At 63.1% G+C, this 57,671-nt stretch carries 49 protein-coding genes, 1 tRNA gene and 2 pseudogenes (2 of these 52 cut by a window edge); 35 read left to right on the forward strand and 17 right to left on the reverse strand.

Translation table 11 applies throughout. From position 1 onward, the window contains the following. Together S4A8_RS13150 and S4A8_RS13155 are read left to right on the forward strand one after the other, a co-directional pair. Positions 1–35, forward strand: the 3' portion of a protein-coding gene (locus S4A8_RS13150; protein ID WP_353177758.1) for a TSUP family transporter. 790 nt of this gene lie to the left of the window's left edge; only the last 35 of its 825 coding nucleotides appear in the window; its start codon lies off the left edge, out of view; the stop codon is at positions 33–35. Further along, positions 32–1,141: an NAD(P)/FAD-dependent oxidoreductase gene (locus tag S4A8_RS13155; protein WP_353220492.1), complete on the forward strand. Its 1,110-nt coding sequence runs from the start codon at positions 32–34 to the stop codon at positions 1,139–1,141. Before S4A8_RS13150 ends, S4A8_RS13155 begins: the two co-directional genes overlap by 4 nt. 133 nt (positions 1,142–1,274) lie before the next feature. Here S4A8_RS13155 and S4A8_RS13160 read toward each other — a convergent pair whose 3' ends face one another. After that, a complete protein-coding gene (locus S4A8_RS13160; RefSeq protein ID WP_353220493.1) occupies positions 1,275–2,741 on the reverse strand; it encodes a catalase in 1,467 nt (488 codons plus the stop codon). Between the two features lie 49 nt (positions 2,742–2,790). Beyond that, positions 2,791–3,252: a Fur family transcriptional regulator gene (locus S4A8_RS13165; RefSeq protein ID WP_353177763.1), complete on the reverse strand. Its 462-nt coding sequence runs from the start codon at positions 3,250–3,252 to the stop codon at positions 2,791–2,793. Between the two features lie 188 nt (positions 3,253–3,440). On the opposite strand from S4A8_RS13165, the gene mutL reads away from it, so the two are divergent. From mutL to S4A8_RS13210, 9 genes are all read left to right on the forward strand, one after another. Beyond that, positions 3,441–5,261 (forward strand): DNA mismatch repair endonuclease MutL, encoded by a 1,821-nt coding sequence (gene mutL, locus S4A8_RS13170; protein WP_353220494.1) that lies wholly within the window; start codon positions 3,441–3,443, stop codon positions 5,259–5,261. Positions 5,262–5,263: 2 nt separating this feature from the next. After that, positions 5,264–6,232 (forward strand): tRNA (adenosine(37)-N6)-dimethylallyltransferase MiaA, encoded by a 969-nt coding sequence (miaA, locus tag S4A8_RS13175; protein ID WP_353220495.1) that lies wholly within the window; start codon positions 5,264–5,266, stop codon positions 6,230–6,232. A 47-nt stretch (positions 6,233–6,279) separates the two neighbouring features. After that, positions 6,280–6,540: an RNA chaperone Hfq gene (hfq, locus tag S4A8_RS13180; protein WP_353177769.1), complete on the forward strand. Its 261-nt coding sequence runs from the start codon at positions 6,280–6,282 to the stop codon at positions 6,538–6,540. A gap of 23 nt (positions 6,541–6,563) precedes the next feature. Continuing rightward, a complete protein-coding gene (gene hflX, locus S4A8_RS13185) occupies positions 6,564–7,907 on the forward strand; it encodes a ribosome rescue GTPase HflX (RefSeq protein ID WP_353220496.1) in 1,344 nt (447 codons plus the stop codon). A gap of 333 nt (positions 7,908–8,240) precedes the next feature. Then, a complete protein-coding gene (gene hflK, locus S4A8_RS13190; RefSeq protein ID WP_353177773.1) occupies positions 8,241–9,602 on the forward strand; it encodes a protease modulator HflK in 1,362 nt (453 codons plus the stop codon). Next, positions 9,599–10,480 (forward strand): protease modulator HflC, encoded by an 882-nt coding sequence (gene hflC, locus S4A8_RS13195; protein WP_353220497.1) that lies wholly within the window; start codon positions 9,599–9,601, stop codon positions 10,478–10,480. Before hflK ends, hflC begins: the two co-directional genes overlap by 4 nt. A 6-nt stretch (positions 10,481–10,486) precedes the next feature. Beyond that, positions 10,487–10,672: a DUF2065 domain-containing protein gene (locus S4A8_RS13200; protein ID WP_353177777.1), complete on the forward strand. Its 186-nt coding sequence runs from the start codon at positions 10,487–10,489 to the stop codon at positions 10,670–10,672. A gap of 20 nt (positions 10,673–10,692) precedes the next feature. Next, the gene (locus tag S4A8_RS13205; protein WP_353177779.1) at positions 10,693–11,898 is read left to right on the forward strand and encodes an ATP phosphoribosyltransferase regulatory subunit; all 1,206 of its coding nucleotides are present in this window, start codon (positions 10,693–10,695) and stop codon (positions 11,896–11,898) included. 2 nt (positions 11,899–11,900) lie between these two features. Then, positions 11,901–13,196 carry an adenylosuccinate synthase gene (locus S4A8_RS13210; RefSeq protein WP_353177781.1) on the forward strand — a complete coding sequence of 432 codons (1,296 nt, stop codon included), beginning with the start codon at positions 11,901–11,903 and terminating at the stop codon, positions 13,194–13,196. Between the two features lie 158 nt (positions 13,197–13,354). Here the strand turns inward: S4A8_RS13210 and S4A8_RS13215 are convergent. Continuing rightward, positions 13,355–13,441: transfer RNA gene (locus S4A8_RS13215), tRNA-Leu, on the reverse strand. 111 nt (positions 13,442–13,552) lie between these two features. Here S4A8_RS13215 and rnr point away from each other — a divergent pair. The 8 genes and pseudogenes from rnr (at position 13,553) to alr (ending at position 21,395) form a co-directional block, all read left to right on the forward strand. Continuing rightward, positions 13,553–15,853, forward strand: coding sequence for a ribonuclease R (gene rnr, locus S4A8_RS13220; RefSeq protein WP_353177783.1), 2,301 nt, complete (start codon positions 13,553–13,555; stop codon positions 15,851–15,853). After that, positions 15,853–16,572 carry a YiaD family glycine zipper/OmpA-like lipoprotein gene (locus tag S4A8_RS13225; protein WP_353220498.1) on the forward strand — a complete coding sequence of 240 codons (720 nt, stop codon included), beginning with the start codon at positions 15,853–15,855 and terminating at the stop codon, positions 16,570–16,572. Before rnr ends, S4A8_RS13225 begins: the two co-directional genes overlap by 1 nt. 101 nt (positions 16,573–16,673) lie before the next feature. Continuing rightward, positions 16,674–17,432, forward strand: coding sequence for a 23S rRNA (guanosine(2251)-2'-O)-methyltransferase RlmB (gene rlmB / locus S4A8_RS13230; RefSeq protein ID WP_353220499.1), 759 nt, complete (start codon positions 16,674–16,676; stop codon positions 17,430–17,432). Between the two features lie 138 nt (positions 17,433–17,570). After that, the gene (gene rpsF, locus S4A8_RS13235; RefSeq protein WP_293627128.1) at positions 17,571–17,930 is read left to right on the forward strand and encodes a 30S ribosomal protein S6; all 360 of its coding nucleotides are present in this window, start codon (positions 17,571–17,573) and stop codon (positions 17,928–17,930) included. Between the two features lie 12 nt (positions 17,931–17,942). Next, a complete protein-coding gene (gene rpsR, locus S4A8_RS13240) occupies positions 17,943–18,173 on the forward strand; it encodes a 30S ribosomal protein S18 (protein ID WP_006914321.1) in 231 nt (76 codons plus the stop codon). Positions 18,174–18,182: 9 nt separating this feature from the next. Beyond that, positions 18,183–18,617: pseudogene (gene rplI, locus S4A8_RS13245) on the forward strand (50S ribosomal protein L9); the annotation flags it as partial. A 323-nt stretch (positions 18,618–18,940) separates the two neighbouring features. Beyond that, positions 18,941–20,296: a replicative DNA helicase gene (gene dnaB, locus S4A8_RS13250; protein ID WP_353177790.1), complete on the forward strand. Its 1,356-nt coding sequence runs from the start codon at positions 18,941–18,943 to the stop codon at positions 20,294–20,296. 31 nt (positions 20,297–20,327) lie between these two features. Beyond that, a complete protein-coding gene (gene alr, locus S4A8_RS13255; RefSeq protein ID WP_353220500.1) occupies positions 20,328–21,395 on the forward strand; it encodes an alanine racemase in 1,068 nt (355 codons plus the stop codon). Between the two features lie 1,506 nt (positions 21,396–22,901). Here alr and S4A8_RS13260 read toward each other — a convergent pair. Next, positions 22,902–23,891, reverse strand: coding sequence for an alpha/beta hydrolase (locus tag S4A8_RS13260; RefSeq protein WP_353220501.1), 990 nt, complete (start codon positions 23,889–23,891; stop codon positions 22,902–22,904). A 200-nt stretch (positions 23,892–24,091) separates the two neighbouring features. On the opposite strand from S4A8_RS13260, the gene radA reads away from it, so the two are divergent. Continuing rightward, the gene (radA, locus tag S4A8_RS13265; RefSeq protein WP_353220555.1) at positions 24,092–25,459 is read left to right on the forward strand and encodes a DNA repair protein RadA; all 1,368 of its coding nucleotides are present in this window, start codon (positions 24,092–24,094) and stop codon (positions 25,457–25,459) included. A 5-nt stretch (positions 25,460–25,464) separates the two neighbouring features. Here radA and S4A8_RS13270 read toward each other — a convergent pair whose 3' ends face one another. Continuing rightward, the gene (locus S4A8_RS13270) at positions 25,465–26,799 is read right to left on the reverse strand and encodes an HlyC/CorC family transporter (protein ID WP_353220502.1); all 1,335 of its coding nucleotides are present in this window, start codon (positions 26,797–26,799) and stop codon (positions 25,465–25,467) included. A 67-nt stretch (positions 26,800–26,866) separates the two neighbouring features. Then, positions 26,867–27,670: a cytochrome C assembly family protein gene (locus S4A8_RS13275; protein ID WP_353177799.1), complete on the reverse strand. Its 804-nt coding sequence runs from the start codon at positions 27,668–27,670 to the stop codon at positions 26,867–26,869. A 147-nt stretch (positions 27,671–27,817) separates the two neighbouring features. Between S4A8_RS13275 and ffh the strand changes: the two genes are divergently transcribed. The 5 genes and pseudogenes from ffh to rplS all read left to right on the forward strand — a co-directional run bounded on the left by ffh (position 27,818) and on the right by rplS (position 31,542). Next, on the forward strand, positions 27,818–29,224 hold the full coding sequence (gene ffh, locus S4A8_RS13280; RefSeq protein ID WP_353220503.1) for a signal recognition particle protein: 1,407 nt from the start codon (positions 27,818–27,820) through the stop codon (positions 29,222–29,224). A 157-nt stretch (positions 29,225–29,381) separates the two neighbouring features. Beyond that, a pseudogene (gene rpsP / locus S4A8_RS13285) lies at positions 29,382–29,618 on the forward strand (30S ribosomal protein S16); the annotation flags it as partial. A gap of 174 nt (positions 29,619–29,792) precedes the next feature. Continuing rightward, positions 29,793–30,311 (forward strand): ribosome maturation factor RimM, encoded by a 519-nt coding sequence (rimM, locus tag S4A8_RS13290; protein ID WP_353220504.1) that lies wholly within the window; start codon positions 29,793–29,795, stop codon positions 30,309–30,311. Positions 30,312–30,313: 2 nt separating this feature from the next. Continuing rightward, on the forward strand, positions 30,314–31,084 hold the full coding sequence (trmD, locus tag S4A8_RS13295; protein WP_353220505.1) for a tRNA (guanosine(37)-N1)-methyltransferase TrmD: 771 nt from the start codon (positions 30,314–30,316) through the stop codon (positions 31,082–31,084). 110 nt (positions 31,085–31,194) lie between these two features. Continuing rightward, entirely contained in the window at positions 31,195–31,542 is a 348-nt protein-coding gene (gene rplS, locus S4A8_RS13300) for a 50S ribosomal protein L19 (RefSeq protein WP_006914333.1), read from the forward strand. Positions 31,543–32,461: 919 nt separating this feature from the next. Here the strand turns inward: rplS and S4A8_RS13305 are convergent. Continuing rightward, complete coding sequence (locus tag S4A8_RS13305; protein ID WP_353220506.1) at positions 32,462–32,983, reverse strand: C40 family peptidase; 522 nt, start codon at positions 32,981–32,983, stop codon at positions 32,462–32,464. A gap of 67 nt (positions 32,984–33,050) precedes the next feature. After that, the gene (gene trxB / locus S4A8_RS13310; protein ID WP_353220507.1) at positions 33,051–34,076 is read right to left on the reverse strand and encodes a thioredoxin-disulfide reductase; all 1,026 of its coding nucleotides are present in this window, start codon (positions 34,074–34,076) and stop codon (positions 33,051–33,053) included. Between the two features lie 183 nt (positions 34,077–34,259). Here trxB and sppA point away from each other — a divergent pair, with 183 nt between their 5' ends. Both sppA and S4A8_RS13320 read left to right on the forward strand, forming a co-directional pair. After that, complete coding sequence (gene sppA / locus S4A8_RS13315; protein WP_353220508.1) at positions 34,260–36,137, forward strand: signal peptide peptidase SppA; 1,878 nt, start codon at positions 34,260–34,262, stop codon at positions 36,135–36,137. A 3-nt stretch (positions 36,138–36,140) separates the two neighbouring features. Continuing rightward, complete coding sequence (locus tag S4A8_RS13320; RefSeq protein WP_353220509.1) at positions 36,141–37,115, forward strand: glutathione S-transferase family protein; 975 nt, start codon at positions 36,141–36,143, stop codon at positions 37,113–37,115. Here the strand turns inward: S4A8_RS13320 and S4A8_RS13325 are convergent. The 3 genes from S4A8_RS13325 to S4A8_RS13335 all read right to left on the reverse strand — a co-directional run bounded on the left by S4A8_RS13325 (position 37,110) and on the right by S4A8_RS13335 (position 42,632). After that, positions 37,110–38,150, reverse strand: coding sequence for a response regulator (locus S4A8_RS13325; protein WP_353220510.1), 1,041 nt, complete (start codon positions 38,148–38,150; stop codon positions 37,110–37,112). The two genes, S4A8_RS13320 and S4A8_RS13325, sit on opposite strands and share 6 nt — an antisense overlap. Positions 38,151–38,155: 5 nt before the next feature. Further along, a complete protein-coding gene (locus tag S4A8_RS13330; protein ID WP_353220511.1) occupies positions 38,156–41,416 on the reverse strand; it encodes a response regulator in 3,261 nt (1,086 codons plus the stop codon). A gap of 424 nt (positions 41,417–41,840) precedes the next feature. Beyond that, complete coding sequence (locus S4A8_RS13335) at positions 41,841–42,632, reverse strand: glycerophosphodiester phosphodiesterase (RefSeq protein ID WP_353177819.1); 792 nt, start codon at positions 42,630–42,632, stop codon at positions 41,841–41,843. 93 nt (positions 42,633–42,725) lie between these two features. On the opposite strand from S4A8_RS13335, the gene metC reads away from it, so the two are divergent. Both metC and S4A8_RS13345 read left to right on the forward strand, forming a co-directional pair. Further along, positions 42,726–43,889 (forward strand): cystathionine beta-lyase, encoded by a 1,164-nt coding sequence (gene metC / locus S4A8_RS13340; RefSeq protein ID WP_353220512.1) that lies wholly within the window; start codon positions 42,726–42,728, stop codon positions 43,887–43,889. A gap of 56 nt (positions 43,890–43,945) precedes the next feature. Further along, positions 43,946–44,614, forward strand: coding sequence for a hypothetical protein (locus tag S4A8_RS13345; protein WP_353220513.1), 669 nt, complete (start codon positions 43,946–43,948; stop codon positions 44,612–44,614). A 107-nt stretch (positions 44,615–44,721) separates the two neighbouring features. On the opposite strand, the gene nadC is transcribed toward S4A8_RS13345, so the two are convergent. The 3 genes from nadC to S4A8_RS13360 form a co-directional block, all read right to left on the reverse strand. Then, on the reverse strand, positions 44,722–45,591 hold the full coding sequence (gene nadC / locus S4A8_RS13350) for a carboxylating nicotinate-nucleotide diphosphorylase (RefSeq protein ID WP_353177825.1): 870 nt from the start codon (positions 45,589–45,591) through the stop codon (positions 44,722–44,724). Positions 45,592–45,662: 71 nt separating this feature from the next. Continuing rightward, the gene (locus S4A8_RS13355; RefSeq protein WP_353220514.1) at positions 45,663–46,793 is read right to left on the reverse strand and encodes an SUMF1/EgtB/PvdO family nonheme iron enzyme; all 1,131 of its coding nucleotides are present in this window, start codon (positions 46,791–46,793) and stop codon (positions 45,663–45,665) included. After that, on the reverse strand, positions 46,790–47,557 hold the full coding sequence (locus tag S4A8_RS13360) for a class II glutamine amidotransferase (protein WP_353220515.1): 768 nt from the start codon (positions 47,555–47,557) through the stop codon (positions 46,790–46,792). Before S4A8_RS13360 ends, S4A8_RS13355 begins: the two co-directional genes overlap by 4 nt. 96 nt (positions 47,558–47,653) lie before the next feature. Here S4A8_RS13360 and egtD point away from each other — a divergent pair, with 96 nt between their 5' ends. Continuing rightward, positions 47,654–48,646: an L-histidine N(alpha)-methyltransferase gene (egtD, locus tag S4A8_RS13365; RefSeq protein ID WP_353220516.1), complete on the forward strand. Its 993-nt coding sequence runs from the start codon at positions 47,654–47,656 to the stop codon at positions 48,644–48,646. 312 nt (positions 48,647–48,958) lie between these two features. On the opposite strand, the gene argF is transcribed toward egtD, so the two are convergent. The 3 genes from argF to S4A8_RS13380 all read right to left on the reverse strand — a co-directional run bounded on the left by argF (position 48,959) and on the right by S4A8_RS13380 (position 51,797). Beyond that, the gene (argF, locus tag S4A8_RS13370) at positions 48,959–49,855 is read right to left on the reverse strand and encodes an ornithine carbamoyltransferase (protein WP_353220517.1); all 897 of its coding nucleotides are present in this window, start codon (positions 49,853–49,855) and stop codon (positions 48,959–48,961) included. A 2-nt stretch (positions 49,856–49,857) separates the two neighbouring features. Continuing rightward, on the reverse strand, positions 49,858–51,063 hold the full coding sequence (locus tag S4A8_RS13375; protein WP_353220518.1) for an acetylornithine transaminase: 1,206 nt from the start codon (positions 51,061–51,063) through the stop codon (positions 49,858–49,860). 125 nt (positions 51,064–51,188) lie between these two features. Beyond that, positions 51,189–51,797 (reverse strand): superoxide dismutase, encoded by a 609-nt coding sequence (locus tag S4A8_RS13380; protein ID WP_293627166.1) that lies wholly within the window; start codon positions 51,795–51,797, stop codon positions 51,189–51,191. A 159-nt stretch (positions 51,798–51,956) separates the two neighbouring features. Here S4A8_RS13380 and S4A8_RS13385 point away from each other — a divergent pair, with 159 nt between their 5' ends. The 5 genes from S4A8_RS13385 to S4A8_RS13405 all read left to right on the forward strand — a co-directional run. Next, the gene (locus S4A8_RS13385) at positions 51,957–53,531 is read left to right on the forward strand and encodes a hydantoinase B/oxoprolinase family protein (RefSeq protein ID WP_353220519.1); all 1,575 of its coding nucleotides are present in this window, start codon (positions 51,957–51,959) and stop codon (positions 53,529–53,531) included. Positions 53,532–53,597: 66 nt separating this feature from the next. Then, positions 53,598–53,927, forward strand: a complete 330-nt coding sequence (gene grxD, locus S4A8_RS13390) for a Grx4 family monothiol glutaredoxin (protein ID WP_353220520.1) — start codon at positions 53,598–53,600, stop codon at positions 53,925–53,927. Between the two features lie 76 nt (positions 53,928–54,003). Then, positions 54,004–55,773, forward strand: coding sequence for an isocitrate dehydrogenase (NADP(+)) (icd, locus tag S4A8_RS13395; RefSeq protein ID WP_353220521.1), 1,770 nt, complete (start codon positions 54,004–54,006; stop codon positions 55,771–55,773). 134 nt (positions 55,774–55,907) lie between these two features. After that, the gene (locus S4A8_RS13400) at positions 55,908–56,636 is read left to right on the forward strand and encodes a competence/damage-inducible protein A (RefSeq protein ID WP_353220522.1); all 729 of its coding nucleotides are present in this window, start codon (positions 55,908–55,910) and stop codon (positions 56,634–56,636) included. Between the two features lie 99 nt (positions 56,637–56,735). Beyond that, positions 56,736–57,671: the 5' portion of a putative bifunctional diguanylate cyclase/phosphodiesterase gene (locus tag S4A8_RS13405; protein WP_353220523.1), read on the forward strand. 741 nt of this gene lie beyond the right edge of the window; only the first 936 of its 1,677 coding nucleotides appear in the window; its start codon is at positions 56,736–56,738; the stop codon falls past the right edge of the window.

The following is a 57,671-nucleotide window of genomic DNA, read 5'->3' on the forward strand; positions in this document are numbered from 1 at the left end:
TGGCGGTAATGGGCAGTATCCGCGCCAGCTTATGAAACCGCTCGTGCTCGTCGGCGCTGGCCACAGTCATATTGCCCTGCTTGGGCGGGCAGAGCGCCTGCGTGCGGCGGGTTTCGACATAACCCTCGTCGACCCGGGCAGCTTCTGGTATGGCGGCGCGGCCGCTGGCGTGCTGGCAGGACAATTCAGCCAGGTCGCGCTCAAGCTGCCGTTACGCCGTTTCTGTGCCGATCGCGGTGTGCACTACCGCGCCGATCGAGCAATCGGCATGGATACGCGTCATCGCCGGCTGTGGCTTGCCAGCGGGGACATGCTCAACTTCGATACGCTTTCGATGGATGTCGGCCTGGAGAACAGCTTGTCGGTGGCCACCGGCAGTCACGAACCGCCGCAGCTATGGTCGGCGGTGGATGTCAGTGCATTGTTGCAGTTCGCCGATACATTGATGTCGGAAAGCCGGGGCGGGGCACTGCGGCGTATCGCAGTGGTCGGCGCCGGTGCACGCGCGCTGGAGGTGGTCGCCGGGTTGGGCGCACACCCGCAGGCGCGCGCATTCCAGATCGCCTGGTTCGTGCCGCATGCGCGGATATTGCCGGGCGCGCCGGTGGCGCTTGAGCGTCGTATCCGGCGGCGGTTGACCGCGCGCGGCGTGGAGATCATCGCGCACACGGCAATTATCCAAAAGGTCGACGGGGCGATCGTGAGTGACGATGGTCGGCGTTTCGCCATGGATCATGCCGTGCTCGCTGGCGATGCCAGTGCCGCACGGTTCGTACACGCGGCGCGCCTGCCCGCCCAGCAGGCCGGGCTCTATGTCACCCGGCGGCTGCAATCGCCATCGGATGCGCGCGTCTATGCAGCAGGCGCCTGTGCCAGTGTGCTCGGCGCGCAGGGCGAACACCGTTATAGCGAACGCCATGCACGCGTTCTCGCCCACAATATCGAGGCAGGCGCGCGACAGCGCCCTTTTCAGAGTGTGCGCGCAAACGCTGGCGCTACGGTGGTCGATCTGGGCGATGGACAGGCAGCCGGGTGGCGTGGCCGGTTGTGGTGGCAGGGCCGTGCGCTGGCACGTCGCAAGGCGCGTTCTCACGCGAAATGGCTGGCGTTGATTGCGCAATATGCGCCCGTCAGTCGATAACGCTGCCAATGCGTCGGCCCTGGCTTGAGCTGCCTTCTAATAGGCCATCGATTCTGAACCGCGCATAAAAAAGGCGACGCATCGAACGATGCGCCGCCTCCAACCGGATCGTCGTTAAACCGACGGTGCGCGGTTACGCGGACTGAAGGTTTTCCCGAACCGCCTTCTCGACGCGCTCGCCGATGGTTTCATCGACGTTGCGCCAGTACTGGAAGGCGCGCTGGAGTACGTCTTCGCCCACGCCGTCGGACAGATGACCCGCGATGTTGTGCACCAGACGGTCACGTTCTTCGTCGTTCATCACCTTGTTGACGAGATCGTTGGCCTGGTTGAAGTCGCCATCATCCTTGCGCAGCGTATAGGCCGCACGAACCATGGCACCGTCGGCTTCCCAGACGTTGTTCGCCGGGTAGGCATCCGGGTTGGCATGGGCGCCGCCCTTGGTGTTGGGCACATAGACCGGATCGCTCACGTTCTGGATGCGCATGGCACCGCCCTTGGTGTAGCTGTGAACCGGCGATCTCGGCACGTTGACCGGGATCTGCTTGTAGTTCACGCCCAGACGGGCACGGTGTGCGTCGGCGTAGGAAATGGTGCGGGCCAGCAGCATCTTGTCCGGGCTCACGCCGGTGCCGGGGACCATGTTGTTGGGCTCGAAGGCCGCCTGTTCGATTTCGGTATGGAAATCGGTCGGGTTGCGGTCGAGCTTCATGCGACCCACCGTATGCAGCGGGTAGTCCTCGTGCGGCCAGACCTTGGTCAGGTCGAACGGGTTGATGCGATAGGTCTTGGCATCTTCGTAGGGCATGATCTGAACCTGCAGGGTCCAGGTCGGATACTCGCCGCGTTCGATCGCTTCGAACAGATCGCGACGGTGATAGTCGGCGTCGGAGCCGGCCATCTGATCGGCCTGTTCCTGGGTCAGGCACTTGATGCCCTGATCGGTCTTGAAGTGGTACTTCACCCAGAAACGCTCGCCTTCGGCGTTGACCCACATATAGGTATGGCTGGAGTAGCCGTTCATGTGGCGCCAGGTGGCGGGCACGCCGCGATCGCCCATCAGCCAGGTGACCTGATGCGCCGATTCCGGCGACTGGGTCCAGAAGTCCCACTGCATGTCGTGGTCGCGCAGGCCGTTGTCGGCACGACGCTTCTGCGAGTGGATGAAGTGCTGGAACTTCATCGGGTCGCGCACGAAGAACACGGGGGTGTTGTTACCCACCATGTCGAAGTTGCCTTCCTCGGTATAGAACTTCAGCGCGAAGCCGCGCGGATCACGCCAGGTGTCGGGGCTGCCGGATTCGCCGGCGACCGTGGAGAAACGCGCGACCATCGGGGTGGTGGCGCCTTTCTGCAGGAAGGAGGCCTTCGTGTATTTGCTGACGTCTTCGGTGACTTCGAACTGGCCGAAGGCGCCGCCGCCCTTGGCATGGGGCTGGCGGTCCGGAATCATTTCCCGGTTGAAGGCCGCCATCTGCTCCATGAGGAAGTGATCGTGCATGACGATCGGGCCGTCGTTGCCGACGGTTAGCGAATGCTCGTCGCTCGGATACGGTTCGCCGCCGGTGGTCGTTTCTGTTTTATGGATATCGTCCGTCAAGGTTTTACCCTCCAGGTGGTGGTTTACGCGACGCGTACGCCGCATATCGTTATCGTCGCGACTGATCATCGTCCGTGCTGGCGGTGTCGGCCGTACGGCACACGCCGCAGATGCCCCAGTACATGACCTCGGCTTCGTCGATTTCAAAGCCGTGGTCGTGATCGGGATCCAGGCAGGGACGCACGCCAACGGCACAGTCGACATCCTCGATACGCCCGCACCGCCGACACACCAGATGATGGTGGTTGTCGCCGGTGCGCCGCTCGAACCGCGCCGGATGGCCGGCCGGTTTGATCTGCTGTACCAGATTGGCTTCGAGACAGGCATTGAGTACGTCGTAGACCGCCTGTTTCGAAATCGAGCCCAGCCGTTGACGCACGCCTTCATGCACCTGCTCGACCGTGGCATGGGGGTTGTCCGCAAGCCACTCGAGCACGCCATGGCGCGCGGCCGTGACCCGCATTCCGCGGGCACGAAGCTGTTGAACGATGGGTGTCATGTCTCGACTCATGGCCAGCCGATACTCGGCGATAAACTTGAACGAGTCAAGTTTACGATTGGCTACAGTCAATCCTGGCGTCACAAGCGCGGGCAGCCGGCCAAATCGGGCGCACCGGTCGCGCTCCGGCGCGCACGCGATTTTGCGAACGTGCCAGACTTGGCCGACACTATGGCGCTGCCCAGACCCGATGCAGCCTCATGCCGATTCGCCGACTCGATGACCAGTTGATCAGCCAGATCGCCGCCGGCGAGGTGGTCGAACGTCCCGCGTCGATCGTCAAGGAACTCATGGAAAACAGCCTCGACGCGGGCGCGGGCTGGATTCACGTGACGATCGAACATGGCGGTCTGCGTCGTATTGTGGTGGCCGATGATGGCCACGGTATTGCAGGCGACGATCTGGCACTGGCCGTGGCCCGTCATGCCACCAGCAAGATCGATAGCCTGGATGCACTCGAGTCGGTGGCAAGTCTTGGGTTTCGTGGCGAAGCGCTGGCCAGTATTGCCTCGGTATCGCAGCTGACGTTGACGTCGCGCACGGCCGACGCCGATTGCGCCTATGCGATCAGCCCGGCCAGCAGCGATACGCCGCGCCCGGCAGCACTCGATCGTGGTACGCGCGTGGAAGTGCGCGAACTGTTTGCGCGTATCCCGGCGCGGCGCAAGTTCCTGCGCGCGCCGGCGACCGAATTCGCGCATATCCGCAAGGCTTTCAATCAGCTGGCCCTGTCGCGCTTCGATATCGGCTTCGTACTGCATCACGACAGCACCGAAGTCGCGCGTATCGCCCCCGCGCAGAGTACCGAGGCCATGCAGCAGCGCGTGGACAAACTCATCGGCGGGGCGTTTGGTGATCATGCCGTGGCCGTGGATGAACAGGCCGCCGGCATGCGCCTGTCCGGCTGGATTGCCACGCCGGGGTTTTCCCGGGGCCAGGCCGATCGCCAGTACAGCTATGTGAACAACCGGCCGATTCGCGACAAGGTGTTCAATCACGGCGTGCGCCTGGCGTATCGCGATCTGTTGCACAACCAGCGCCACCCGGCCTATGTGCTCTATCTGACGCTGGATACCCGCCAGGTCGATGTGAACGCCCATCCGGCCAAGGCCGAAGTACGTTTTCGCGAATCGCGGCTGGTACACGATTTCGTGTTTCGCAGCGTCGGCCGGGCACTGGCCGCGGTCGAGGCCAAACCGCATGCCGCACGCGAGGTCGAGCTGCCGGTAACCGCGAGTGAAAGCCCGCCGCCATCGAACCCGATCGCCGGCGTGGGCGTGCAGCAATCCTTCGATACCCGGCCATACAGTGGCGGGGCGCCGGGTGTCGCCCAGTCGCGTGCGGCCTATGCCTTCCAGATGCCGAGCGCCCCCGAGCCGTCGCTGCAGGCGCCGCCGGCAGCGCCTGCGAGCGCGAATGATGAGCGCGCGCCCATGCCGGCGCTGGGCTATGCCATCGGCCAACTGCACGATATTTATATTCTGGCCCAGAACCGCGAGGGCCTGGTGCTCGTGGATATGCATGCCGCGCATGAGCGCGTGCTCTACGAACAACTCAAACAGGAGTATTCGGCGGGCCATATCCAGTCAAAGCGCTTGCTCGTACCGGAAACGTTGTCGGTATCGGAGCAGGAAGCCGCCGCCATCGAAACCCACGCCGAGGCGCTGGCGGCGGTGGGGCTGGAAATCACCCGCGCGGGCCCGACGAGCGGGCTGCTGCGCGCGGTGCCGGCACTACTGGCCAACGAGGATTACGTGGCCTTGGCCTATGACATGATCGGCGAACTCGGCGAGGGCCTGCGCGGCGCGGCCGGCGTGCGCGATCGTATCGACGACGTGCTGGCCGATATGGGCTGCAAGGCTGCGGTGAAGGCCGGGCGCCGGCTGACCCTGACCGAAATGAATGCGCTGTTGCGCGATATGGAACATACCGAGCGGGCCGGCCATTGCAATCATGGCCGCCCGAGCTGGGTTCAGGTCGACATGGCCGGCCTGGACCGGCTGTTCATGCGCGGCAAGTGACGATGAATACGCACAGACCGGGCGTGGTCTTTCTGCTCGGGCCGACCGCCTCCGGCAAGACCGGTCTGGCCATCGAGCTGGTCGAACGCCTGAATGCCGAGATCGTGTCGGTGGATTCGGCCATGGTCTATCGCGGCATGGATATCGGTACCGCCAAACCGGATGCCGAAACGCTGGCCCGTGCGCCGCATGCGCTGATCGATATTCGTGACCCGGCCGAGCCGTATTCGGCCGCCGATTTTCGGGCCGATGCCATCGCCGAGATCGAGCGCATTCATGCCGCCGGCCGGCTGCCGCTGCTCACCGGTGGCACCTCGCTGTATTTTCGCGCCCTCGAACATGGGCTCAGCGAAATGCCGTCGCGCGATGAAGCCGTGCGCGCCCATCTGAATGCCGAGGCCGAGCGCCACGGCTGGGCGCAACTGCATGAACGCCTGGCGGCGATCGACGCCGAGACCGCGCAGCGGATTCATCCCAACGATGCCCAGCGTATTCAGCGCGCGCTCGAGATTCATACGCTGACCGGGCTCGCCCCCAGCGTGTTGCATGCCCGCGACAAGGCGCGCCGGAACGTGGCTGCGCTGCCGTGGTCTATCTGCAAGATCGCGGTCGCGCCAGCGCGGCGCGAAACGCTGCATGCACGCATCGCCCAGCGCTTCGAGACGATGTTGGCACAAGGCTTGTATGCCGAGGTTGAAAAGCTGCACGCCCGGCCCGATCTAAACCTCGAATTGCCGTCGATGCGGGCGGTCGGTTATCGCCAGCTCTGGCAGGTGCTGGATGGGCAGATGACATTGGACGAAGGGATCACTCGCGCGGTGTTTGCCTCGCGTCAGCTGGCCAAACGGCAACTGACCTGGCTACGCTCGCTGGAACGGGTTGCATGGCTGGAAAGTGAAGAAAAAAACATTACAAATCAGGCATTAGAAGCCATCCGGGCAGCCGGCCAGCCGGTTGGGCCCGTGCTATAATCGAATCATACGAATTTTATACCCCTGCTTTTTCGGAGTCTGAATCCATGGCAAAAGGCCAAACACTACAAGAACCATTCCTCAATGCCTTGCGCAAGGAGCGCGTGCCGGTGTCGATTTATCTGGTCAACGGCATCAAGCTTCAGGGTCAGATCGAGTCCTTCGACCAGTTCGTGGTACTGCTGCGTAATGCGGTCAACCAGATGGTCTACAAACACGCAATTTCCACCATCGTGCCCTCGCGCAACGTCCGCTCGGAAATGCATGAGGAAATGAATCAGAACAGTGAGGTTGACGGTAATTCCTGATACAGCGCGTATGAGTAGTCGGCATGTTTGAGCGTCCGCCGACCGGCCAGGCGGCCGTGATCGTGCATCTCGCCTTCGGCCTCGACGAATACGACGAGGCCGATCGCGAGTTCCACGAACTGGTCACGTCGGCCGGTGGCGAAGTGCTTGCCCATGTCGGCGGTAGTCGGCGCAGCCCCGATCCGCGGTATTTCGTGGGCGGCGGCAAGGTCGACGAAATTGCCGAGCTCGTGGTCGAACACGGCGCCGAACTCGTGGTGTTCAACCACGACTTGTCGCCGAGTCAGGAGCGCAACCTCGAAAAGCGCCTGAACGCGCGCGTGCTCGATCGCGCCGGGCTCATTCTGGATATCTTTGCGTCGCGTGCGCGTTCGCACGAGGGCAAGTTGCAGGTCGAGTTGGCCCAACTTCAGCATCTGGCCACGCGGCTGGTGCGCGGCTGGTCGCATCTGGAGCGTCAAAAGGGCGGTATCGGCCTGCGCGGGCCGGGTGAAACCCAGCTGGAAACCGATCGCCGCCTGCTCAACGAGCGTATCAAGATGCTGCGCCAGCGCCTGGAGAAGGTCAGTGCGCGGCGCGAGCAGGGCCGTTCGGCACGTCGGCGTGCCCGTACGCCGATCGTGTCGCTGGTGGGTTATACCAATGCCGGCAAGTCGACGCTTTTCAATCGACTCACCGGCGAAGACATCTATGCCGCCGACCAGCTGTTCGCTACGCTCGATCCGACCCTGCGGCGTATGAGTGTGCCGGTGGGCGAGCCGTTGATCGTGGCCGATACCGTGGGTTTCATCCGCGATCTGCCGCACGAACTGGTGGCGGCGTTCAAGGCCACGCTGGAAGAAACACGCGAGGCCGACGTATTGCTGCATGTCATCGATGCCGCCGACGTAGAGCGCCGCGCCCACGCACGCGAAGTCAATAACGTATTGGCAGAAATCGGTGCGGGTGAAGTGCCCCAGATCGAGGTGTTCAACAAGGTCGATCTGATCGACGACGAATCCGCGCGTATCGAAACCGATGCGCACGGCCGGCCGCTGCGTGTCTGGCTGTCGGCGGCCAGCGGCGAGGGCGTGGATGCGCTGCGCGCGGTGCTGGCCGATTTCTGCAATCCGGATATGATCGCCGGAGTGCTGCGCGTGCCGGCGGCAGCCGGGCGGCTGCGCTCGGCGCTGTTCGAGCTGGGCGTGGTGGATGACGAAAGCTACGATGACGACGGCGCGAGCCGGCTGAACGTGACCGCTTCGCAGGGCGACCTGGAGCGAATTGTCGCCCAGGCCGGGCTTGCGTTCGACGACGTGCTGGTTGAGCGGCGGGCCGCGCGAATGGCCACGGCGGACTCGGCATCTTCGGCTTCGCCGTCTGCGTAAGGCGCTTGCAGGCTGCGGTTGTTGCTGTGCTGGCTGTCGGTGTATGCGCCAGCAGCGTTCGACAGGGGTACGGGGGGTCGATAGAATCGCGCTTTCGCCCCGCGCCGGCGGCCAAATCCTTCGTTCCAGCCGCGTGCCGTTACGCCGCGAGCTGTGTGCGCGATGGCAATGTAAAGGAAACAACAGATTTGCTCATGGCAAATGAACGATCGATAACGCAACCGCCCAGCTCGGCGGTTCAGGCACTCGCTTTATCGTTGCGCTGCACCCGATTCGGGCGCGGCGCGCGTGGCGCGTGCGCTGTTCACAACATGGCAACGGGAGCCTGCTGATATGGCCTGGAATGAGCCCGGCAAGGGTCAGGACCCCTGGGGCGGCGGCAACAAGAACAACGGTAGCGGCCCGCCCGATCTGGATCAGATCTGGCGTAAGTTCCGTGCCCGCATGTCCGGCAACAAGGGCGGCAATGGTGGTTCGGACAACGGCGGCGGCGCCGGTGGGCCGAGCCCGGCGATTTTGTTGTTCATCGTGCCGGTGGCACTGGTGATCTGGCTGCTGACCGGTCTGTACGTGGTGCAGCCGGGTGAAAAAGGCGTGGTGCTGCGTTTCGGTGACTATATCGAGACGCAGGGGCCGGGCTGGCACTGGCGGATTCCGTATCCGGTGGATCGGGTCTACAAGGTCGACACCCAGCAGGTGCGCCGGGCCAAGAACCGCGCGGTGATGCTGACTAAGGACGAAAACATCGTCGAGGTCGAGGTCGCCGTGCAATATCGCATTTCGGATGCGATGAACTATCTGTTCCAGCTGCGCGAGCCCGATGCCACCGTCGAGCAGGTGCTGCGTTCGGCGGTACGCGAGATCGTGGGCACCAGCCGCATGAACCAGGTGATCCAGGAGGGCGTGCAGGTCGAAGAGCTCGAGGATCGCGCGTTGCAGAACGTCGATCTCAAGGAAGGCTCCGGCCAGCCGGCCGAAAAGGATGCCCTGCAGGGCGTGGACGACAAGCTCGTCAACGAGATCAAGGCCCAGCAGGAAAGCTACCCCGAGATCACCGACCGTTCGCGTGCCGCGTTGCCGGAAAACGTACGCAAGATCGTGCAGAGCACGTTGTCGAGCTACGACGCCGGTATCGATGTGGTGGCCGTGAACGTGCAGTACTCGCAGCCGCCGGAGCAGGTCCAGGGTGCGTTCGAGGAAGCGATCAAGGCGCGTGAGGAAGAAGAGCGCAAGAAGAATATCGCCCGAGCCTATGCCCGCGATATCGTGGCCCGTGCCCAGGGTGAGAAGGCTCGGATTCTGCTGGATGCACGGGGTTATCGCGAACAGAAGACGGCCCGCGCCAAGGGTGAGGCCCAGCGCTTCACCGAACTGCTGGCCCAGTACGAAAAGGCGCCGGAAGTCACCCGCGAACGCCTGTATCTGGAAACCATGGGCGACGTGCTGTCGAACGCGAACCTGATTCTGGCCGAGCAGGGCGGCAACGGGCCGATGATGTATCTGCCGCTTGAAAAGATGCTCAATGAATCGCGTCGCAACAAACAGCTCGAGAACGCAGCCAACGACGGCATGAACGCCGATTCGGATGGCAACAGCGCCAACGCCGGCTCGGCCGACAGCGGATCGAACGACAATAGCTCGTCGTCCAGCCGCCGTTCGTCCGACAGTCTTCGCAGCCGGGACCGCAACTCATGAGCCCCAAGCATATTTTCGCGATCATCGTCGTTCTCGTCATCGGCTACGCAGCGCTCGATTCGGCCTTCATCGTCGACGAGCGTGAGCGTGTCGTGGTGGTCGAGCTGGGTGAGATCGTCGGCCAGAACTACGAGCCGGGCCTGCATTTCAAGGCGCCCTTCATCCAGACCGTGCACTCCTTCGATCGCCGCGTGATGACCTTCACCGAAGAGATCGAACGCGTGCTGACCTCCGAGAACAAGAACCTCGCGGTCGATTTCTACGTCAAGTGGCGCATCAACGATACGGTCGACTATTACCTGTCGACCCAGGGTCAGGAACAACGCACTCGCGACCTGCTCACCGAAATCGTGGAGAACGACCTGCTGGCCGAATTCTCCAAGCGCACGATTCGCCAGGCGGTCGGCGACGATCGCAACGAAATCGTCGCCGCGGTTCAGGTGCAGGCCAATCAGGACGCCAAGGAACTCGGTGTGCAGATCGAGGACGTGCGCATCATGCGTCTGGACCTGCCCGAAGAGGTCAGCGAGTCGGTCTACGAGCGCATGCGCTCCGAGCGTCAGGAAGTCATCCGTACGCTGCGGGCCCAGGGCGACGCGGCCGCGCAGGAGATCCGCTCGGACGCCGAACGCGAACGTACGATCATCCTGGCCGACGCCTATAGCCAGGGGCAGGTGATCCGCGGTAAGGGCGACGCCCAGGCCGCCGAGCTCTATGCCCAGGCGTATCAGGCCAACCCGACGTTCTACAGCTTCTATCGCAGCCTGGAGCTCTATCGCGATGCGCTGGGCAGCGACGATCTGATGCTGCTGCGCCCGGACGGCAAGCTGTTCCGCTACTTCAACCCGAGTGCGTCGAACGCCGGATCGAGCCCGTAGCGCGGCATGTGGCCGGATCTTGTGCGCGCGTTGGCGCTTGTGCTGGTGATCGAGGGGCTGATGCCGTTCATCGCCCCCGAGCGCTGGCGTGAGATGATGCTGCGGCTGTCGGAAGTCGACGGCCGCAGCCTGCGCGTGTTCGGCGGCGTGCTCATCGGCGTGGGCGCGGTGCTGTTGCAATTCATTCATTGATTCAAAGACGTCGGAACGCGATGCAATCCAACCGCTGGCTTTTGCCCGAGGGCGTACAGGAAATGGTGCCGCCGGAGTCGTGGCGCCTCGAATCTGCCCGCCGGCAGCTTCTCGATCTGTACTGGCGCTGGGGCTATGACCTCATTCGCCCACCGCTGATCGAATATCTCGACTCGCTGTTGACCGGGGCCGGTCACGAGCTCGATCTGCAGACATTCAAGCTCACCGATCAGCTCAACGGGCGCATGATGGGCGTACGCTCGGACATGACCACCCAGGCCACGCGTATCGATGCCCATCGCCTGGCGGCCACGGGGCCCGCGCGCTACTGCTATATCGGCAGTATTCTGCGTACCCGGCCCGAAGAGCCGGGTGGTTCCCGCCAGCCCTTGCAGGTCGGCGCCGAGAAATTCGGCGATGCCCATATCGACAGCGATCTGGAAATCGTGTCGCTGATGCTGGAAACGCTGGGCCTGATGGGTATCGACAACGCCTGTCTGGATCTCGGCCATGTCGCGATCTACCGGCGGCTGGTCGCCCATGCCGATATGCCGGCCGAGCTCGAGCCGCAGCTTTTCGATGTGGTGCAACGCAAGTCACGGCCGGACCTCGACGCGCTCGCCGCCTCAGGCCGTCTGGATGCCCAGAGCCATGCCCGCTTCACCCAGCTGATCGAGCTCAATGGCGCGCCCAGCGTGCTCGCCGATGCGCGCGAGGCGCTGGCCGGAATCGACCCGGGCATCGACAGTGCCCTGGATCGGCTCGACGAAATGGTCGCGCTGCTGGCCAACCACTACCCGCAGGTACCGCTGTTTCTCGATCTGGCCGAGCTGCGCGGCTATCGTTACAAGACCGGCCTGCTGTATGCGGCCTTTGCGCCCGGTCTCGGGCGCGAACTGGCCCGTGGCGGGCGCTACGACAATGTGGGCGCGGCGTTCGGGCGGCCGCGCCCGGCGACGGGTTTTTCGGCCGATCTCAACCTGTTGGCCGCGCTCGGGCGCTTCGATGTCGCGCCGCGCGGCGGCGCGATCCATGCGCCGGCCGGTAGCGACCCGCAGCTGCTGGCCAGTGTTCGCCGGCTGCGCGCGGCGGGCGAACGCGTGGTCGTGGCCACGCCGGATAGCGGCGATCGTATCGACCCTGGTTGCGATCGCGCACTCGAATATATCGACGGTCGCTGGGACGTGCGACCACTGTCTGAAACGACTCACCCGAGCAAGGATTAGTCATGGGCAAACGTGTCATCGTCATCGGCAGCCAGTGGGGCGACGAAGGCAAGGGCAAGATCGTGGATCTGCTCACCGATCGCACCCGCCATGTCGTGCGCTTTCAGGGCGGCCACAATGCCGGCCATACGCTCGTCATCAATGGCGAGAAGACGGTGCTGCACCTCATCCCGTCGGGCATTCTCCACGATGGGGTGACCTGTCATATCGGCAACGGCGTGGTGCTCTCGCCGGAAGCACTGATCGAGGAAATGGCCACGCTCGAGGCGCGGGGCGTACCGGTACGCAGTCGCCTGCGCATCAGTCCGGCCTGTCCGTTGATCCTGCCCAGCCATATCGCGCTGGACAAGGCGCGCGAAGCCGCCCGCGGCAAGACCGCGATCGGCACCACCGGCCGCGGTATCGGTCCCGCGTATGAAGACAAGGTGGCCCGCCGTGCGATTCGCGTGGGCGATCTGTTCCGGCGCGAGATGCTGGCCGCCAAGCTCGGCGAGGCGCTGGACTTCCACAACTTCGTGCTCAAGAACTATTTCGGCGTTGCGCCGATCGATTTTCAGTCGACGCTCGACGAATGCCTGCGCTATGCCGACGAGATGGCGCCGATGGTGGCCGACGTGGCCGAGCTGCTGCGCCAGGCCTATGTCGCCGACGAATCGATTCTGTTCGAAGGCGCCCAGGGCGCGCTGCTGGATGTGGACCACGGCACCTATCCGTACGTAACGTCGTCCAACACCACGGCTGGCGGGGCGGCCACCGGCACCGGCGTGGGCCCGGTGTATTTCGACTATGTCATGGGCGTGGTCAAGGCCTATACCACGCGCGTGGGCTCGGGCCCGTTCCCGACCGAACTCGACGACGCCAACGGCCGCCATCTGGCCTCCAAGGGCGCCGAGTTCGGTGCCACCACGGGGCGCGCGCGTCGCTGTGGCTGGTTCGATGCCGTGGGCTTGCGCCGGGCGGCCTTCAACAACAGTCTGTCGGGGCTTTGTATCACCAAGCTCGACGTGCTCGACGGCCTGGATGCGATTCAGCTGTGTACCGGCTATCGCTGCGACGACGAGCTGATTACCGTGCCGCCGCTGGGCGCGGATGCGCTGTCGCGTTGCGAGCCGGTGTATGAAGAGATGCCCGGCTGGAAGGAGTCCACGGTGGGCGTACGCGAATACGATGCGCTGCCGCAGGCCGCGCGTAATTATCTCGATCGTCTGACCGAGATCGTGGGTACGCCGATCGACGTGGTGTCCACCGGCCCCGATCGGGCCGACACCATCGTGCTGCGCGACCCGTTCGCGGGCTGAGGTTGCCTGGCCGCGGTCGCCGCCTGGTGACCGCGGTGTCTGAAGGGTTGAGGCGCTGCGCACGCGCTTTCGACAGACATAAAAAAAGCCGCGCTACTAGCGCGGCTTTTTCGCGATTCACGCTTGGCTCGGCCAATCGTGAGTCATCAATTCGAACTTGGTGCCCAGGAGAGGACTTGAACCTCCACGACCGTTAGGTCACTAGCACCTGAAGCTAGCGCGTCTACCAATTCCGCCACCTGGGCTCGAAGAGCGCGCAATTTAGCGATTGGTCAGGCAGTTGTCAATCGCTGTCGACAATCGTTGCTTGTGCATGCCTGTGGTTACGGTATCGTGCGCGCATATGGAGCAAAATCTTGAATAAGAAAACGAGCGGTAGCGCCGACTGGCGCGACCGCGATCCGCAGTTCAAACACGAAAAAGGCAGCTACGCCGAACCGGTGCCCAGCCGCCAGCTCGTGCTCGATGACCTCGCCGAGGCCGGGCGGCCCCTGACCTGGGCCGAGCTGACCGAACGCTATGCGCTGACCGGCGATGCCGCTGAAGCGTTCGAGCACCGCCTGCGCGCCATGTTGCGCGACGGCCAGTTGCTGGAAAACCGGCGCGGCGCGCTGGGCCCGCTCGACAAGATGGATCTGGTGCGTGGGCGCGTACAGGGTCATCGCGACGGGTTTGGCTTTCTCATCCCCGACGACGGCGAGCAGGACGATGTCTTTCTCAACCCGCGTCAGATGCGCCTGCTCATGCACGGTGATCGCGCGGTGGTGCGTATCGTCGGACGCGATCAGCGTGGCCGGCGCGAAGGACGTATCGCCGAGGTGCTCGAGCGTGTCAACGACACGGTCGTCGGGCGCTTCGTCGAAGAGCGTGGCGTATGTCATGTCGTGCCCGACAATGCGCGCATCGCCCACGATATCCGCGTGCCCGAGGCCGATCGCAACGGCGCCGAACATAACCAGATGGTGACCGTTCGTATCGTCGAGCCGCCGTCGAAGCGCGTACAGCCGATTGGCGAGATCGTCGAAGTGCTGGGCGATCGCATGGCGCCGGGCATGGAGATCGATATCGCCATGCGCTCGCACGGCATTCCCTACGAATGGCCGCCCGAGGCGCTGGCCGAGGCCGAAGCCTTCGGCGACGCGGTCGCCGAAAAAGACAAGCAGGGGCGCACCGATCTGCGCGATCTGCCCTTGGTCACCATTGACGGCGCCGACGCGCGCGATTTCGACGACGCTGTCTATGCCCGCAAGACCCCACGCGGCTGGCGGCTGTGGGTCGCCATCGCCGACGTGTCGTCGTATGTGAAACCGGGCTCGGCGCTCGACGAAGAAGCCCAGCGCCGTGCGACCTCGGTGTATTTCCCCGATCATGTCGTGCCCATGCTGCCGGAGGCATTGTCGAACGGCTTGTGTTCGCTCAATCCCGAGGTCGACCGGCTGGCGCTGGTCTGCGAAATGCGCCTGGACAAACAGGGGCGCATGCGCTCGAGCCGCTTCTATTCGGCGGTGATCCGCTCGCATGCGCGCCTGCTCTACGAACAGGTCGCCGACTGGCTGGAAAACCCGGAGAACATGCCCGAGCGCTATCGGGAACTGGCTCAGCCGCTGAACAACCTGCACGGGCTGTACGAGGCACTGCTCGCCGAACGCCGCGAGCGGGGCGCGATCGAGTTCGAAACCACGGCCACGCGCATCATCTTCAACGAAGATCGCAAGATTCAGCGCATCGTGCCCACCGAACGCAATGTCGCGCACAAGATCATCGAGGAATGCATGATCGCAGCGAACGTGGCTACGGCCACGCATCTGTCGAAAAAACGCATGCCGCTGCTTTATCGCGTGCACAGCGGCCCGGCGGCCGACGCGCTCGAGGACTTGCGTGCGTTCCTGGCCGAGCGCGGACTCTCGCTGCCCGGTGGCAGCGATCCGCAGGCGGCCGACTATGCGCGGCTGCTGGCGTCCATCGCCGATCGCAGCGATGCGCATCTGATCCAGACAGTGATGCTGCGCAGTCTGTCCAGGGCGGTCTACACGCCCCACAACGACGGCCATTTCGGTCTGGCGCTGGAAAACTACGCCCATTTCACATCGCCGATCCGGCGTTACCCGGATCTGCTGGCGCATCGCGCGATCAAGCACCTGGAGGCGCGGCGCAAGCCCAAGACCTTCGACTACGACATGGGCATGATGGAGGCCCTGGGCACCGTCTGCTCGGAAGCCGAAAAGCGCGCCGACGACGCCACCCGCGATGTCGACGACTGGCTCAAATGCGAATACATGAGCGATTCGCTGGGCCAGACGTTCGAAGGCACGGTCACCGGCGTGACCTCCTTCGGGCTGTTCGTCGAGCTCGACGGTATTTATGCCACCGGCCTGGTGCATGTATCGAGCCTGTCGAATGACTATTATCATTTCGACGCCCAGTCGCGTTGTCTGCGTGGTGAACGTTCAGGCGTGGTACACCGGCTGGCCGACAAGATGAAAGTGAAGGTCGCGCGCGTCGATCTCGACGAGCGCAAGATCGATTTCGAGCTGGTCGCGCCCGACAGTGCGGCCACCAAACGCGGCAAACCGGCGCCGAAGTCTGACTCGGGCAAGTCCGACAAGCGCAAGTCGTCCGGCAAGTCGCGCCGTCAAAGCAAACGAGGTAAACGTTGATGAACCGGTCCATGACCCGAAAGAATTCTGCAATCCTGCTCGTCGCACTGCTGTGCACGGCGTTGTTCGTGACCGCCTGCGCGGGCGACCCCAATCGCAAGACCAAGATCGGTGCCGGCGTAGGCGCGGTCCTCGGTGGCATTGCCGGTTCGCAGCTGGGCGACAAGTCCGGCACCAATGCCGCGATCGGCGCGGCCATCGGCGCACTCGCCGGCGGCGCGACCGGGCGCTATATGGATAACCAGCAGCAAGAGCTCAACCAGAAGCTGTCGGCCGAACAGGCCCGCGACATGCTCGATATCACCCGTCTGAATGGCGACGCGCTCAAGATTGGCGTGGCCAGCGATGCCTCGTTCGCGGTGGATAGCGCCACTTTGTCGGGCAACGCCCAGAGCACGTTCAACAAGATCGCGGAAACGCTCAAGGACTACGACAAGACCGCGATTCACGTGGTCGGTCATACCGATAGCACGGGCAGCGAGCAGTACAACATGAAGCTGTCGCAGCAGCGTGCTCAGGCCGTGGCCCAGTTCCTGACCAGCCGCGGCGTGGATCCGCAGCGCGTGCTCACCTGGGGGCGCGGCGAATCCGAGCCGATCGCCAGCAACGATACCGAAGCCGGCCGTGCGGAAAACCGTCGTGTGGATATCGTGATCAAGCCGATCGTGGAAGGCCAGGAATCGCAGGCTTTCTCCGAGCCGCCGTACCTCGGCTCGTAAGCGAGGCGTTTTCGGCCATCGTGCCGATCGATGAAGCCCGGCATGGCCGGGCTTCTTTGTTTGCAGCAATTCTTTCGAGCGACAAGAGCGGGGCATAGCCGGTGACAAGCGCAGACGAACAGGGCCTGATCGGCGGCTTTCATGCCGTGATGAGTGCGATTGAAAAGGATCGCGGCCTGGCGCGCATCTGGCTGGCCAGCGGCCGGCGTGACGGGCGCGCCGACGCGTTGCGGGCTGCCGCGGCCGATCGCGGTATCGAGATCGTAAGCGCGGATATGGCCGCGCTCGATGCCATGCTCGCCGATGTACGTCATCAGGGCTGTATCGCCGAGCGTGCGCTCGCGCGCGAAAAACGCGAATCAGACCTGCCGGATCTGCTCGCCGCTGCCGAGCGCCCCTGGGTGCTCGCACTCGATCAGGTTCAGGATCCGCACAATCTCGGGGCCTGTCTGCGCAGTGCGGCCGCCGCGGGCGTGACCGCCGTGATCGCACCGCGCAAGCGTGCCGCCGGGCTCACCGCTGCCGTGCGCAAGGTGGCCGCGGGCGCGGCCGAGCGTATTGCCTTTGTGCCGGTGACCAATCTCACCCGCGCGATCGCACGCCTGCAGGACGAAGGATTCTGGGCGGTTGGCCTCGATGGCACGGCAGAACGTTCGATCTACGACAGCGACCTGCCGGAACGGCTGGTGCTCGTGGCCGGCGGCGAGGAGAAGGGCATCCGGGCGCTCACCGCACGCCAGTGCGATGCGTTGGTCTCGATTCCGATGGCAGGGGACATCGAAAGCCTGAACGTATCGGTGGCCACGGGCGTGGCCCTGTTCGAAGCGCTGCGCCAGCGCCGGCTGGCCACGCAGGGCTGAAATAGCCCGCGCACGCGTTGCGTTGGGCGCGTCAAGCCCTTAGACTACCGCGCCTCGCGGCGTTCGCGCCGCAGTCCTTGCTCCACGGTCATTCAGGCAATCGAACAGGCCGGGGGCTGCAACCCGAAAGGAAACACAATGCGACACTATGAAATCGTGTTTCTGGTCCACCCGGACCAGAGCGAGCAGGTGCCGGCGATGGTCGAAAAATATCGCGGCATCATCGAAAACGATGGCGGGACCATCCATCGCCATGAAGACTGGGGCCGTCGTCAGCTGGCCTATCCGATCACCAAGATCCACAAGGCGCATTACGTGCTGATGAACGTGGAGTGCTCGCAGGAAGCGCGCGAGGAACTCGAAGACGCGTTCCGTTTCAACGACGCCGTGCTGCGTCATCTGGTGATCGCCCGTCACAAGGCCGATACCGACCCGTCCCCGCTTGCCAAGAACGCCGACGATCGCGGCGAGCGCAAGCCTGCTGCCAACGCCAGCTAAGGAGTTTCGAACATGGCCCGTTTTTTCCGTCGCCGTCGTTTTTGCAAGTTCACCGCCGAAGGCGTCGAGGAGATCGATTACAAGGATATCGAGACCCTCAAGCAGTACGTCACTGAAACCGGCAAGATCGTGCCCAGCCGTATTACCGGCACCGCGGCACGCTATCAGCGTCAGTTGTCCACCGCGGTCAAGCGCGCGCGTTTTCTCGCGCTGCTGCCGTACACCGATCGGCATTCGTCCTAGGAGGCCCTCGTGGAAGTCATTCTGCTACAGAAAGTCCGCAACCTCGGCGACCTGGGCGATACCGTCAAGGTCCGTCCCGGTTACGGTCGTAATTTCCTGATGCCGCGTGGCATCGCGCTGCCGGCCACCAAGGCCAACCTGGCGGTCTTCGAAGAGCGTCGTTCCGAGCTGCAGGCTGCCTCGCAGGAACGCGAGGATCAGGCCAAGGCGCGTGCCGACAAGCTGCGTGGCACCGAGTACGTCATCGCCATGCGTGCCAGTGACGAAGGCAAGCTGTTCGGTTCGGTCGGTCCGCAGGAAATCTCGGACGCGATCACCGAAGAAGGCGTTGAGGTCAGCCCGAAGGAAGTCACCCTGACCGAAGGCACCATCCGCCAGGTCGGTGAGTACAGCGCCTTGTTGCAGCTGCATGCCGAGGTCGAGGTCGAGGTCACCGTGATCGTCGCCCAGAAGACCGACATGGGCATCAACATGCCGCCGCGTCGGGCTGCCGACGAGGCCGAAGAAGATGCCACCGCCGACGAGCTCGATGGCGAGCGTGTCGAAGACGCCGGCGAGCCGGCCGACGAAACCGGCACCGAAGCCGACGCGCCGCTGGGCGAGCGCGAAGACTGATTCGGTCGCCGTCGCGGCATTTTCTGCCCGACCTGAAAACGCCGCCTCCGGGCGGCGTTTTTTTTGGTCCGCGCCTTGCGTAAACTCCAGCTTCATTCTCGCCGCGCACGCACGGCGAGACGCCCCTCGTTCGTGTAAACAGGCGATACGCCATGGCCGAAGCCAAGCTGCCCCCGCATTCCATCGAGGCCGAGCAATCCGTGATCGGCGGCCTGCTTTTGTCCGAGCGTGCCTGGGACGAAGTCGCCGGGCGCATCAACGAAGACGATTTCTATCGCGAGGATCACCGCCTGCTGTTTCGCGGGCTGGCCGATCTCGCCGATACCGGCCAGCCGCGCGATCTGGTCACGCTCACCGAATGGCTGCGTAGCCGCGGCCTGCTGGAGAAAGCGGGCGGGGCCAGCTATCTGGGCAATCTCGCTGCCGATATTCCGGGCGCGGCCAATATCAAGGCCTACGCAGATATCGTGCGCGAACGCTCGATCATGCGACAGCTCATCCGCGCCGGCGACATGATCACCACCATGGGTTTCGATACCCAGGGGCAGACCGCGGCCGACCTGCTGGAGTCGGCAGAGAAGGAAATCTTCGCCATCGCCGAGCGCGGCCGGCGCGGCGGCGAGGGCCCGCAGGGGCTCAATTCGATTCTCACCAAGGCGGTCAACCGGATCGAAAAACTCGTGGCCAACGAGGGCTCGTTTTCCGGACTGCCGACCGGGCTCAACAACTTCGACAAGATGACCAACGGCCTGCAGCCCTCGGATCTGTTGATCCTGGCCGGGCGCCCGTCGATGGGCAAGACCAGTTTCGCGATGAATATCGTCGAAAACGTCGCCATCAAGGAAAAAGTGCCGGTCGCCGTGTTCTCGCTGGAGATGTCGGCCGAACAGCTGGTCATCCGTATGATTTCGTCGTGGGGGCGTATCGATCAGTCGCGGCTGCGCTCCGGCCAGCTCACCGAGGATGACTGGCCCAAGGTCACCTCGGCGATCGGCATCATGAATGAAAATGCGCGGCTGTTTATCGACGACACGCCTGCGCTGTCGCCCTCCGAGCTGCGGGCCCGTGCACGCCGGCTCAAGCGCGAACACGATATCGGCCTGGTCATGGTCGACTATCTCCAGCTCATGCAGGTGCCGGGTACCAAGGAAAACCGTACCAACGAGATTTCCGAGATTTCGCGCTCGCTCAAGGCGCTGGCCAAGGAACTGGACGTGCCGGTGATCGCGCTCTCCCAGCTCAACCGCCAGGTCGAACAACGCGATAACAAGCGTCCGCGCATGTCCGATCTGCGTGAGTCCGGCGGTATCGAGCAGGACGCCGACGTGATCATGTTCGTTTATCGTGACGAGGTTTATAACGAAGACACGCCCGACAAGGGGGTGGCCGAGATCATTATCGGCAAGCAGCGTAACGGTCCGCTGGGCACCGCGCGCACGGCGTTCTTGTCGCATTTCACGCGTTTCGAGAATCTCCAGGAACACTACGACGACGATTTCATGGAATGATCGCCGTTTTCAGCCAAATCGGGATTGCGCCATGATTAGAGCCCGCGCCGTCATCGACCGCGCCGCGATCGCCCACAATCTCATGCGCGTACGTGCAATGGCGCCGCACGCCCGCGTGTATGCCGCGGTCAAGGCCGACGGCTACGGGCACGGCGCGACCACGGTTGCCCATGCGCTGGCCGAGGCCGATGGTTTTGCCGTATCCAGCCTCGACGAAGCGCTGCAGCTGCGCTGGGCCGGGATCGACAAGCCCATCGCCATGCTCTCCCAGCAGCTCGATGCCACGGTCTGTGAACAGGCCGGCGAATATGCCTTCGAGCCGGTGATATTCCATGCAAGCCAGCTCGACGCGCTCGAACACTATATCGGCCCGGCGCTCAAGGTCTGGGTGAAAATCGATAGCGGCATGCACCGGCTGGGCTTTGCGCCGGCGTATCTCGACGAGGTACAGGCACGGCTGGAAGCGCTCGAACGCGTCGAAATCGTCGGCTGGCTGACCCATTTGGCATGTGCCGACGAGCCGTCGCGCCCCGAAACCCCGGCCCAGCTGGCGGTATTCGCCGAGGCCACCGCCAATCATCGTGGTTTGCGTTCGATCGCCAATTCGGCTGCGGTACTGGCCTGGCCGGACGCGCATGCCGATATCGTACGGCCAGGCATCATGCTCTATGGCAGTTCGCCCATGTGCGATCGCGATGCGGCCAGCTACGATCTCAAGCCGGCCATGCACTTGAGTGCGCCGTTAATTGCGCGTAACCATATCGCCGCCGGCGAAACCATCGGCTACGGCGCGACCTGGCGTACCCCCGAGGCGATGGATATCGGCGTGATCGGTATCGGCTACGGCGATGGCTATCCGCGCCATGCGCCCTCGGGCACGCCGGTGCTGATCGATGGCGTGCGTGTCCCTCTGGTCGGCCGGGTATCGATGGACATGATTACCGTGGATCTGCGCAACGCGCCGAATGCGGCCGTGGGCGATCGCGCCACCCTCTGGGGCGGCGGCCTCGATGTCGATGAAGTCGCCCGGCATGCCGATACCATCGCCTACGAACTGTTCTGTCGATTGACGCCGCGGGTGCGCTTCGAGGTGGTGTGAGCGTTGCTTGGGTATGAAACGCAGTGGGCTGTTCTGAAGAAGGCAGGTCGTCCGCGAATGAACGCGAATACACGCGAATAAGGCAAAGACGTATTGCGCCAGGCCCGCTGGCCTGGTTTTCATGCCGCACGCTCAATGCAGTCCGCAGATGGCCACCTCTATAAGCGATGTTGGTAATCCACCGCGTAGTGGCTTCGTTCTTCAACGAGCAACCGCAGATTACACAGATGAACAAGTGCGGCAGCTGCGCGACCCGACAGCGAACGATCACGGCTTCCTTTCTTCGATCTGCGTGATCTGCGTCGATCTGCGGACTGTGCCTTACCGCGAGTGCCACCCAAGCCAAGGCGTCAATACTGTCTATCGGCCACTACGGCCAAATCAATCAATCGGCGTAATCGGCGTAATCTGCGGATCAATGGCTTCTCGGCTTATGTATGAAATCCTCTTGCAGGCAGATTGTCCGCAAATGAACGCGAATACACGCGAATAAGGCAAAGACGTAGTGCGCCAAGGCCGGCTGGCCTGGTGTCCACGCCGCACGCTCAATGCAGTCCGCAGATGGCCCCTCTATAAGCAGTTTCGGTAATGCACCGCGAGATGGCTTCGTTCTTTAAGAGCAACCACAGATTGCGCCGATTACACAGATGAGCAAGTGCGGCACCTGCGCGACGCGACAGCGACCGATCACGGTTTCCTTTCTTCGATCTGCGTGATCTGCGTCGATCTGCGGACTGTGCCTTACCGCGAGTGCCGCCCAAGCCAAGGCGCCGGTGCGGTCGATCGCCCACTACGGCCAAACCAATCAATCTGCGTAATCGGCGTAATCTGTGGATAAACAGTTTCCTAATTACGCGTGAAGCGCAGCGGGCTGTTTTCCGAAGCAGGCAGGTCGTCCGCGAATGAACGCGAAGACACGCGAATAAGGCAAAGACGTAGTGCGCCAAGGCCGGCTGGCCTGGTGTTCACGCCGCACGCTCAATGCAGTCCGCAGATGGCCCCTCTATAAGCAGTTTCGGTAATCCACCGCGAGATGGCTTCGTTCTTCAAGAGCAACCGCAGATTTCGCAGATTACACAGATGAACACGCGCGCCACATGCGTCGGAAGGCAGTGAATGACCGCGATTTAGTGTCTTGATCTGTGTGATCTGTGTGATCTGCGTCGATCTGCGGACTGTGCCTTACCGCGAGTGCCACCCAAGCCAAGGCGTCAATACTGTCTATCGCCCACTACGGCCAAATCAATCAATCGGCGTAATCTGCGGATCAATGGCTTCTTGGCTTATGTATGAAATCCAATTGCAGACAGATTGTCCGCGAAGACACGCGAATAAGGCGCACGACAGGTTGCTCGAAGGGCGGTTGCGCTGCGGTTAACGCCTCGCGTGCCAACGGTTTAGCCAATCAAGCGCTGCTTTTCATTCGCGTTTATTGGCGTGCATTCGCGGACCGTTTTCCTTCGCTGTCGATTGCGCCTGCGGCGATCTGCTGGGGCGGTGCGGGCGTTACCGCAGACTGATTGGGCTGCGCCCGCGTTCTTCCCGTTTCGCACGGCCCCGCTCGCGGCGGCGGTTATCGGTCGCCTCTGGCGTCAGGTGTTCGTGGAAGAAGGCGATCTGGTCGGCACTGGACTGGCGAAAGCCCGCACCGCGGTAGATATCGAAATGGCCGATCTTGTAGTGGCGCTCGCGCCCGCGCTCGCCGGCGTGCAGGACGGTGGCCTCGGCGGCCCACGGCGGGGCGACGCTGTCTTCGTCGCAGATCTGTACGAGTATGGGGCAGGGCAGCCGGTTGGCGCGCCGGCCGGGCCGGTAGAAGGCCAGCGTAAGGGCAAAGCGCGCCGCCATTTCGTTGCGCCAGTCGGGTGGGGTGATGGCCTTATAGCCGTCGTAGGCATCTTCGCTGGTCATCGCGGCGAGCGTACCCGGCCGGCCCACGATCGGGATCATGTACGGGTCGGCGCCGGCGAGGTTGTTGATGGCATCGCGAATACCGGCCCAGGTGAGCTTGAGCAACTGCACGAAGCCCGCGTACGAGACGAAGTTGGTCACCGCGGCAAGCCCGTCCATCATCGGCCCCTGGGCGGTGACCGCGGCGACATGGCCATCGCGCGCGGCGGCGGCCACAACATGCCCGCCCGAGAACGAGCTGCCCCAGAGCGCGATACGTTCGGGGTCCACATCGGCCTGACGCCGGGCGACGGCGATCGCGATCTTCCAATCGTAGAGTTGCGCGCGAACGGAAAACAGCTGGCGTGGCTCGCCGTCGCTGGCGCCGAAATAGCGGTAGTCGAACAGGAACACGGCCAGCCCGGCGCTGGCGAAGCGTTCGGCATAGGGTTCGAGCCCGGCGTCGCGCGTGCCGCCCAGGCCGTGCGCCATGACTACGCAGGGCACGCCATTGTCGGTTCGCAGGGCATCGCTACGCGCGGGATAGAACCAGGCGCGACAGGTCGTGCCACGGCTGATGAAGTCGATATCCAGGCGTTCGTGCATCGAAACCTCGCTGATCGTTCACCACGGCGTCTGCCAATCATCGGCGCGCGGTGCGTGCATCGCTGAAATACAGCGCCTAGTATGCCGGTTTGTTTTCCGGCGCCGTAAGTCCGTATCGCGACTCCAGCGAGCGAATACGTGGGCCACGGCGGGCAGGGCCGCGTTTCGTGGTGCCGGCCGGCATGATTTTCGAGAGTGTGATGGCGCGCAACAAGACTGTTTTCATCTGTGAGGCCTGTGGCGCGAGCCACCCGAAATGGGCGGGCCAGTGCAGCGATTGTGGCGCCTGGAATACGCTGGTGGAAAGCGTTGCGGCCGCGCCGGCCAAGCCCGGGGCGGGCGTGCCGACGAGTTTCGGCAATGCCGCGCCGCAGGTGGAACGCTTGAATGCGATCCGACCGGCCGAAACCGCGCGTACGCCCACCGGCTTGTCGGAGCTCGACCGCGTGCTCGGCGGCGGCCTCGTACCGGGCTCCGTGATTCTGATCGGCGGCGATCCGGGTATCGGTAAATCGACGCTGCTGTTGCAGGTGCTGGCCCAGCTCTCGGCGGCAATCCCGGCACTCTATGTCACCGGCGAGGAGTCGCTGGAGCAGGTTCACCTGCGCGCGCAGCGCCTGGGGGTGGATCAGGCGGAACTGGCGGTGCTCGCCGAAACCTGTGTCGAGCGCGTGCTGGCGCTGGCCAAACCGCAGGCACCGAAACTGGTGGTGATCGATTCGGTTCAGACCGTGTTCTCACAGGCCGTGACCTCGGCGCCAGGCAGCGTGTCGCAGGTGCGTGAATCGGCGTCCATGCTGGTGCGCTTTGCCAAGGCCACGGGTACGGCGTTGATTCTGGTGGGGCATGTCACCAAGGAAGGCACCATCGCCGGCCCGCGTGTGCTCGAACACATGGTCGATACCGTGCTCTATTTCGAAGCCGAGGCGTCCAGTCGCTTTCGCGTGATTCGGGCGGTGAAGAACCGTTTTGGCGCGGTCAACGAGTTGGGCGTGTTCGCGATGTCCAACACCGGCCTGAAGCAGGTCACCAATCCGAGCGCGATCTTCTTGTCGCGGCATGAAACGGCCGTGCCCGGCAGTGCGGTGATGGTCACCCGCGAAGGCTCGCGACCGATGCTGGTCGAAGTCCAGGCGCTGGTCGACGAATCCCAGCTGCACAACCCGCGCCGCGTCGCACTCGGCCCGGACAGTCAGCGCCTGGCCATGTTGCTGGCCGTGCTGCACCGTCATGGCGGTATCCCGTTGGGCGATCAGGACGTGTTCGTGAACGTGGTCGGCGGCATGCGCGTGACCGAAACCGCGGCCGACCTGGCCGTGGTGCTCGCGGCGCTTTCGAGTTTTCGCGATCGCGCGCTCGGCGAACGGTTAGTGATATTTGGCGAAATCGGCCTGGCTGGCGAAATCCGGCCGGTACCGGGCGGCGAGGATCGCCTCTCCGAGGCCGCCAAGCACGGCTTCACCCGGGCGATCGTGCCCAAGGCCAACACGCCGCGCAGCAAGCGTATCGGCGAAATGGAAATCGTCGGCGTGGCGCGCCTGAGCGAGGCGATCGACGCCATCGCTTAGCTCGCTTAGCGATCCCTATCCAGATCGGTCTTGTCACGCTCATCGCGCGGGAGCATGTCCTCGTCGGCCGTGCGCCGTAGCCGACGGCGCGGTGGCTTGACCCGAACGGTTTGAACCAGGTTCGCGCGGGTCTGCGCGATTTCCAGCACGTATTTGCCCACCTTGAGCTTGGTGCCGGGCTGGGGGATGGTCTCCAGGTGTTCGGTGATCAGCCCGTTCATGGTCTTGGGCCCGTCCACCGGCAGCTTCCAGCCCATGGCGCGGTTGAGCGCGCGCAGGGTGACCGTGCCATCCACCAGATAGCTGTCGTCGCCGTCCATATAGACGTTTTTCACGCGCGTGGCGGGGTCGGTGGTGAATTCGCCCACGATCTCTTCGAGAATGTCCTCGAGCGTGACCAGGCCCTGGATATCGCCGTACTCGTCCACCACGAAACCGATGCGACGCTGCTGGTTCTGGAAGTTGAGCAGCTGCTGGTTGAGCGGCGTGCCTTCGGGCACGAAGTACGGCTCGCGGGCGAGGCCGAGCAGCGCGTCCTTGTCGAGATTGTCTTCGGAGATCAGTGCCAGCACCCGGCGCATATGCACGATACCGGCGAGTTCGTCGATGGAACCGTCGAAGATCGGCAGCCGCGTATGTTGATTGTGGACGAGCTGTTCGAGGATCTCGGACCAGGACTTGCTGATATCGATGCCCACGATCTCGTTACGCGGGACCATGATGTCCTCGACCGTGGCGTTTTCCATATCCAGAATCGACAACAGCATCTGCTGATGTCGGCGCGGAATCATCGCCCCGGCTTCGGTGACCACGGTGCGCAGCTCCTCGGAAGACAAAGAATGGGCCGCCGCATCGTCGGCCGATACTCCGAACAGGCGCAGCAGGCCGTTGCCGGCCCAGTTGATGACCATGACCACCGGCCAGGCCACGCGTAGCAGCGGCGCATACACATAGGAGGCCGGATAGGCCACGCGCTCGGGGTGCAGGGCCGCCAGCGTTTTCGGGGTGACCTCGGAAAAGATCAGCACGAACACGGTCAGCGTAACCGTGGCCACGAGCACGCCGACATTGCCGAACAGGCGAATACCGATCACCGTGGCCACGGCCGAGGCCGCGATATTGACCAGATTATTGCCCAACAGGATCAAACCGATCAGCCGGTCGGGGCGATCCAGCAGATGGGCCGCACGCGATGCACCGCCATGACCGGTCTTGGCCAGGTGCTTCATGCGGTAGCGGTTGAGCGTCATCAACCCGGTTTCCGAGCCCGAAAAGAAGGCGGATAACACGAGCATCAACAGCAATATGCCGAACAGAACCGGCAGCGAGATGGCGTCCAAGAAGTCAGCCCTGAATCAAATGAGTACGCGTCGAGTATCTAGACTATCGGCACGTTGGCCGCGCGCGTTACCAATGTTCGCCCAGAATCAGCTCCAGCACCAACTTGCTGCCGAAGTAGGCGAGCACGAGCAGTACATAACCGGCCAGCGCGCCGCGCACCGCCAGCCGGCCACGCCAGCCATAGCGCCAGCGCCCGTAGAGCAGCACCGCAAAGAAGACCCAGGCGAACAGCGACAGCACGGTCTTGTGGACCAGATGCTGGGCAAACAGGTCGTCGATGAACAGCGCGCCGGTGGCAATCGCCAGACTCAACAGGAAAAAACCCGCGCCGATCAGCCGGAACAGCAGCGTTTCCATGGTCTGGAGTGCGGGCAGGCGGGTGAACATCCCCGCCGGTGGCCGACGTCTGAGCTGACGATGCTGCAAGGCGAGCACGATGGCCTGTACCGCGCTTAGCGTGAGCAGGCCGTAGGCGAGGATCGATAGCAGGATATGCAGTTGCAGCGGCCAGGCCAGGGCTTCGGTTGCACTGTGGGAATCGGGTACAAGCAGCGCAGCAATCGCGCACAGGCCGGCGAACGGATAGATCACAAGCCCCAGCGCGCCGACCGATTCGCGCAACGAAAACAGCCACAACAGCAACGCAGCCTGCCAGGCGAACAGGGACAGCGCGGTGCCCAGGCCGATGACCAGCATGCCCGAATGCAGGCTCAGATGAACCAGCGAGCCGATCTGGGCAGCCAGCGCCAGCCCGGCCACGGCGGTGACGTGCCAGTACGGCGCGCCCTGCGCCAGATGGCGCCATACCGCGGCAGCGGCGCCGGCATAGAGCAGCGCTGCGAGCAGCACTTCGATTACGACCAGTGCCATTTAAACCAAGAGGGACTCGAAAGCCATGTGGACCATTGTGCCGTATTTCTCGTCTCGGGCGAGCCGCGATCGTGCGGCTATCGAATGCAGCGAGCGCCTGCGACGTTATACTGGGCGCCTTCATGGTTCCATCGATCGAGCGCGTGCATGTTCGACAGTCTGAGTGATCGGCTCAATCGCAGTTTTCAGACCATCCGCGGCCGCGGCCGGCTGACCGAAGACAACATCAAGGCCACCCTGCGCGAAGTGCGCATGGCGCTGCTCGAGGCCGACGTGGCGCTGCCGGTGGTCAAGCAGTTCGTCGACGATATTCGGGCCCGCGCGGTGGGCAACGAGGTGATGACCAGCCTCACGCCCGGTCAGGCGCTTATCAAGATCGTCAAGGACGAGCTCACGTCGCTGCTCGGCGAGGCCAACGAAAGCCTGGATCTGCGCGTCAAACCGCCGGCGGTGGTGCTCATGGCCGGCCTGCAGGGCGCCGGCAAGACCACCTCCACCGGCAAGCTCGCGCGCTATCTCAAGCAGCGCGAGAAGAAATCCGTACTGGTCGTCTCGACCGACGTGTATCGCCCGGCGGCCATCGATCAGCTCGCGCGGGTCGCAAGCGATGTGGGCGTGGATTTTCATCCGAGCCAGTCGAGTGACAAGCCGATCAAGATCGCGCAATCGGCGATGGAGGCCGCGCGCAAGGGCTTCTACGACGTGCTGATCGTGGATACCGCCGGCCGGCTGGGTATCGACGACAAGATGATGGCCGAGATCAGTGGCCTCAACGAGGCGCTCAAGCCCGCTGAAACGCTGTTCGTGGTCGATGCCATGACCGGCCAGGACGCCGCCAACACGGCCAAGGCCTTCGGCGACGCGCTGCCGCTGACCGGCGTGGTGCTCACCAAGGTCGATGGTGACGCCCGTGGTGGTGCGGCGCTATCGGTGCGCCAGATCACCGGCAAGCCGATCAAGTTCCTGGGCGTGGGCGAAAAGCTCGAAGCGCTCGAGCCGTTTCATCCGGACCGTGTGGCCTCGCGCATTCTCGGCATGGGCGACGTGCTGTCGCTGGTCGAGGAAGCCGAGCAGAAGGTCGATCGCCAGAAGGCCGAAAAACTCGCCAAGAAGCTCCAGAAGGGCAAGGGCTTCGATCTCAACGATCTGGCCGACCAGCTGCGTCAGATGCAGGAAATGGGCGGCCTTGGCGCGCTCATGGAAAAACTGCCGGGCGGGGCGCAGATGCCCAAGGGCATGGCCGCGGCCGCCGACGATACCCAGGTCAAACGCATGCTGGCCATCGTCGACTCCATGACCGCCCAGGAGCGTGCCTTTCCCGACGTGATCAAGGCCTCGCGCAAGCGCCGCATCGCCAACGGCTCGGGCACGCAGGTACAGGACATCAACCGCTTGCTCAAACAGCATCTGCAAATGCGCAAGATGATGAAGAAGTTCAAGGGCGGCGGCATGAAGAAGATGATGCGTGCCATGCAGGGCATGGGCGGCGGCGGTGGTGGCATGCCGCCCGGCATGGGGGGTGGCGGCAGTCTGCCGCCGGGCATGGGGCGTTAGCGCGCACCGGCTTGCACCGGTTCGGTCGAATTGCCGTATCGGTGCTTTCCTTTTTCAGTGATTGGCGTACAATGCGCGATCTTTGTACGGGCGCAAGCGGCGATTTCGGTCGCGCTCTGTGACACCGTTCATTCATATCAACGGCATACAAACAGCTATGGTCAAAATTCGGCTGCAGCGCGGTGGCGCTAAGAAGCGTCCCTTCTATCACATCGTAGTGACCGACATGCGCAACGGGCGCGACGGGCGCTATATCGAACGCCTGGGTTTCTTCAACCCGGTCGCGATCGGTGGCGAAGTGCCGCTGCGTCTCGATATCGAGCGGATCGAATACTGGAAGGGCCATGGGGCACAGCTTTCCGAGCGTGTGACCAACCTGGTCAAGAGCTTCAACCGTCATGGCGAAGGTCAGGCTCCGGCCCGTGCCGCGCCGCCGGTGAGCAAGGCCAAGGAAGCCCCGAATCAGACCGTGCCGGCCGGCGTGACGGGCGATCAGTCCGCCGATGCCGCCCCGCAGGCCGACGAAAGCCAGGCCGGCGCCGCGGAATAACAGCGCGCGCCTGCTGGCATGGCGGATCGACCGGTCGTTCTTGGCCATGTAAGCGGGCTTTTCGGCGTCAAGGGTTGGGTCAAGGTTTATTCCTACACCCGCCCGGCCGTTAATCTGTTCGAATACGATACGTGGCTGATAGGCCGCCAGGACGATACCTGGCGGCCTTTTCGCGTTCTGGATGCACGCGAGCAGGGCAAGACACTCGTGGCCCAGCTGGCCAGCAACGGCGCGCCCTTGCCCGATCGGGATGCCGCCGCCGAACTCATCGATTTGCAGATCGCGGTCGAACGCGATCAGTTGCCCGAGCCCGATGACGACGAGTACTACTGGTTCGATTTGATCGGCCTGGACGTGGTCAATCGTGACGGCGTGGCATTGGGCCGCGTGAAAGCGATGATGGAAACCGGCGCCAACGATGTACTCGTGCTCAAGGGCGATCGCGAGCGCCTCGTGCCGTTCGTCGTCGGCGAAATCATCGACGAGGTCGATCTCGATGCTGGGCGGATCGTTGCCGACTGGGACCCCGACTTCTAGACGTGCGTATCGACGTCGTTACGCTGTTCCCGGAATGGGTCAGCCAGCTCGAGCAGTTCGGTGTGGTCGGGCGCGGCTTGCGCGAATCACGCCTGGAACTGGCCTGCTGGAATCCGCGCGAGGCGGCCGATAACGCCAGCGGGCGGGTCGACGATCGCCCCTATGGCGGCGGCCCGGGCATGGTCATGCAGGCCCCGCCGCTGGCGGCGACGCTCGAACGCGTGCGCGCTGCACGCAACGACAGCGTACCGGTGATCATGCCTTCGCCGCAGGGTGCGCCTTTCGATCAGGCACGGGCCCAGCAGTTGGCCGAAGGCTCGGGGTTCGTGCTCGTTTGCGGGCGTTATGAAGGCATCGACCAGCGTTTTGTCGATGCCTATGTGGATATGGAACTGTCGGTGGGGGATGTCGTGCTCTCCGGCGGTGAACTGCCGGCGATGATGATCATCGACGCGGTGGCGCGGCTGTTGTCCGGCGTGCTCGGCGATAGTCGCTCGGCCACCCAGGATTCGTTCATGAGCGGGCTGCTGGATCATCCGCATTACACGCGGCCGCCGACATTTGCCGGCCGGGACGTGCCCGAGGTGCTGCTCGGCGGTGATCATGCCCGGATCGCGCGCTGGCGTGAAAAACAGGCCCTGGGCGCGACCTGGCGACGGCGCCCCGATCTGCTCGCGCGCTGCACGCTCAGCGACGAACAAAAAGCGGTGCTGGAGGCGTATATCGCCGAGCAGGCGGATGTATCCGGGCCCGCGGACGGGTCGTACGACTAGAAATTGACGAAAAACCTCGCCACGGGTGGCGAAAAACGCGACGAGTTCCGGTATACTGCCGCGTCTTTCAACGCCCCCGTGGCCTTCAAGAACGCTACTAGAGACTGACCATGAGCAACATCATCGACGAACTGGAAGCCGAGCAGCAGAGCGGCAAGAATATTCCGGATTTCTCGGCCGGCGATATGGTGGTCGTGCAGGTGCGCGTGAAGGAAGGCGAGCGCGAACGTCTGCAGGCCTTCGAAGGCATCGTCATCGCCAAGCGCAACCGTGGCCTGAATTCGGCCTTCACGGTACGCAAGGTATCGCATGGCGAAGGCGTGGAGCGTGTGTTCCAGACCTTTTCGCCGAACGTAGCCGAAATCAAGGTGCTGCGTCGTGGCGACGTGCGTCGCGCCAAGCTCTACTATCTGCGCGAGCGCAGCGGCAAGTCGGCCCGTATCAAGGAAAAGCTGTAAACGCTTTTCCCGGCCGCCATGCAGCCTGATGCATGGCCGCAAAGAAAACGGCGCCCGAGAGGCGCCGTTTTTGTATCGGGCGGCGATTAATCGGTTGCGCGATTCGGTATGACACGCCGCTGGCTGAACGCAAGCCAGCAGGTGGGCCGCCAATGGACGCACAACGACGTGTGCGCAGTTCGGTAATCGACCGCTTGATGGCTTCGTTCTTCAAGAGCAACCACAGATTACGCAGATGAGCGCGCGGCACCTGCGCGATGCGGCAGCGACCGATCACGGTTTCCGTTCTTCGATCTGCGATCTGCGTCGATCTACGTCGATCTGCGGACTGTGCCTTACCGCGAGTGCCACCCAAGCCAAGGCGCCGACGCGGTCGATCTCCCATCACGGCGAAATCAATACATCTGCGTAATCGGCGTAATCTGCGGATAAATGGTTTTACAGAACCCGGCGTGCAGCACGCTAAAGATAAATCCAGGCCGGGCGCCGCTGTGCGCGAATCGCGGTAGTCGACCGTCTGATGGCTTCGTCCTTCAAGCGCAACCGCAGATTGCGCAGATTACACAGATGAGCGCGCGGCACCTCTGCGATGCGACAGCGACCGATCACGGTTTCCGTTCCCCGATCTGCGTGATCTGCGTCGATCTGAGGACTGTGCCTTACCGCGAGTGCCACCCAAGCCAAGGCGCCGATGCGGTCGATCGCCCATCACGCCGAAATCAACACATCTGCGTAATCGGCGTAATCTGCGGATAAATCGCTTCTTGCATACGGGCGAAACGCCGCTGGCTGTTCTCAAGCAAGCAGGTCGTTAGCCAATGAACGCGAAGTACAAGTCGGCCGCAGGCCGGGTGAGCTCATGTTCAGCCAGGATGCTGAATCCGGCCGATAATCAAGCGCGGGTTTAAAAGCGCTGTCGTCAGGGCAGCTGGCGGACCACGCCGACCAGGCGTTGTTGCCAGAAGTCGTCGTCGGTATCGAATAGCGCCACGCCGGGGCTGGCGCCGAAACCGGGATTGGCCATGAGCATCTCGCCGGCCTGGGTATACAGGCCGACGACCAGCCGGTCGCCGCCCTGACTATCCTCGACCCGGTAGAACAGCAGGTCGGCCGGCTGAGCTTCGACCAGTTCGATGGGTTTGCCCGTATCCAGCTGGGCCTGAAGATCGCGGGGCAGGGCCGCACCCACGCTGCGATAGGCCGCATAGACCAGGCCGCTGTCGTCATAGGCTTGCGGGCCTGCCGCACCGGCCTGATAGGGGCTGCCGAGCATCTGCAGGGCGGCATCGGCCACTGCCGTACGTGTCGCGGTGGTGGGCGGGATATCCTGCTCGCTACCGCGCGGCGCGCTGCTGCAGCCCGCCAGGGCCAGTAGCAGCGCTACTACGAGGATCGGGCAGTAGGCGCGTAACGCAGTCGCCATGCGAATCGAAGCTGTCATGGCCTTCATCATGCCTCAACCACGACGCGCCCGACCAGTCGGTACGCATCGTGGCCGATACGATGGCTCATACCTCGCGGTGGGCGACCTGGCTTTCCAGATGGGCTTCGCGGGCGTTGTCGTCTTCGCTGAGCGCGTCGAGATATTTTTCGGCATCGAGTGCGGCCATGCAGCCGGTGCCCGCCGAGGTAATGGCCTGTCGATAGACATGATCCATCACGTCGCCGGCCGCGAATACGCCGGGTTTGCTGGTGGCCGTGGCATTGCCCTGTGTGCCGCTCTGGACCTTGATATAGCCGCCGGCCATATCCAGCTGGCCTTCGAAGATATCGGTATTGGGCTTGTGGCCGATGGCGATGAAGATACCATCGACATTGAGCTGTTGCGTCTCGCCAGTTTCGCGGTGTTTGATCCGCCCGCCGGTCACGCCCATTTCGTCGCCGAGCACTTCATCGAGCTCGTGATCCCAGACGATCGAGACATTGCCGTTGGCGACCTTGTCGAAGAGTTTGTCGGCCAGAATCTTTTCGCCGCGGAACTTGTCGCGCCGATGCACGACCGTGACATGGGCGGCGATATTGGACAGATACAGGGCTTCTTCGAGCGCGGTATTGCCGCCGCCGATCACTGCGACGTTCTTGTTGCGATAGAAAAAGCCATCGCAGGTTGCGCAGGCGGAAATGCCCTTGCCCATGAACGCGGTTTCCGATTCCAGACCCAGGTAACGGGCGGTCGCGCCGGTAGCGATGATCAGTGCGTCGCAGGTATAGATGCCACGATCGCCTTCCAGCCGGTAGGGCGGCTTCGACAGGTCGGTGGTGTGGATATGGTCGAACACGATCTCGGTATCGAAGCGCTTGGCGTGTTCTTCCATGCGCTGCATCAGCCCCGGGCCCTGCAGGCCTTCGACATCGCCGGGCCAGTTGTCCACATCGGTGGTGGTCATGAGCTGGCCACCCTGTTCCATGCCGGTCAGCAGCACGGGCTTGAGATTGGCGCGCGCGGCATAGACCGCAGCGGTATAGCCGGCAGGCCCGGAACCGAGAATGATCAGCCGGTGGTGGATGACGGGTTTGCTGTCGTCTTTGCTCATGGTTGATCCTGGCGCAGAATTAGCGATCTAGATGCGTGTTCATGCGGTGTCGCGACGCCGAATTCAAGTCGCGAAGGGCAGTGCGAGCGGCTACACTGCCACGCGTCGCACGCGTTTGCATCCATCACGCTTGTCTATCGACCGGCCCGTCCTCGGGTCCCGCGTTGATCCTACGGAGTTGTCGTGGCCAAGAAACCCTCGCTCATTCGTCGTCTTTTTCGTGGTATCTGGCGCACGATCCTGCTGTTTTATGCACTGCTGTTGATCGTGACGCTGGTGCTCGTACCGGTGGGCGTGTATTTCGCGTTTTTCAGTACCCCGAATGTCACCGTGGAGCAGGATACGGCCCTGGTCTGGACGCCCAGCGGCGAGCTGGTCGAGCAGCGCAATCACGGCGTGGGTTCGTTGCTCGGTGCGGCGGTTTCGCAGCCGCAGCCGCAGTCAGTGGTGCGCGATCTGATCGAATCGCTGGATCGCGCGGCCGCCGATAGCCGTATCAAGCTGGCGTTCTTGAAGCTCGACGAACTGGTGAGCGCCCAACCCGGTCAGTTACAGGATCTGATCGCCGCGATCGATCGCTTCAAGCGTTCCGGCAAGCCGGTCTATGCCTGGTCGCCGGCCTACAATCAGGCCCAGTACGCATTGGCCAGCCATGCCGATACGATCTACCTGGACCCGCTGGGCTATGTGTTGCTCCCCGGCTACGGCGTGTATCGCAACTACTACAAGGACGCCATCGACAAGCTCGGTATCGAGGTCAATGTGTTCCGGGTGGGCGAATACAAGTCCTATGTCGAGCCTTATACCCGCAACGACATGTCGCCGCAGGCCCGCGCGGCCAACCAGGCCTGGATGAATTCGCTCTGGCAGACCTATCGCGACGAGGTCAGTGCCGATCGCGATTTCGCGGCCGAGGATATCGACCGCTATACCGAGACCTATGCCGATGCGCTGGTCAGTGCCGGCGGGGATGCCGCGGCCGTGGCGCGCGATGCCGGTCTGGTCGACACGGTGGCGCCGCTAGCGGATATACGTGCCCAGGTCAGCGAACAGGTGGGCGTGGACGATACCCACGGCAGCTTTCGCCAGATTCACTATGTGGATTATCTGGGCGCGACCGATGCCGACGAGTCGAAACCGGCGACCGAAAGCCGGATCGCGGTGGTGGTCGTGGAAGGCGCAATCGTCGACGGCGAAAGCGTACCGGGTTCGGCCGGCGGCGATACCGTGGCACGTTTGATTGCCGATGCACGGCGCGACGATCATGTCGCGGCGCTGTTGCTGCGCGTGAATTCGCCCGGCGGCTCGGTGACCGCCTCCGAGCAGATCCGCCGCGAAGTACAACTCACCCGCGAAGCCGGCAAGCCGGTGGTGGTCTCCATGGCCGGTATGGCCGCGTCCGGTGGCTACTGGATTTCCATGAACGCCGATCAGATCTGGGCCGAGCCGGCCACGATCACCGGCTCGATCGGCATCTTCGGCATCGTGCCGACCTTTGCCAAACCGCTCAACGATCTGGGCATCCATACCGACGGCATTGGCACCACGTCCTTGTCCGGCGCGCTGCGTCTCGATCAGCCGCTGTCCGAGCCGGTCAAGGCAATGCTGCAGGCCGGCGTCGAGCACGGTTACGATGAGTTCGTCTCGCGGGTCGCGCAAGCGCGCGACATGCAGCCCGAGGCGGTGCGCAAGATCGCACAGGGCCGGGTCTGGAGCGGCATCGACGCCGAGCGCATCGGCCTGGTCGACAAACTGGGTGGCTATCTCGACGCCGAACAGGCCACCGCCAAACTCGCCGGCCTGGGAGCCGAGGACTATACGTTGCAGCCCATGCAGCCGCCTTCGGACTGGCGTGCGGCGATCCGGGAATTTCTGAGTTCGAACGTGCAATCCGCCGTCGTGCCAGCGTGGCTGTCCAAGGTCACCGATGCATCGGCACTCGATTGGCTGCGTACGGGACTCAACGACCCGCGGCATCTGTATGCGCATTGTTTCTGTGCGATCGACAACGGTGCACCGCCCGCATCACAGGTCTCGCTACCTCAAAAACGTGTGGAGTGAAGCATGGGATTACTCGTCGAAGGCCAGTGGAAGGACCAGTGGTACGACACCGAATCCACCGGCGGCAAGTTCGTTCGCGAATCGGCCGGTTTCCGTGACTGGGTGAGTGCCGATCCGGATTCGCGCTTTACCGCCGAAGCCGGGCGCTATCATCTGTATGTGTCGCTGGCCTGCCCCTGGGCGCACCGCACCCTGATCCTGCGCAAGCTCAAGGGCCTGGAAGGCGCGATCGGCGTATCCATCGTGGACCCGTACATGGGCGAGTGGGGATGGAGCTTCTCCGATGCCCCGGGCACGATTGCCGATCCGCTCTACGGCCTGGATCATCTGTTCGAGCTGTATCAGAAAGCTGCCAGCAGCTATACCGGACGCGTGACCACGCCCACGCTGTGGGATCGTCAGCACGAAACCATCGTCTCCAACGAGTCGGCGGATATCGTGCGCATGTTCAACAGCGCTTTCGACGCCGTGGCCGAGCACCCCGAGCGCGATTACTACCCGAGTGAGTTGCGCAGCGAAATCGATGCCGTCAACGAGCGGGTCTACCACGACGTGAACAACGGCGTGTACAAGGCCGGTTTTGCCACCACCCAGCAGGCCTACGAGCAGGCCTTCGAAAAGCTCTTTGCCACGCTCGACTGGCTCGATGCACGCCTGGCCGAGCAGCGCTATCTCGCAGGCAGCCGGATCACCGAGGCCGACTGGCGTCTGTTCGTGACGCTGGTGCGCTTTGATGCAGTTTATGTCGGCCACTTCAAATGCAATCTGCGCCGCATCGCCGACTACCCGAACCTGTCCGGCTATCTACGCGAGCTCTATCAGGTGCCCGGCATCGCCGTGACCACCAACTTCGACCATATCAAGCAGCACTATTACCGCAGCCATCCCACGATCAACCCCACCGGGATCGTGCCGGTCGGCCCGGAGCTGGATCTGTATGCCCCGCACGGCCGTGCCGCGACCGCGGCTGCGTCATAGGTCCAGATCCGACAGCGGTACGAAGGGCATGTTTTCGGCGAAGCCGCTATCGCCGGTGGCTTCCCAGGCGTCGCATTCGGCCTTGATGTCGAGAATGCGCTCGAAGATCGAGTCGAATACCGCGATCATCTCTGGGTCGAAATGCCGCCCGGCTTCGCCGAGCATGGTGTCGCGGGCGCGTTCGACCGGCCAGGCCGCCTTGTAGGGACGCGTTGTCGTCAGCGCGTCGAATACGTCGGCGATCGCGGTCAGGCGTGCCGGTATCGAGATCTGTTCGCCTGCCAGGCCGTCCGGATAGCCGTTGCCATCCCATTTTTCGTGGTGATGCAGCGCGATTTCGGCGGCCATTTTAAAGCCCGGCGCACGGCTTTTCGCGAGGATGTCGTGACCGATACGCGTATGGGTCTGCATGATGCGCCATTCTTCGGCGTCAAGCTTGCCGGGCTTGCGCAGGATCGTGTCCGAGATGCCGATCTTGCCGGTGTCGTGCAGCGGCGCGGCGAGTTCGATCAGGTGCAATTGTTCGGCGCTCAGGCCGTAGGCGCGGGCCAGTTCGGTGGTGTAATAGGCCATGCGCCAGATATGTACGCCGGTATCGGTGTCGTTGTAATGCCCGGCGTGGCCGAGCATGTTCAGGGCATCACGATAGCTTTGATCGAGTCGGGTGGCCTGTACCAGTGACAGATGCGTACGGACACGGGCGCGCACGATCGGCGCTGATACCGGTTTGACGATATAGTCCACCGCACCGGCGGCGAAGCCTTCGGCCTCGTTGCCGATATCGGCCATGCTGGTAACGAATATCACCGGCATCGCCGCGGTATCGGCATCGCTTTTCAGACGCCGGCAGACTTCGTAGCCGTTCAGATCCGGCATCTGGATATCGAGCAGGATGAGCGCCGGGCTGTGTTTGCGAGCCGCGGCAAGCGCGTTCTCGCCGCTGCGCGCGAACACCAGCCGGCGTTCGCCCGCCAGAATCTGACGCAGGGCGGCCAGGTTTTCCGGTTCGTCGTCGACAATGAGAATCGGCTGCATAAGCGTTAGTTGTCGTCGAGCGAAATGCCGAGTTCATGCGCGAGTTCGGCGGTGCGTTGTCGCCCGCTGTCGAAGTCGAATGCTTCCAGCGCCGCGGTCAGCGGTGCCAGCCGCTCGGGCGACAGATGCATGCGCAAGCGTTGAATGATCGGTTCCACCGCATCCGGATCATCGGTATCGAACGCGCTATGCGCCTGCTGCAACAGGCTCGCCAGAGACTCACTCGAATCCGCAGGCGCCGGTTGGGGGGCGCTGTTTGCTTGCGTGTGCGCATACCGTTCTATCGAGCGACGCGCCTGTCGCAAGGCCCGTGCGAGCGCGCGCAGATGTCGCGTGCGCATATGCTGGTCCTTGGCGGCCCCGGATTCGATGCGTCCGGCCGCGTCGGCGACCTCCACGAGCGCCAGATTGGCGGCGACGCCCTTGAGCCTGTGCGCGCGCGCTCGTACCTCGGTAATATCGGCGGCCTGTTGAAGCTCGCGTGCGGCCTCGCCGTGTTCACGTAGAAAGCGCAACAGATACTGTCGATAGACGGCCGTGTCACGCCAGGTGGCCAGCCCACGGGCGATATCCAGGCCGGGTAGAGCCTCGGCCGTTGGCGCCTGGGCCGCGCTCGTTTCGGGCATCTCGGCCCGGGTCAGGCGCTGGAGTACCCGAAACAGCTGGGCCGGATCGAGCGGCTTGGGCAGGTATTCGGCGAACCGGGCCCGCGGGGCATCGCTGCTGCGCGCAAGCAAGGCGTCGGCGGTTAGCGCCACGATTCGCAAATCCTGGCAGCCGTCGAGTGCATGGATTCGCCGGGTGGCCTCGACACCGTCCATATTCGGCATCTGTATATCCATGAGTACCACGTCGGCCTCGCCAATATGCGCGCTGACCCAATCCACGGCCTCGCGGCCGTCTTCGGCGAGCCAGACCCGCGCGCCTTCTTCGACGAGCAGGCGCTGGGCCACTTCACGGTTGATATCACTGTCGTCGACGATGAGTACGCGCACGCCGTCCAGGCTTTGTCCCTCATCGCTTGTGGCCTGTGTTTTGCCGGCGCCGCTGAGACTCGGCGCCAGTGCATCGTGCAGCGAGGACGGTGTCACGGGCTTTGCCAACACCGCGTCGGCGAGATCGCTCGCCGGCTCGGCGATCAGGTCGGCGCGCGAGGCGGCCGTGATCATGATCACGATCGGCCGATTGGGATCATCGGCCGGATAGCGTTCACGCAACGTCTTGAGTACGGCGATGCAGTCCATGTCCGGCATCTGCCAATCGAGTAGAATCGCGCGGCGGCGCCTGGGGGGATCGTTGCGCGCGGCTTGCAAATGCGCCAGCACGGCGGCCCCGGTTTTGAAGGTCTGGCATGAAAAACCAATGCTTCCGACAGTATGGGACAGCGCTTCCAGGGCGAGTTCGTTATCGTCGACGATCAGTACGTCCAATTCGTTCGCGCCTAATCCCGCCGGCGCCGGATCGCGGTCGAGCACGAGTTCGAACCAGAACTCGCTACCCTGACCGGGCGCGCTTTCGAGTCGTAGCGATCCGCCCATCAACTCGACCAGTCGGCGCGAAATCGCCAGCCCCAGGCCGGTGCCGCCGAAGCGGCGGGTCGTCGACGTGTCGGCTTGGGTGAACTCGGCAAAGATTTCTGCCTGCTTGTCGGCCGGGATACCAATTCCGCTGTCGCGCACGGCGAATCGCAGTCGGGTGTGGTCGTCTTCGATTTCCAGCGGCGTGATGCGCACATCGACGAAGCCTTCGTCGGTGAACTTGATGGCGTTGCTGGCGAGGTTGATCAGTATCTGCTCCAGACGGAGTCCGTCGCCACGCAACGGGTCGACACTGGGATTGGGCGGCGTGATCGCCAGTTCCAGCGGCTTGTCGCCCAGGTTGAGAGCCATGATGGTGGCGATGTTGTCCAGCAGGTCGGCGAGATAGAAACGCTCGTGCTCGAGTTCGATACGGCCGGCCTCGATCTTGGAGAAGTCGAGGATGTCGTTGATCAGGTTCTGTAGCGAGCCGGTTGCACGCTTCATCTTGAGCGCGAGCTGGCGCATGTTCTGGGTCGGCGCATGGCGCTCGATCAGATGGCTCAGGCCGGCGATCGCGTTCATCGGCGTACGGATTTCGTGGCTCATATTGGCCACGAACGCCGTCTTGGCGCTGTTGGCTGATTCCGCCGTGCGGGCACGGCTGCCCAGTTGCCTGTTCAGGCGGGCGATGGTTGCCTGAGAGCGCGCGACCGACCATGCAATGAGCAGTGCGAGCACAAAGGCGGCAACCATTACCGGTGCGGCCTGTTTCCAGATGATGTCCTGCTGGATCGCGGCGAAACGGGCCCGGGGCAGGTAGGCCAGAGCATGCCATAGATAATCGCTGCGCCCGACTACTTTCACGTCGCTGTTATTACGTAGTTCCGCGGCGGTTGCTCGAACCTCGGCCAGCGGATCGATTGTGCGCCAAGACCATAATCCATCGGCAGTGAGCATGCTGCCGCTGGGTTGGGTGTGCACCGTGCGCCAGACATTGGGATACGTTTTTTGGAGCCTGGCGGCGTGGCCCAGTTCAAACCCCCATTCGTCCTGCGGTTCGGGGCCGATCAGCCAGTAGCCCTTATAGTTGGCGAGCATCAGCTCGCCGCTGCCGGTAAGGTGCGAGGCATGGAACGCATCCAGCCAGCGCTCGCCCAGGAAGTTCACCACCAGCGCCCCCTGAGAGCGGCCATCGGGGTCGCGCAGCGGCAGCGCAAAGCGCATGACGGGTTTGTACGGTACTTCGATTTGCCCGTTTTCGATGTTCAGGTTCATCGGCGAGACGTAGATATCGTCGCCACCCAGTGGACTCGTACGTTTTATATAGTCGCGGCGCGATTTATCCTGCAGTGCGTCTTCGCTGCGGCGGATGGGGACTCGGCCATTGGTATCGACGCGGATCGATTCCATGCCGCGCTGGTCGATCCAGCGGACCTGATCGACGCTGCGGTTGGTCTGGATATAGGCCGCGAAATATCGCGCGACGCGTTCGCGACGCGAGCTCGAGTCGGCGCTGAAGACTTCGGCGATATGCATCTGCTCGCGCAGAAGCAGAATATCTGCGAGCGCGTCACGTAAACGTTCGGCCAGACGCTCCGAACTCGTCGAAAGCGCTTCGCCTTGTTGGTTCACCAGTTCATCGACTACCGCGTTCATTCGGCTTTCGGCATAGATATAGCCGGCGCCGCCGATCAGTACTGCAAAGAAAAGTAACAGCACGAGAAAAATCGCAATCGGCGATTTCACGTTGATATCCCCCCGCCGCTCAATAAGATCGTTCCCGATGGCGCACTTGGCGACATTTTTCGAAAACGATCAGGTGTTGAGTATCACCACAAGGTTGGGGCGTTCGTCAAACGACTTTGGTCGGAAAAGCGCACCGTATTGCTGTCTTGAATCCGCTCGTTACGGGACATTCGGGTAATCGAGGAGATGGATTCCTGAAGCGATCTATTGGCTGCTTTCAATAAGGAAGGTCTCTATCCGTAAAACTACGTTTACGCCACGCCAATTAATTCATGAACCAGCAAAAAGCGATCGGGTCACGAAACATTGTCAAAATCTTTCCCGTAGCGGCGTGCCAGGAAAGCTTCGGTCGAGCAACCGAGTACAGGCTCAAGTGCCGTATTGGCCGCTCGCGCGGGGGCGCGCCCGGGTGCGGGAGAGCGCTTCAGCGGCGTTCGCGTGCGCGATCGAGGCCTTGTTGTATGCGCACGGCGTTATTGGAAAACACCCAGTTCACGCCGCGCGCGATTTCGCGCAGGCACATGGCCGGCGTACGAACGAAGCCGCTGCCGACCCACGCGCCGCGATGCTGGAGCGTGTCGATATGACGCGAACGCAACAGTGCAAACGGTCCGGCCAGGCCAGCGCAGTCGTTGTTAATAGCCCAGTCGTGTAGCGCGCTCAGATTGAACTTGGCCACCGGCAAGCGCGCGTGGCCAGGCAAGTCCGATACGGCCTCGAACAGCTGTGTATCCAGCGCCAGGACATGAAAATCGCGAGACGGCGTCAGTCCGCCCAGCAGATCGACAAGGCGCTGTTCGGCACGCGGCGTGCCCCGGGTCTTGATTTCGATCATCAGATGCGCGCGTGCGTGATAGCGCTCGAGCAAACTCTGCAGGTGGGGTAGTTCCGGCACGCGCCGGCGTAGTGTCTGCCACGGCGTATCGGCAACGATATCGGCGAAGCCGAATACGCGTTTCAAATCGGCATCGTGGACGACCACCGGTTCGTCGTCGCGGGTATAGCGTATGTCGAACTCGATGCCGGCTACGCCCGCCGCGACGGCCGGATCGAACGCGGCAAAGGTGTTCTCGCGCACGCGTCGGCCGTCGCGCTCGCCGCGGTGGGAAACGACCCGCGCGTGAGCCAGGGCGGCGTCATCGGGGCGCGAATGCGGCAGGCGTGCCAGCACGGCTTCGGCGGTATGGGACAATATGGCTTCGAGATGTCGATTCACAGCAGGCGGCGATCCGGGCCCGAGTATTGGCGCGAGTATAGAGCCAGTGACGGTGACTGCGTTGTATCGACGACCACAAACCTTGAGTGCTGCATGAAAAACGCGACCCGACTCGTTCATGCCGGACGTGATCCGGCGGCCCAGCAGGGCATGGTCAATCCGCCCGTCTATCACGCGTCGACGGTATTGTTCGAATCGCTGGATGCGCTCGAGCGCGCCGCGGCGAACCCGTTCGAAGGTGTGTACTACGGGCGCAACGGCACGCCCGTCCAGTTTGCCTTCGAAGCCGCGGTTGCCCAGATGGAAGGCGCCTTCGGCGCGGTCACGACCTGTTCCGGGCTGGCGGCGATCACCGTCGCCTTGATGAGTCAGGCCGAGCAGGGCGCGCATTTCTTGGTGACCGATAACGTGTACGGGCCGACGCGAAAACTTTGCGATGGTCTGCTCGCGCGTCTGGGTGTGACGACCGAATATTTTGACCCGACGATATCCGCGGCTGAGCTCGAGTCGCGTATCGGCGCACAGACGCGCGCGGTATTTCTCGAAGCGCCGGGTTCGCTGACTTTCGAAATCAGTGACGTGCCGGCATTGGCCGAGGTGGCCCATCGCCACGGTGTGACGGTCATGGCCGACAACACCTGGGCCACGCCCTTGTATTTCAATGCCCTCGAACACGGCGTGGATATCTCCATTCATGCGGCGACCAAATATCTGGTTGGCCATGCCGATGCGATGCTGGGCGTGATCAACTGCAAAGAAGCCCACTACATGACGGTGCGCAAAGCCGCGGCGGGCATGGGCTACTGCGCCGGGCCGGACGATATCTATCTCGGCCTGCGGGGCCTGCGCACGCTCGGCCAGCGCCTGCCCGTGCATCAGGCCAACGCGCTCGCGCTTGCGGACTGGCTAGCCGCACAGCCCGAGGTCGCGCGCGTGCTGCATCCGGCGCGGGCTAATCATCCGCAGCACGAACTGTTCACACGCGATTTCAGTGGCGCGAGTGGTTTGTTTTCCATCGTGCTGCATCCGGTGGCCCGCGAACGACTGGCGGCGATGCTCGATCATCTCGCGCTGTTCGGCATGGGCTTTTCCTGGGGCGGCTATGAAAGCCTGATCCTGGCGGTCAATCCCGAGCGCAGCCGTAGTGCCACCCAGTGGGAGGCGGACGGCCCGACGCTGCGTATTCATGCCGGGCTCGAAGACGTGGACGATCTCGTCGAGGATCTGGCTGCGGGTTTAAAGAGGCTGCGCGGTTAGCCGATATCGCCTAAAGAAGCGTCGCCGCCGGCGGCGCGCATATCGAGGGCGATTCGATGAACAACAAACAGTGGCTGGCGGCGGCCGGCCTGAGCGTGATCGCGTGCGGTGCGCAGGCGAGCGATTTCAGCGTAGGCGCGGTGGCGGGCACGCTCGGCCTGGGCGGTCAGGTCACCTATGCGTGGACCGAGCGTGTCCAGACGCGTGCGATGGTGGCCGGCATCAGTGCCGATGTGGATTTCGAGGCCGATGGCGGCAGCGATCTGGAATACAGCGGCAACGTGGATCTGCTGCACGGCGCGTTGCTGCTGGACTATCATCCCTTCGGCGGGGTGTTTCGCCTGACCGGCGGCGTGATGCTCAACGACGACAAGATCGACGGCAGTGCGACCTGCGAACAGCTGGCCTGCGATCTCGGCGATAACGAAAGCGTGCTCGTGCGTGGCGACCGCCTCGATGCGACGGCGCGCTACGATTCCGTATCGCCCTATATCGGCTTCGGCTGGGGCAAGTCGCCGGGCGCGGAAGGCGGGTTGGGCTTTAGTGCCGATATCGGCGTGTTCTATCTCGGCGAGCCCGATGTCGACGTACGGCTCAGTGGCGCCTCGAGCGCGAATCCGATCGCCCGCGACGCGGTCGAAGAGGAACAGGATGATATCCAGGACGATCTGGACAAGCTGCCGCTGTATCCGGTGGTGATGCTGGGCGTGGACTATCGCTTCTGATCGAAAGATCGGGCGGCGTAAAGCACTTCGTTAGAGCGCCGGGATGGCGTGCTCCATCCCGGTCGTCTGCGTCTAGGGCGTGTCGTCATATCTCATGACGAAACGCCCTAGTCGGTATGCATGCGCATGGAAAAATCGGTGGCGCGCAGGTGCTTGGTCAGCCCACCGATGGAAATACGATCCACGCCCGTATCGGCGACTTCACGCACATTGCGCAAATTGATATCGCCCGAGGCCTCGATGACGATATCGCGGCGAAAGCGCCGCCGGTGGGCATCGGCCATGTTGACCGCCCGGGCGAGCACGTGACTGGCCAGGTTATCGAGTAACACGCCGTCGCAGCCGGCTTCCAGGGCCTGTTCGAGTTCTTCCAGCGTTTCGATTTCCACCTGGACGAACAGCCCGGCGGCGGTTTCGCGTGCGCGCTCGACCGCGGTTTCGATCGAGCCCGCGGCCATGATGTGGTTTTCCTTGATCAGGATGGCGTCGAACAGGCCGAAGCGGTGGTTCACGCCGCCGCCACAACGTACTGCATAGCGCTGCGCGCTGCGCAGGCCCGGCAGGGTCTTGCGTGTATCGATGATCTGGGTGTTCGTGCCCTTGACCCGTTCCACGAATTCGAACGTGGAACTGGCCACACCCGAAAGCAGCTGCAGAAAATTCAGTGCCGTGCGTTCGCCGCTGAGCAGCGCGCGTACCGGCCCGCGGATTTCGCACACCGGCGTATTGGAGTGGATTCTCTCGCCGTCGTTGGACAGCCACTCGATTTGTACCCGCTCGTCGAGCGCCGTGAAACTGCGCTCGAACCAGGCCGCGCCGGATAGAATTGCGTTTTCGCGCACGATCACCCGCGCGCGGGCTTCCAGGCCTTCGTCGACCAGGGCTGCGTTACGATCGCCGTCGCCGATATCTTCGGCCAGCGCCGCTTTCACGACGCTTTCGATATCGTCGGGCAGAGTCAGGTCTTTTTCCGACATGGCTTATCTCGGCTGCGAATACCGGCGCGCAGTATATGCCATTCCAGGATCGGGCCGAGCCGGCGCTGCGTTCAGGTGCTCGCCAGACGCAGCCCGGCGTGGATATGGCGATGGGTAGGCGGGTAGAAATTGCGAAAGCCCGGCCGACGTATCTCCGGTTCGCTGTGCACGCTCGCGCCACGGGCGACAAAATGCCCGCCATCGAACCACGGCAGGGAATAGCCGTCGTAGGGAAATGCGCGAAAGCCCGGGTAGGGGTAGAACGCATCGTCGCACCATTCCCAGACCTGTTCGACATCCGTAAGCACGCCGACGCGGCGTGCGGCTTCCCATTCGGTTTCCCGCGGTAGCCGCGCGCCGGCATAACGGGCGTACGCACGGGCTTCGTACCAGCCGATGCCGTGCACCGGCGCATTCGCGATATCCGTACTGCCCGGCGCGAACACGAACCAGCCATTCGTCAGTGCCCGCCAGTGCTGTGGATGCGCGATGCCGGCCGCTTCACGCCAGGCCCAGCCGTCGGCGTCCCACCAGTCGGCGTTTTGGTAACCGCCGGCTTCGATGAAACCCAGCCACTGGGCGTTGCTCACGCAGCGCTCGGCGATCGCGAACGTTGGCGGATAGGCGGTGAATACGGGCTGCTCGTTGTCGTAGGCATCGATGCTGGCGGTGCCGATATCCACGGCATGGGCAGCCAGCGGGGTGAAGTCGGTATCCGGTGCGGCGGCGCGCATGTCGATAGCGGCCGGATCGCATTCGGCCAGCGCCAGCTGGGCACGCACCAGGCGCATCGTTTCCAGATGCTGGGCGTAGTGCTGGCGTAAAAAGGCGGCGAGGTAGCCGTCGGCGAGCAGCGGATGCGCCATATCCCGGGCGCGCTGCCAGCAGGTATCGTTATGTTCGGAAATCTCGGCCGCCCACGCGCGCAGGGCGTCGGCGTCGGGCAGCCGGGCACTGCGTTCGTCCTTGGCCGATATTTCGGGCACATAGAGATCGCGCCATGCATCGGTGATGCGGGCATCGCCGAATACCCGCTCGGCCAGCCAGTAGGTTTCCATGAACAGCACATGGCCCACATGCCAGAGCATGGGACTGAGTTCGGGGTGGCTCTGGCAGCGCTGCTGCGCGGGCGTAAGGCCGTCGAGCATGGCAACGCTGGCTTGTCGCAGCTGTGCGATACGAGAGGGCGGATTGGCAGTCATAGGGATTCTCGCCGCGGCGTCTGGCCGGCTTGGGCAATGATCATTTGATCAGACTCTACGCATGTCCAGCCGCTGTGGTTGTCGAACGCTTCCGAGCCAATCGCGATGCCGCCATGCCAGTCGGCATGAAAATATAACGAGGGCGCATCGCCGTTCACTGCCGCGCGTACCGCCACCATGCACTGGCCGTCACTGACGATCATGTTCAGCAGCGCGCGTACCTGCGGTGTGTCGGCAAGCCAGTCACGCACCTGCGTGATCACCGAACCTAGGCGTGTTTCCAGTGGGCCGGTCTGTTGGCGCAGCAGCGCGAACAGATATTCCGAATCGGTATTGCCGTTGATCGTGGTTTCGATCTCGGGCGCGACCTCGGCGCGTAGACGCGCGCGCAGCGTGTGCGCGAAGCGGTCGATAAAGCCGTTGTGCGTGAACAACAATGCATCGTCGTAAAACGGCTGGGTGTTGGCATAGTCGGTGCCCAGCCCGGCGGTGGCACTGCGTACGTTGGCAAGCCATAGCGGCGAGCGAAGGCTGCGCCCGAGCGAGTCGAGATTGGCATCCGCCCAGATCGGCAACACCTGCCGATAGCCCGCGGGCTGGTGGTCGGCGTCGAGCCACGCCGCGCCCCAGCCGTCGGCGTTGACGGTCGCACTCACCATTTCCCGGGCCGCCCAGGATTGATGCGCCAGGCCGTGGGGTGGGTCGCAGATCAGGGTGCGCAGCGCGAGCGGCTGCAGGCCGATATAGCCGGCGATTCGGCACATCCGTACAAGTCCGAAATATTAAGGTTACCGGCCGATGATAACCTTGCGAAATCAACACGCCCAACGATCCGCTGTGCGGATGACCCGTTTATGACCATGACCCAGTCTGGCCGCCGCCTGACCAGTACCGATGTCGCGCCCGAACGCCCCCTGGCCAGTCTCGCCGACGACGTGCGCGCCGGGCTGTTGTCGCGTCCGCGCTGGTTGTCGCCGAAGTATTTCTACGACGATCGCGGCTCGGCGCTGTTCGAAGCCATTTGTGCGACGCCCGAGTATTACCCCTCACGTACCGAGGCGGCGTTGCTGGCTGCGCACGGGCGCGAAATCGTCGAATACGCTGCCCCCGATCATATGCTCGAACTGGGCAGCGGCAGTTCGCGCAAGACGCGGCATTTGCTCGATGCCTGCGACGCGCTGGGCCAGGGCTGTACCTATTGGCCTTTCGATGTCAGCGCCCAGATGATGCTCGATGCCGGCGCCGAGCTGGTCGCCGATTACTCCTGGCTGTCGGTGCATGCACTCATCGGCGACTACACGGGCGGCTTGGCCAACGTGCCGTTGCCCGAGGCCGGCCGGCGTCTGATCGTGTTTCTCGGCGGCACCCTCGGCAACTTCGAACCGCCGGCAGCCACGGCGATGCTCGAACAGATCGCAGCGCTCATGCGCGATGGCGACCGGCTGTTACTCGGTGTCGATCGGGTCAAGGATACGGCCACGCTGGAAGCCGCTTACGACGATGCCGAGGGCGTGACCGCCCAGTTCAACCGCAACGTGCTGCGCGTGCTCAATCGCGAGCTTGATGCCAATTTCCCGGTACAGGATTACAGCCACCGTGCGGTGTTCGACCGCGACATGGCTCGTATCGAGATGCGGCTTGCGGCCGATCATGCCCACCGGGTCACGCTGGCCGCGCTGGATACGGCGATCGATATCGAGGCGGGCGAGGAAATCGTCACCGAATTCAGCCACAAGTTCACCCCGGATACGCTCGCCGCGCTGTTCGAAACCGCCGGGCTGACCATCGAGCGCCACTTCGAAGCCGAAGGCGGCGCCTATTCGCTGGTGCTCGCCGGCAAGGCTAACCCCTGAGCTGGGATGGTCGCAGACCCGGACAGTGCGCAGATTCAAGCGCTTTGCAGACGTCCACGACTTTCAGTGCGCTGATGTCTGCGCTGGGGTGAGCCAAGCCGCGCACGAAGCGCGAGGCGGGTGAGACCCGTGGCCCAAAAAATCTTTGCAATCGGCGTAATCTGCGGATCGATGTCTTTTTGTAAAAGACATCCACGGATTGCGCAGATTGACGCAGCGCTGCGATGGTGAGCTGTCGTAACCGGTCAGGGCGGGTTTTACACTCGCCAGAGGCGAATCATCTGCGTTGAATCTGCGTTTTTCTGCCGGGTATCAGGCATCGAGCAGGTCCAGCAGCAGGGCTTTCTGGGCATGCAGACGGTTTTCGGCCTCGTCCCACACGACGCTGTTGGGCCCATCGATGACCTCGGCGCTGACTTCCTCGCCGCGATGCGCGGGCAGACAGTGCATGAACAGGGCGTCGTCCTTGGCCCAGCTCATCAACGCCTTGTTGACTTGGAAGTTGGCGAAATCGGCCAGCCGCACTTCGCGGTCGTCCTCGTCGCCCATGCTCGCCCAGACATCGGTGACCACCAGATCGGCGCCGTCGGCCGCCTGGGGCGCGTCTTCGCAGATCACCACGCGTTCGCCGCTGGCCTTGAGGATCTGTGCATTCGGGCCATAGCCTTCGGGTGTCGCGATACGCAGCTCGAAGCCGAGCAGGCGCGCGGCCAGGATATAGGAGTGGCACATGTTGTTGCCGTCACCAATCCATGCCACGGTCTTGCCCGCGATATCGCCGCGGTGCTCCTGATAGGTCTGCAGGTCCGCGAGTAGCTGACAGGGATGAAAGCGATCGGTCAGGCCATTGATCACCGGCACGCTGGAATAGGCCGCGAAGCGTTCCAGCGTGTCGTGCGAGTGGTTGCGAATCATCACCACATCGACCATGCGCGAGAGCACACGCGCTGTATCCTCGACCGGTTCGCCACGCCCGATCTGGGTATCGCCGGGCGACAGGAAGATTGCATGGCCGCCCAGCTGGGTCATGCCCGCCTCGAACGACACCCGTGTGCGCGTCGAGGCCTTTTCGAAGAGCATGCCCAGTGTGCGGCCCACGAAAGGCTGCTTTTTCAGCGGCTTGTGCTTGAGCGCGATGGCATTGTCGATAACACGGCGAATGCCGTCGGCGCCCAGGTCGTCCAGGCTGAGAAAATGGCGCAGGGTCATGGTCAGTTTGCTTGGTTGGAACGGGTTGAAGACGCATCGGGCGTAGCGATGCTTTCGATGAGATAGCACACGCCGTCGACCAGCCGCTCGACTTCGGCGGGGCCGATGATCAGCGGTGGCAACAGGCGAATGACATTGGAGGCCGTCACGTTGAGCAGAATGCCCTGTTCGCGCGCGGCGTCCACGAGATAGGCGCAGGGCTCGGCGAGTTCGATGCCGATCATAAGCCCCGCGCCGCGGATATCCTTGACATGGTCGAGGCCATCCACGCGCGCCTCGATCTGGCTGCGGATCGAATCGCCCATGGCCTGAACATGCGTGAGCAGGCCGTCGGCTTCGATGGTGTCGAGCACGGCCAGCGCGGCACGACAGGCCAGCGGGTTACCGCCGAAAGTCGAACCGTGGCTGCCGGGCCCGAACAGGGGCGTGGCCTTGCCGGCCACCAGCGACGCACCGATCGGTACGCCCCCGCCAAGCCCCTTGGCCAGGCCCATGACGTCGGGGGTGATGCCAGCAGCCTGATGGGCGAACCAGTGGCCGCTGCGGCCGACGCCGGTCTGAACCTCGTCGACCATCATCAGCCAGTCGCGTTCGTCGCAGAGTTTGCGCACGTCGGCCAGAAAGTCGGGCGGGGGCACGCGAACACCGCCTTCGCCCTGGATCGGTTCGACCAGCACGGCGGCGATATTGGCATCCTCGAGTGCGGCGATCGCATCGATATCGCCATAGGGTACGCGCACAAAGCCTTCCGGCATGGGCTCGAAGCCTTTCTGTGCGCTGGCGTTGCCGGTCGCGGCGAGTGCGGCGAGCGTACGGCCATGAAACGAATTCTCCATGACCACGACCACGGGCTTGTCGATGCCGCGCTTGTGACCATGCAGGCGGGCGAGCTTGATCGCGGCCTCGTTGGCTTCACTGCCGCTGTTGCCGAAAAACACCGCGTCCATGCCGGCCAGCTCGCACAGGCGATCGGCCAGGCGGGTCTGTACCTCGATCTCGTAAAGATTCGAGGTATGCAACAGTCGGCTGGCCTGGTCGTTGATGGCTTCGACGAGGGCCGGATGGGCATGGCCGAGCGTGTTGACCGCGATGCCTGACAAGGCATCGAGATAGCGCTTGCCGTCGCTATCGAAAAGCCACGCGCCCTGGCCGCGTTCGAATGCGATGGGCTGGCGCTTGTAGGTCGGAATCAGATGCGAAATGGCCATAAGGCGTCCTGATGGAGTGGTTGTACACGGCCGAAACCCAGTGGCCGCAACACCGATACCCCAAACGAAAAACGACCCCGCCGCAACGCGACGGGGCCGTATTCTAGCGCAAACTGCGGATCGTTCTAGTCGACCTGCTCGTCGTAGCGCTTGGCGATGCCGTCCCAGTTGACGACGTTCCACCAGGCATCCACGTATTCGGGCTTGCGGTTCTGGTATTTCAGATAGAAGGCATGCTCCCAGACGTCCAGGCCCATGACCGGCTTACCGGACTCGGACACGACGTCCATGATCGGGTTGTCCTGGTTCTGGGTGGACACGATCTTGAGCTGGTTGCCCTGCGGCACGAGCCATACGAAGCCCGAACCGAACAGACCGGTGGCCGCGTTCGTGAACTCTTCCTTGAACGCATCGAAGGAGCCGAAGCTGGAGTCGATGGCCGTACCCAGGCCGCCGGTCGGCTTGCCGCCGCCGGACGGGGACATGCTGTCCCAGAACAGGATGTGGTTGTAATAGCCGCCACCCTGGTTGCGCACGCCCGGGCCGTGCTGGCCGGCCTTCGACAGGATCGTTTCCAGATCCTGGTCTTCGAGTTCCGTGCCTTCGATGGCCTTCTTGAATTTGGTCAGATAAGCGTTGTGATGCTTCTCGTAATGGATCTCCATCGTACGACCGTCGATATACGGTTCGAGCGCATCGTAGTCATACGGTAGATCGGGCAGTTCGAATGCCATGACGTATCCCTTGTATTGAGATGAGTGAATCAACGCCGACTAGTTATATAGGGTTTGTTCGTCATTTTTCAAAGCGCGAGCACATATCCCAGCGGTGGTCGCCCAGCCAGTGCGGCGATATCTCTGCTCTTTGCTCGCGGCATTGCTAGACTCGCGCGTATGAACACAAGCGTCACCGCCAAGCCCGCCAACGCCATCGAACTGGCGATCTTTGCCAGCCGGATCACGGCTGTGTGTGAGGAGATGGGGGCGAGCCTGGCGCAGGCAGCGTTTTCGCCCAATATCCGCGATCGCCTGGATTACTCCTGCGCGGTGTTCGACGCCCAGGGACGGCTGTGCGCGCAGGCCGCGCATATTCCGGTGCATCTGGGCAGCATGGCCTATGCCATGGCCGATATCGTGGCCGCGCGCGACTGGGCGCCGGGGCAGATGATCGCGCTCAACGATCCGTATCTGGGTGGCACACATCTGCCGGACGTCACCCTGATTGCGCCGCTGTTCGTGGGCGACGAACTGGTCGCGTTCGTGGCCAACCGGGCGCACCATGCCGATATTGGCGCCGACTCGCCCGGTTCCATGCCGTTGTCGAAGAACCTCGACGAAGAAGGGCTTGTGATCGCGCCGGTAGCGCTGGTCGACGATGACGCGATCGACGAATCGGTGCTGGGCGGCTGGCTGGAACATCTGCGCAACCCGCCGATCGCGCGCGGCGATTTCAGTGCTCAGATCGCGGCCAACCGAATCGGGCTCAAGCGCTTGTCGGCGTTAATCGGCGAGGGCGGCGACGCCGACGTAGCAGCATTCAAGAAACAGCTGGGCGAATACAACGACTACGCCCGTGCGCTGGCGGCGAGCGCCCTGCGCGAACTGCCCGATGGCCGCTACGAATTCACCGATGTGCTCGATGACGATGGCCAGGGCAATACCGATCTCGCCATTGCCTGTCGTATCGATATCGACAACGGCCGCATCGCGGTGGATTTCGCCGGTAGCGCCGACCAGACGGCCGGCAACGTCAACTGTCCGCTTTCGGTCACTGCGGCGGGCACGCTATATGTCTTTCGTTGCCTGATGCCGGATCAGGTACCGGCCTGTGCGGGCGCGTTCGACGATATTCAGATCAGTGCGCCCGAGGGCTGTCTGCTCAATGCCCGGGCACCCCATGCCGTGGCGGCGGGGAATGTGGAAACCAGCCAGCGCGTGGTCGATGCCGTGCTCGGCGCGCTCGCCAAAGCCATCGGCGAGCGCATTCCGGCAGCCAGCCACGGCAGCATGAACAACGTCGCGCTCGGCTCGCATGATTCGGCCACGCCTTGGGACTACTACGAAACCATGGGCGGTGGTCTTGGCGCCGGTCCGAGCCATGCTGGCGCCAGCGGCGTGCAGGCACATATGACCAATACGCTGAATACACCGGTGGAAGTGCTCGAGCGCCATTTTCCGCTACGCATGCGCCGCTATACCTTGCGCCGCGACAGCGGTGGCGCGGGTGCTCAGCACGGCGGCGACGGGCTGATCCGCGAGATCGAATTCCTCGACGATGCCAGCTACACCGTGCTTGCCGAACGTCGCCGGCATGCGCCTTGGGGACGCGCGGGCGGTGCCGACGGCGCGCCCGGCGAGAATCGTCTCGACGGCGAAACGATTGCACCCAAATGCACCGGTATCGCCTGTGCCGGGCAGCGCCTGACGGTGATTTCGGCCGGCGGAGGCGGCCATGGCGAGGCGTCGTAACGAGGCCTCGACAGGCGCGTTATAATCGGCGCAATACAACAGTTTTTCGAATCAGAGGATAACGCCATGAGCGCCAAGGCAATGGAAGTGATCAAGAACGAGGTCGAGAACAACCCGATCGTGCTGTACATGAAAGGCACGCCGGACTTTCCGCAGTGCGGCTTCTCGGCACGCAGCGCCGAGGCGATCAAGGCCTGCGGCGTACCGTTCAAGGCCGTGAACGTATTCGACGACGAAGAGATCTATCGCCAGGGCGTGAAGATCTATTCCAACTGGCCGACGATCCCGCAGCTGTTCGTCAACGGCGAACTCGTGGGCGGTTCGGATATCGTGATCGACATGTTCCAGTCCGGCGAGCTCAAGACGCTGCTCGAAGAGGCGGCCAACAAGGCCTGAGAACAATTTTCGCGCCGTCGGCTGTTGCCGGCGGCGCAAGTTTTTGCGCGACATGATTCACAAGGAGTAGCGGCTAATGGCCTACAAGCACGTACGCTTGCCCGAAGACGGTCAGAAGATCACCGTCGAAAACGATCAGATGAATGTGCCGGACAACCCGATCCTCGGCTATGTCGAGGGCGACGGGATCGGCCCCGATATCACCAAGGCTTGTTTGCGCATCTGGGATGCCGCAGTGGAAAAAGCCTATGGCGGCAAGCGCAAGATCCATTGGGCCGAGCTGTTCATGGGCGAAAAGGCCGCCAAGGTCTATGACGGCGACTACTTCCCGGCCGAAACCCTGGAAGCGATCAAGGATCTGTGGGTGGCCATCAAGGGCCCGCTGACCACGCCGGTGGGCGAGGGCTTTCGTTCGCTCAACGTCTCGCTGCGCCAGGAACTGGATCTGTATGCCTGCGTGCGCCCGGTACGCCACTACACCGGCGTGCCGTCGCCGCTCAAGGACCCGGGCAAGGTCGACGTGGTGATCTTTCGCGAGAACACCGAAGACGTCTATTGCGGTATCGAATACCAGTCCGGTACCGACGAGAACAAGAAGCTGGCCAAGTTCCTCAAGGAGGAAATGAAGGCGGACTTCTTCGACGACGCGGGCCTGGGCATCAAGCCCATTTCCGAATTCGGCACCAAGCGCCTGGTGCGCAAGGCCATCCAGTACGCGATCGACAACGGCCGCGAATCGGTGACCCTGGTGCACAAGGGCAACATCATGAAATTCACCGAAGGCGCGTTCCGTGCCTGGGGTTATGAAGTCGCCCGCGAAGAGTTCGGTCACTGCACGATTACCGAGGATCAGCTCTACTCCGAGTACAACGGTCGTCAGCCGGAAGGCAAGATCGTGATCAAGGATCGCATCGCCGACATCATCTTCCAGCTCATGCTGCTGCGTCCGGACGATTTCGACGTGCTCGCCACCATGAACCTCAACGGCGACTATCTCTCGGACGCCGCGGCGGCCGAGGTCGGCGGTATCGGCATCGCCCCCGGTGCCAACATGTCGGACAACATCGCCGTGTTCGAGGCCACCCACGGCACCGCGCCGAAGTACGCCGATAAGAACAAGGTCAACCCGGGTTCGTTGCTGTTCTCGGGTGTGAACATGCTCGAATACATCGGCTGGCAGGAAGCTGCCGACCTGATTTCGCTGGCCTATCCGGAAGTGCTCGCGGACAAGATCGTGACCTACGATTTCGCCCGCAACATGGAAGGCGCCACGGAAGTCGGCACCAAGGAATTCGCCGATGCGCTGATCGAGCAGATCAACGGCGGTATCGATCTGGAAACCAAGCGCAAGCAGCGCAGCGAAAAACTCGCCCGCGAGCGCAAGCAGCGTGAAATCCGTCGTCTACTGCAGCCCATGGAAGAGATGATCGCCAGTGGCCGTACGCCCACGAGCGTATCGGACGTGATGACGCGTACGCTGATTACCGTCACCGACGAGACCAGCGTGCACGACGCCATGCACGAAATGCGCAAGAACGAGGTGTCTTCGCTGGTGGTTGAGCCGAACGATTCCGGCGAGTGGGGCATCATGACCCGTCGCGATATCGTCACCAAGATCGTGCGCGAAGGTAAATCGCCGACCGATATTACCGTTGGCGAGATTGCTTCGCGTCCGGTGGTGACCGTCGCCCCGGAAACGCATCTGCGGGAAGCGGCCAATACCATCGCCGAGAAAAACATCAGTCGTCTGTTGGTGGCGGGCAAGGACGGCGAGCCGATGGGCATCACCACCGAAACCGATATTTTCGGTGCCATCGAGCAGTCCGGCTGGCTGCCCGAGGCCTGATGTCGGCATGACATGAAGTGATACGAACGGGCCACGTTTTTACGTGGCCTGTTTGTTTGTATCTATCGAATATTCAAGAGGCTTCGTACCGAGTGGATCACAGGCCATCTTCTGCGCCGGAGCGAATCGGCATCGTGCTGATTGGCGATGAGCTGCTGTCCGGCAAGCGCAGCGACAAGCATATGCCCCGCGTTATCGAGATTCTCGACGCGCGCGGTATGGAACTGTCGTGGGCACGTATGGTGGGCGACGATGCCGGCCTTCTCGAACAGACTCTGCGCGAAACGATGGCGGGCAACGATATCGTGTTCAGTTTCGGTGGTATTGGCGCAACGCCCGATGATCGGACGCGCCAATGCGCCGCAGCGGCCGCCGGCGTGGCGCTCGAATTCAACGCCGAGGGTCGGGCACTGCTGGAAGCTCGCTTCGGCGACGCGGCCTATCCCAAGCGTATTCATATGGTCGAATGGCCGGTGGGCGCACGCGTGATCCCTAACCCGGTCAATCAGGTGCCCGGATTCTCCTTCGGCCACCATCATTTCGTGCCGGGCTTCCCGAATATGGCCTGGCCGATGATCGAGTGGGTATTGGATACCCACTATCGGCATCTGCAAAGCGAAGAGCGCAATATCGAACGGCTCGTCGAAGTGCTCGACACCCCGGAAAGCGCGTTGATCGATCTCATGCAGCAGGTCATGGATGCCCATCCCGAAGTGCGAATTGCCTGCCTGCCCAACGCCAGTGGCAAGCGTTCTATCGAATTTGGGGTACGGGGAAGGCCGGTTGCTGCCGATAATGCCTTCAGGGCGCTGATCGATGCGCTCGATACGGCTGGCGTGCCGCTGGGGCGCGGCCGGCCGTAAGCGTCCACACAGGCTGGCGCGAATATATAGGGTTGAATCGCGATATCTTTTAGTGCTGCCGGTGCTAGAGTCGAACGACTCGCCCCGGGGGAGAGTGTTTTGCAGCAGTCGAATGCCGAATTTATGTCACGGGTGACGTCGATCTTTCGCGGCGGCATCTCGCGCTATGCGCTGTACGCATTTGCCATCGCACTGGTGGCCGTGCTCGTGGCCACGATTGCGGCCGCGATGCTCACCGGTTTGCCGCTGACCCCGGCCGGCCTCTATGCGGCGCAGACGCATAATCCGATGTTGCTTGCCCTGGACGCGGTTCCTTTTATCTTTGCCCTTTGGGGGCAAGGGTTTGGCGCAACCTTTTCGAGCGATACCGACAATCAGCGACCACGCAAGCGTGCCGGTGACGACAACGAGAAAGTCGCCCTGCAAGCCGAAGCCCGTCGCCTCGAACAGGAAGATGCGCTCACCGGGCTGGCTAACCGCGGCCATTTTCTCAAGCAGCTCGACGCTGCCCTGCAAACCGCACAGCTGGATCGCACCCGCGTCGGCGTGATCGTGCTCGATCTCGACGGGTTCTCCGAAGTCAACGACCAGTTCGGTGCGGCCAATGGCGATCGCGTGCTCAAGAGCGTGGCCCGTCGGCTGTCCAATGCGGTGGAAAACACCGGCGCCGTGCTTGCGCGTCTGAGCGGTGACAGCTTTGGCCTGGCCATCGATACGCTGCATTCCAATGGCGTGCTCGAAGACATGGCGGCGCGTATACAGGATGTACTCGCGCCGCCGTGCACCCTCGACAAGCTCTCGTTGAATCTGGCGGCAAGTATCGGCGGTGCGGTGTATCCCGATCACGCCACCGATTCCTATGGGCTGGTCAATGCCGCGGACGGTGCCATGCAGCACGCCAAGGCAGGCGGCGGCGGCTTCGAGCTGGTGCAGACGGCGTTGCCGGTCGAGGACGCCGAAATGCACAGTCTCAGCGCCGAACTGCGCGCGGCGATCGATGAGGACCAGCTGGTGCTGTATCTGCAGCCGCTGATC

This window comes from Salinisphaera sp. S4-8 (assembly GCF_040361235.1).
Taxonomy (GTDB): domain Bacteria; phylum Pseudomonadota; class Gammaproteobacteria; order Nevskiales; family Salinisphaeraceae; genus Salinisphaera.

Coding starts and splice junctions, on each gene's coding strand:
- S4A8_RS13260 (WP_353220501.1), bottom strand. CDS start 23,891: ATGCACGAACGCCTGGATATCGACTTCATCAGCCGTGGCACGACCTGT.
- rimM (WP_353220504.1), top strand. CDS start 29,793: ATGGCGGATCGACCGGTCGTTCTTGGCCATGTAAGCGGGCTTTTCGGC.
- nadC (WP_353177825.1), bottom strand. CDS start 45,591: ATGTCGGAAAAAGACCTGACTCTGCCCGACGATATCGAAAGCGTCGTG.
- S4A8_RS13225 (WP_353220498.1), top strand. CDS start 15,853: ATGAACCGGTCCATGACCCGAAAGAATTCTGCAATCCTGCTCGTCGCA.
- hfq (WP_353177769.1), top strand. CDS start 6,280: ATGGCAAAAGGCCAAACACTACAAGAACCATTCCTCAATGCCTTGCGC.
- rplS (WP_006914333.1), top strand. CDS start 31,195: ATGAGCAACATCATCGACGAACTGGAAGCCGAGCAGCAGAGCGGCAAG.
- trxB (WP_353220507.1), bottom strand. CDS start 34,076: ATGAGCAAAGACGACAGCAAACCCGTCATCCACCACCGGCTGATCATT.
- S4A8_RS13380 (WP_293627166.1), bottom strand. CDS start 51,797: ATGGCATTCGAACTGCCCGATCTACCGTATGACTACGATGCGCTCGAA.
- rpsF (WP_293627128.1), top strand. CDS start 17,571: ATGCGACACTATGAAATCGTGTTTCTGGTCCACCCGGACCAGAGCGAG.
- S4A8_RS13200 (WP_353177777.1), top strand. CDS start 10,487: ATGTGGCCGGATCTTGTGCGCGCGTTGGCGCTTGTGCTGGTGATCGAG.
- mutL (WP_353220494.1), top strand. CDS start 3,441: ATGCCGATTCGCCGACTCGATGACCAGTTGATCAGCCAGATCGCCGCC.
- S4A8_RS13275 (WP_353177799.1), bottom strand. CDS start 27,670: ATGGCACTGGTCGTAATCGAAGTGCTGCTCGCAGCGCTGCTCTATGCC.
- alr (WP_353220500.1), top strand. CDS start 20,328: ATGATTAGAGCCCGCGCCGTCATCGACCGCGCCGCGATCGCCCACAAT.
- hflC (WP_353220497.1), top strand. CDS start 9,599: ATGAGCCCCAAGCATATTTTCGCGATCATCGTCGTTCTCGTCATCGGC.
- miaA (WP_353220495.1), top strand. CDS start 5,264: ATGAATACGCACAGACCGGGCGTGGTCTTTCTGCTCGGGCCGACCGCC.
- S4A8_RS13165 (WP_353177763.1), bottom strand. CDS start 3,252: ATGAGTCGAGACATGACACCCATCGTTCAACAGCTTCGTGCCCGCGGA.
- hflK (WP_353177773.1), top strand. CDS start 8,241: ATGGCCTGGAATGAGCCCGGCAAGGGTCAGGACCCCTGGGGCGGCGGC.
- argF (WP_353220517.1), bottom strand. CDS start 49,855: ATGACCCTGCGCCATTTTCTCAGCCTGGACGACCTGGGCGCCGACGGC.
- S4A8_RS13325 (WP_353220510.1), bottom strand. CDS start 38,150: ATGCAGCCGATTCTCATTGTCGACGACGAACCGGAAAACCTGGCCGCC.
- metC (WP_353220512.1), top strand. CDS start 42,726: ATGAAAAACGCGACCCGACTCGTTCATGCCGGACGTGATCCGGCGGCC.
- S4A8_RS13305 (WP_353220506.1), bottom strand. CDS start 32,983: ATGACAGCTTCGATTCGCATGGCGACTGCGTTACGCGCCTACTGCCCG.
- radA (WP_353220555.1), top strand. CDS start 24,092: ATGGCGCGCAACAAGACTGTTTTCATCTGTGAGGCCTGTGGCGCGAGC.
- S4A8_RS13375 (WP_353220518.1), bottom strand. CDS start 51,063: ATGGCCATTTCGCATCTGATTCCGACCTACAAGCGCCAGCCCATCGCA.
- S4A8_RS13210 (WP_353177781.1), top strand. CDS start 11,901: ATGGGCAAACGTGTCATCGTCATCGGCAGCCAGTGGGGCGACGAAGGC.
- S4A8_RS13360 (WP_353220515.1), bottom strand. CDS start 47,557: ATGTGCCGAATCGCCGGCTATATCGGCCTGCAGCCGCTCGCGCTGCGC.
- icd (WP_353220521.1), top strand. CDS start 54,004: ATGGCCTACAAGCACGTACGCTTGCCCGAAGACGGTCAGAAGATCACC.
- S4A8_RS13345 (WP_353220513.1), top strand. CDS start 43,946: ATGAACAACAAACAGTGGCTGGCGGCGGCCGGCCTGAGCGTGATCGCG.
- hflX (WP_353220496.1), top strand. CDS start 6,564: ATGTTTGAGCGTCCGCCGACCGGCCAGGCGGCCGTGATCGTGCATCTC.
- egtD (WP_353220516.1), top strand. CDS start 47,654: ATGACCCAGTCTGGCCGCCGCCTGACCAGTACCGATGTCGCGCCCGAA.
- S4A8_RS13355 (WP_353220514.1), bottom strand. CDS start 46,793: ATGACTGCCAATCCGCCCTCTCGTATCGCACAGCTGCGACAAGCCAGC.
- grxD (WP_353220520.1), top strand. CDS start 53,598: ATGAGCGCCAAGGCAATGGAAGTGATCAAGAACGAGGTCGAGAACAAC.
- ffh (WP_353220503.1), top strand. CDS start 27,818: ATGTTCGACAGTCTGAGTGATCGGCTCAATCGCAGTTTTCAGACCATC.
- dnaB (WP_353177790.1), top strand. CDS start 18,941: ATGGCCGAAGCCAAGCTGCCCCCGCATTCCATCGAGGCCGAGCAATCC.
- S4A8_RS13205 (WP_353177779.1), top strand. CDS start 10,693: ATGCAATCCAACCGCTGGCTTTTGCCCGAGGGCGTACAGGAAATGGTG.
- S4A8_RS13320 (WP_353220509.1), top strand. CDS start 36,141: ATGGGATTACTCGTCGAAGGCCAGTGGAAGGACCAGTGGTACGACACC.
- S4A8_RS13385 (WP_353220519.1), top strand. CDS start 51,957: ATGAACACAAGCGTCACCGCCAAGCCCGCCAACGCCATCGAACTGGCG.
- S4A8_RS13155 (WP_353220492.1), top strand. CDS start 32: ATGAAACCGCTCGTGCTCGTCGGCGCTGGCCACAGTCATATTGCCCTG.
- rpsR (WP_006914321.1), top strand. CDS start 17,943: ATGGCCCGTTTTTTCCGTCGCCGTCGTTTTTGCAAGTTCACCGCCGAA.